Origin of the sequence: Steroidobacter agaridevorans (assembly GCF_009932555.1) — a bacterium.
GTDB lineage: Bacteria > Pseudomonadota > Gammaproteobacteria > Steroidobacterales > Steroidobacteraceae > Steroidobacter > Steroidobacter agaridevorans.
This window is the reverse complement of record NZ_BLJO01000003.1, coordinates 461,372-519,042: the sequence shown is the minus strand read 5'-3', so window position 1 is coordinate 519,042 and position 57,671 is coordinate 461,372. Positions and strand designations below refer to the sequence as shown.

Here is a 57,671-nt window from a genome sequence, read left to right as displayed (position 1 = left end):
TGTCCGCAGCTGCGACGACAGCGCCTGTCCGGGCATCGCGGACCTGAAACTTTACTACGTATTCGGTGCGGCTTATTCGGCTCACGACACCCACCAAGGACTGCTCCGCTCCGAGCTTCAAAGCGATCTCGGCGTCGCAGCCGTTGCAGTCGCGCAGTGTGTGACCTTTAACAGCGGGCGCTTCCACATTGGCGACATCGACCAGCGTGTAGCGTCCGGAACGCGCAAAAAGCTGTCGAACCTGCGCCGTGACGTTCGACAGTTGCGTGGCGTCGGACGAGTCGGTGGAGGACACGTCGGCGCTGAAATCCTCGAGCTCGAAATCGAACAGGGCCAGCTTGATCGGCGCGGTTGCGGCGCCGGCATCGAATGCCCCAAGCAATCCAGCACACAACAATGCCGCGATTGCTGACCTGCAGTTTGCAGTTCCCCGTTGCTCCTGAAACATACATAGCCTCCGTTGCCTGACTTCGCCGTACGAGGTCCCAGCTGACTTCAGCGGACAGGCGCTACGCGCGCATCATTATTTTCATGATTGTTCCTGACAAATTTTCCGGATTACGTCTCCATGGCTTCGGGCAACGCCCGTTCGCGGACGCCGCGGTGGTGAAAACGTGCACACAACATCGTGCGCTGATCGGGACCCAAAGACTCAGTCCGGGACTTAGGGCCGTAGCGTCCTTTCAATATGGCATCGTCTGTGCGCCGCGCTCGACCCTCCTTTCGCCTGTCAACGGGCCTGTGGTTCATTCCATTGATGTGCGTGATCGCCGGCCTGGGTTTGTCTGTCGGCACGATCGCGATCGACAAGGCCTTCGACTATGAGCTGGTTCCCGAGTGGATCAGCGGCGGTCCGGACGCTGCGTTGGAGATTCTCGGGACCGTAGCGGCGTCGATGGTCAGTCTTGCGGCCCTGGTGCTGACGATCACGATGGTCGTCGTGCAGCTCGCGATGGGTCAATTCTCGCCACGCATCGTCCAGCGCATCTTGCAAGACAAACCCAGCCAGCTCGCCATCGGCGTGTTCGTGGGTACGTTCGCGCACGCGATGCTGACACTTCGCGAAGTGCAAACCGACGGCGGCGGCACCGTGCCCGGGCTCGCGGTGCTCGTTGCATTCATCCTGGTCGTCGTCAGCATCATGGTGCTGGTCTGGTATGTGAATCATATCGGTCGCAAGCTGAGGGTGTCGGCCCTCATCGAACTCGTGGGCACCGATACCCGCAACCTGCTCGACACCCTATATCCAGATGCTGGCGCGCCCCGCCGCTTCGAACGTCCAACGATCTGCGCACCTCACTCCGGTGTCGTCACCAGAGTCGACTACCGAGCGCTCGTGCGAATCGCAGAAGAGGCCGATTGCACGCTCAATTTGCTGCCTGCTCTCGGTGAGTTCGTGCCCGCTGGCGCGGCGCTCTTCGAGGTGGAGGGGGCGCGGGAACGGCTGGATTCGAAAGCCGCCCTGGACTGCGTCGATAGTGGACTGGAACGCACCCTCGATCAGGACCTGGCCTATGGCTTGCGGATGCTGGTCGACATCGCCGAGCGCTCCCTGGCGGAATCGCCTTTTCTGGATCCTACGACCGCAGTACAGGCAATCGACCGGTTACACGACTGCTTGCGTCAGATGGCGCCTCGCCCCTTTCCGGACGGCCGGCATCGCGATGACCACGGCGTCGAACGCTTGATTACGCGAGTCATGACGTGGGATGACTACGTCCATCTCGCGTTCGATGAAATCCGCCTGGCTGGCGCCGGCTCGCCACAGATCGAGCGCCGCATGCGCGCAGCGCTCGAAGATTTGCTCACTATCGCTCCGCCCGATCGGAAGGGGTCGTTGCAAAAGCAGCTGGACTTGCTGGACTCCGGCTCACAAGACGCGATGGACCACACGATCGATCGTCAGCGCGCCTCGAGGGCAGATACACGCGGCCTGGGGTGACGCACTCACTCGGGCAGCCCGCGGTTTACTTCCCGTCCGCGATTAAATACGATAAATAGGACCAGGCCACCATCCGAGCGGCCGCCGCGCATTTCGAGGGGATCGTTCTGAACACGACGCGCCGTATTGCCCGCATCCCTTTGCGCCCCATGGCCGCCGCCGCTGTGCTGCTCGCCCTGCTTGCGCCGCTCAGCGCTGGCAGCGTGGAAACATCCGCAAAGGCGCAGCCGGCGCGTCCCAATGTGGTTGTCATCCTGCTCGATGACGTGGGTTTTTCGGACATTGGCAGCTTCGGCAGCGAAGTCGCCACCCCCAATCTGGATGCGCTCGCGAAGGGCGGACTACGCTTTACCCAGTTTTACAACAGCGCGCGCTGCAGCCCGTCGCGCGCGTCGCTGCTGACCGGCGCCTATCCGCATCAGGCCGGTGTGGGTCATCTCGAGGCGATCGCCATCGAGGGCTCGAAGGGGCTGCACGGCAAACTCTCCGATCGCGTCGTTACGCTCGCGGAGGTCTTGAAATCGGCCGGTTATTACACGGCCATGTCCGGCAAGTGGCATATCGGCATGAGCCGCGGCGTCGCGCCCTGGCAGCGCGGTTTCGAGCACTCACTCACTTCGCCCGCCGGCGAGATCTACTACCCTGACCAACCTCAGCCCAACGCGAAGCGCCTGTATATCGACGGCCGCGAGGTTGCGCCGAACTCACCGGAAGTAGGCGCCGGCTATTGGTACTCCTCCGACTTGTTCGTCGACTGGCAGGCCAGGTTCATCGACGACGCCAGGCGCCAGCGCAAACCTTTCTTTCTCTATCTGCCCTTCGTCGCGTCGCATTTCCCGCTGATGGCGCCACCCGATGAAGTAGCAAAGTTCAAAGGCAAGTATCTGCGCGGCTGGGAGGTCTTGCGTCGCGAACGTTTCGAGCGGCAGAAACGTCTGGGCATCGTCGCGCCGGACACCGAATTGCCTGAGCGCCTGAGCAACACGTACGACTGGGACAAGCTTTCGGCCGAGGACAAGGACCGGTTCGACACGATCATGGCGGTCTATGCAGCGACCATCAGCCGGATGGATCGCGCGGTCGGCACGCTGGTCGAGCGACTGAAACAAGCCAACGAGCTCGACAACACGCTCATCCTTTTTCTCGCCGACAACGGCGGCAATGGCGAAAGCGGACCTGACGGACGCCTGCGCGGCGACGATCCCGGCGGCGCTCGCTCGATCGTCTGGGCCGGCATGAACTGGGCGACGCTGCAGAACACGCCGTTCCAATATTTCAAGCATTACACCGAGGAAGGCGGCATCGCGACGCCCTTCATCGCCCATTGGCCCAAGGGCATCGCCGCCGAGCTGCGCGGAAAATTGGTGACAGAGCCGAGCCATCTGATCGATGTGATGCCGACGCTCGTCGAGTTGAGCGGCGCCACCTATCCCAAAACATTCAACGGTCACGCAATCGTCCCGATGCAAGGCCGCAGCCTGACGCCATCGTTTCGCGGCGAATCGCTCAGCCGTGCCGAGCCGATCTTCTGGGAGCACGAAGGCAACCGCGCAGTGCGCGACGGCAAGTGGAAGCTCGTCGCCCGGTTCGAGCAGCCCTGGGAATTGTTCGACATGTCCGTCGACCGGGTCGAGCTCCACAATCTTGCGGCCACCCAGCCCGAGCGCGTTCGACAGATGGCCGCGCAATGGGACGCCTGGGCCGAGCGGAGCCAGGTCGATAAATGGGTGCACGCTTACGACCCGTATTTGAAAGGCAAACCGCGCCACAACTGGGGCGGCGGCGAAACCCCGGAACGCCCGTGGGCAATGAAGCGCTAACCGCGCGCAATGAGGAAACACAGACGATGAGAATGATGACGAAGCTTGCGGCGGGAATCCTGATCGGCATCGCAAGTTTGTCCGGCCCGATGACCGCACAGACTGCAACGCCCACGACTGCGCCCGGCGCCAGCTACGTTGGCCCGATCGTGACGAAATGGGGCAAGGCGGTGACGCCCGAGAATGCCTGGCGAAGCTACCCTCGCCCGCAACTCGAACGTCCCGACTGGCTCAATCTCAATGGCTCGTGGGATTACGCGATTACCAAAGCGGCCGCGGCTCAGCCGAAGAAAATGGACGGCAAGATTCTGGTCCCGTTCGCGGTCGAATCGAAACTCTCCGGTGTGGCGCGCAAGGTGCTGCCGAACGAGCGTCTCTGGTATCGACGCAGCTTCACCGTGCCGGCGACGTGGAAAGGCAAGCGCACGATCCTGCACTTCGGCGCCGTCGACTACGAATCGCAGGTCTTTATCAACGGCGCCCCCGTCGGCGCGCATCGTGGCGGATCCGACCCGTTCAGCTACGACATCACAGAGTTTCTGAAGTCGGGCGCCAACGAGCTCGTCGTGCATGTGTCCGATCCTACGTCCACGGGCGACCAGCCGCGCGGCAAACAAACATTGGATCCACAAGGCATCTGGTACACCGCCGTTACGGGCATCTGGCAGACGGTGTGGCTCGAGGCCGTTCCCGAGCTCTACATCAAAGATGTGCGTGCAACACCTGACATCGATCGCGGTGTGGTCTCGGTGGAAGTAGCGCTCAACGCCGCCAGCAGCGGCACCGATGCAGTTCGACTCACCGCCTCGGCGAACGGCAAGGTCGTCGCCTCTACTCTCATGCGCGGCAATCGCAGCACGACGCTCGCTATTCCGGATGCGCGGTTGTGGTCGCCGAGCGATCCATTTCTGTACGACCTCACCGCAGAGCTCGTGAAGATCGCGGATCTTGGCGTCTCGAGCGGACGCGACGCACGCATTGCGCCTCACACCACCCAAGAACAAAACGCCTACGCTGCCGCGAAGGTGCAGTCCGAGGGCGGCGACAAAGTCAAAAGCTACTTTGGAATGCGCAAGATTTCGGTCGGACCCAACGCGCAGGGGCGCCCCGTGCTGCTGCTCAATAACAAGCCGCTCTTCCAGAACGGCACCCTCGATCAAGGCTGGTGGCCGGACGGTCTGCTGACGCCTCCCTCCGAGGAAGCGGCGCGCAGCGACATGGTCTTCCTGCAGAAGGCCGGGTTCAACATGCTCCGCAAGCACATCAAGGTCGAGCCCGCGCGTTATTACTACGACGCGGATCGGCTCGGCATGCTGATCTGGCAAGACATGCCCTCGGGCTCGATGGCCGATCAGTCCGTGCGCCGGCAGAGCGATCGGGAGGCGACGTTCTCCTCCACCGCGATGGCCGAGCATCAAAGCGAGCTGGCGCGAATGATCGGCGCGTTGCGCGCGTTTCCGTCGATCGTGATGTGGGTGACCAACAATGAAGGCTGGGGCCAGTACGGCGCGCGCACGATGGCGACGCTTGCCAAGAACATGGATCCGAGCCGCCTGGTCAACGCAGCCAGTGGCTGGATGGATGTCGGCGATGCCAGCTCCGACATCTTCGATATCCATACCTACGAGGAAGTGCCGAACACTCCCGTCGCACACGGTCCTCGCGCACTGGTGGTCGGCGAATATGGCGGTGTCGGATTGGCGGTCAAGGGCCATCTCTGGTTCCCGGACCGCGACCTGAAGATCTATCAGGTGGCGCAGACACCCGAAGACTATCTCGCCCGCTACAAGCGCAAGTTCGAGGAAATCATTCGTCAGGCGAAAGAGGCCGGCGTCAGCGCGGCGGTTTACACCCAGACCACCGATGTCGAGAGCGAGCTCAATGGACTGCTGACCTACGACCGTGAGGTCGAGAAGTTTCCGGCAGCAACGTTCTCGGAGATCGCCCAACCGCTATTCGATCAGAAATGAATCGAGACGACCGGGTGCGCCGCTCTTGCGGCGTTACCCGGTCGTCGTCGAGGCGCGCTGTCCGGTCACCTTGGCAGTGCCGAAGATGCCGAGCTTGGCTTTGCCGAACAGCGTGTCGCCGTCGATGAGCAACTCGTACTTGAGCGTGAGCGGCATGGGCTTGGTGACCTTCATCTCCCATTTGAGCAGGTTGCCGGTCACGGTGCCTTCGAAATCCTGGGAACCCTGATCGCTCGCGAGCGTGCCTTTGAGCACACCGCCCTGTGTTTCGAAATGCCCGGTCATCGGCTGCGGCCCCATCGGGGTGGCGAGCACCATCTTCCAGGAACCATCGACCAGCACTCCTGCTTCACGATGAGGCGTGACCTCCTCCGCCGGTGACGCAATCGGTTCGGGCATTGGCTGCGTGGCGGGCTTTTCCGCAGGCTTTGCAAGCGGCCGACCTTCGATCACAGCCAGCAGTTTTGGCGGTGTCAGCGGCAGATCCAGTGGCACTTCTCCGAAAGGCGCGAGTGCATCGGCAATGGCATTCACGAGCGTCGGTGGTCCGATGATCGCGCCGCCCTCGCCCACACCGCGAAAACCGCCTTCGGATTGCGACGGCGTGCACGCATGCAAGTATTCGAAGTCGGGCACGTCCGCGATCGACGGCAGCAAATAATCCTTATAAGTGACGGCGAGCGGATTCCCTCGGTCGTCATAACCGGTTTCTTCCAGCAGCACTGCACCGATGGCCTGCGCGAGGCCGCCGGCGATCTGCCCCTCGACCACGGCGGGATTGATGATGGTTCCGCAGTCCTCGCAAGACAGCCAACGCCGGATCTTCACGAAGCCCGTGTCCACATCGACTTCAACGACGCACGCATGAGCCGCGCTGGTGTAAGTCACGGGCGGAGGATCGTAGCGATATTGCGCTTCCAATCCCGACTCCATACCCGGTGGCAAACGAGACGGCTCGCCGTAGGCAATCTCGGCGATCTGGCGCAGACTCCGCGCCTGCTTCTCCGCGCCAGCAATGTGCACGATGCCGTTGTCGATCGCGATACTCTCAGCGGAAACATTGAAGATATGAGCCGCGACGCGCACGACTTTCTCTTTCAAGAGCGCTGCTGCCCTTCGACAAGCGCCGCCACCAATCACACCTTGCCGGCTACCCGCCGCGCCCGGCCCGAAGCCGCCGCGCGAGCTGTCCCCTTCAAACACCTGAACATCTTCGTAGGCAACGCCCAGCTGATCTGCGATCACCTGCGCCATCGTGCTCTGCGTGCCGTGCCCCTGCGAGTGCGTACTCATCAGCGCTGTGACCGTTCCCGTCGGCTCGATGCGAAGCTGGACGAACTCGCCTGTCATGGGCGCCATGCTCCCCGCCGCGCCGGTAGGCTCGATGTACGCCGCAATACCTAGGCCCAAGTATCGGCCCTCTTGTCGGGCGGCCGCTTGTTCGGCGCGAAACGCGGTGACATCGAATTTCTCGAGCAGCTTCTCCAAGCACTCCGCCGGCGTGATGTCTTCCAACGGAATTCCCAAAGGCGTGGTGCACGGTTGATCCGCCTTCGTGATCAGATTGCGCCGACGAATCTCGACGGGATCGATCCCAAGTTCCCTGGCGGCAACATCCAACAACGTCTCTCGCGCCAACGATTCCATTCCCCAGGGTCCGCGATACGCGCCCAAGCCAGCCGTATTGGAATACCACGCTCGGGAATAAAAGCCGCACTGTGGCATTTTGTAAGCCGCCCACATAAACATATGGACGGCGACATTGGCGTCGGGCACTTGCGGAAACGCGCCGCTGTTGAGGCTGTAATCGGAGTGCGAAGCCAGCAACTTGCCGTCCCTGTCGAGTCCGATGCGTACCGTCATCTCCTGTTCGCGCGCCTGGCAGGCCGCGACCAGGTTCTCCCAGCGATCCTCGATCCACTTCAAGGGGCGGCCCAGCAGCATGCATCCCACGATGACGGACATCTCCTCCCGCCACGGGTGATTCTTGAAGCCGAACCCGCCACCCACGTCCTTGGCGATGACACGAATGCTCAAGTGCGGCTGATCGAGCGCATGAGAAAGATAGCGCGCCACCAGATGCGGGCTCTGGCAACTGATATGCACCAGCAGCTCATCGCCTTGTTTGCTGGCGACGACGCCGCGCGTTTCCATCGGTGATTGGGCAATTCTTTGATGACGGACGGTCCGCGTCAGCAAGTAAGGCGCGCTGGCCATAGCCGCTTCGAGATCCTCATCCTGCTCGACGCCAATCACCGCTCCGACGTTGGAATCGGCGCCGGTATGGATCGGCGGCGCCCGCATGGCTTCGGCGATGGTGACGACCGGCGTCTCCTCTTCATATTCCACGGTGACGAGACTGGCCGCGTCTTCGGCGATGTATCGATCCTGGGCAACGACCATCGCAATCGGTTCGCCTACGTGCGCCACGCGATCACGAGCCAGCAACGGAAATGGGAACTCCGCGGGCGGCGTGAAAAAGAAGGTCAACAGCTTGGCATTGAAGCGATCGATCTCCGTAGCCGTCAACACAGCGAGCACGCCTGGGAGATCGCGCGCAGTCGAGATATCAAGCGAGCGTATGCGTCCACGCGCGATGGGGCTTCGAACAAAGGCGACGTGCAACATTCCAGGGAACACCACGTCGTCCACGAAGGTGCCCCGACCGGTCAGCAGACGTGCATCTTCCTTGCGCGGCAGGCGTCTGCCGATCACCGCTCCATCCACATGCAAAGTCACGGCTGCTTCGCCTCGCTCTCGCCGGCAAGCTTGAGAATGGCGCGGCGAATTCCTTGGTAGCCCGTGCAGCGGCAGACGTGACCAGACATTGAAGCAAGCAAGGTCTCTGCGTCCGGTTTCTCTGCGCCCCCCGTTAGCGCGGCGAGAGTCATCACCACGCCTGGAGTGCAAAATCCGCATTGGAGGGCGTGCTCATCGCGCATCGCCTGCTGGATTGGATGCAGTGAGTTTTCGTCTGCCGCGAGCCCCTCGACCGTGGTCACCTTACAGCGATCGGCCTGCACCGCCAGCATCAAACAGGAACGAACCGCGAGGCCATCGACAATCACCGTGCAGGCGCCACACACGCCATGCTCGCAACCGACATGCACCCCGGTGTATCCGGCATCGACCCGCAGAAAATCGGACAGCAGCATCCTGCCTTCCACGGTCGCTCGTTGCCTTCGCCCGTTAATCGACAGCTCGATCTTGTGTTCGCTCATGCTGCCTGCCGCTGCTTCAGCGCTTCGCTCAGAGTGCGCACGAAAATTCGCCGCGCGACCGTGCGACGGTACTCAGCCGTTGCATGCCGATCGTCGAATGGGTCGGCATCGGCAATCGCTAGCTCGGCGAGCCGCTGCGCATCGAGACTCCCAATGCTCTGCCCCACCAACGCCGCCTCGGCTTGCCGGGCCTTGATGGGCGTGGGGCCCATGCCAAACCACGCGATGCCCGCGCGTGCGATCCGTCCACTCTCGATCACCACCGCGCCTACCAGGCCAGCCAAGGCGAAGTCCCCTGGACGCCGTGCGATCTCCCGAAACAACGGCATTGTATTGACGGGCCACTCCGGAAAATCGATCGATGTAATGAGCTCGTCCGAACTGAGCGCTGTCGCATAGGGCCCGAGATACATTTCCTCGGCGCGGATTTTTTTCACGCTTCGAACGGACCGCACTTCGATGGACGCACCGAGTGCAACAGCAGTGGCCGGAAGCTCCGCCGCAGGCTCGCCAAGCGCGATCGATCCGCCGATGGTTCCGCGGTTACGCGTTTGATGATGTCCCACATGCTGTGCGGCGGTGACGAGGACAGGCAATGCCTGCTTCAGAATGTCATTGGAGATGATCTCGCTCTGGCGCACCACAGGCCCGATGCGCGTGCCGCCGTCCGCTCGAGAGACAAACTTCAACGACTCGATTCGATTGATATCGATCACTACGAATGGCTGGCTCATGCGTAGCGCCAGCAAAGGCAAGAGCGTCTGGCCACCGGCAAGCACAGTGGCGCCGCCACCCGCTTCAGCGAGCAAGGCACACGCCTCCTCGACGCTCTTGGGTGCGTAGTAATCGAAGGGCGCCGGCTTCATTGGCGCTCTCCACGGAGCAAGCGCGCTAAAGCCGCAGCATCCACGACGATCTGGGCCGCGGCGATTCTTCTGCCATATTCAACGCCGGCGACACCGACGAGAATGACGAGCAAACCAATGCCGAGCCCCGCCCAATCCGAACCCGTGCCGCCATCCCCTCGCCCGACCAGGAAGCCTGTCAGCGCGGCGACGACGACGGCGAGTATCCATGCGTACGGAAGCGATTCTTTGGCTCGCGAACTCGGTGCGGATTCGGTTGTAACCACCGCTTGTGAGATCTCGCGGCTGGCCGCACTTGGTGAGGATGCAGGCACACCGCCGACGATCTCACCGAACTTGCTGAAGAACCTGGCAGCGAACTGCTTCGCGGTGGCGTCAATGATCGGCCCGCCCAGCTGCGCCAGGCGGCCTCCGACCTGCGCGTCCATGTCATAGAACAATCGCGTTACGGCGCTCTCACTCTGCAAACGCACGTATATGGTGGCTTTGGCCGAACCCACCGTGCCGCCCTGCCCCTCGCCGATGAGCGTATAGCCTTGGGAGGGTTTGATATTGGAAAGCGCGATGTTTGCATTGAAGCGCGCGCCAATCGGCCCGATCTTGACCTCGACGACGGCACGCAGCCGATCGTCGCCTTCGCGCGAGAGCGATTGACACCCCGGAATGCATTGCTCCAGGACTTGAGGATCGTTCAGCGCCTGCCAGACCCGATCGAGCGGAGCCGGGATCCGCTCCTCCCCCGTCATCTTCATGGCGTTCGCGCCCCAGGTTATCGCGGTGACCACCCACTATACAGAGTGTAATGCGAGTTTCCTGACAGCAGGCGACAGCTGGCTACATCCTGCGAGCGGTGCGCCCCACGCGCTTGACTGTCGCCCGCTTCGGCAGCGTTTTTCCGGCCTTCGATCCGCCGCCATGAAAACGAGGATGGGTGAGAAACTCGTGCAGTGAAGTAGCGACCATCTTGACCGCCACGTCGACAAAGTCCCGCTCCTTGTTCATCGAAATGGTTTCGCCGACCCAGGCGATTTCAATGACCAGCAACTGCGCTCGGGCGCGCGCGTCGACATCCGGCGATGTTTTTCTAACAGCAGCGGCAAAGGCAGGCGCACGCCGCGCCAGCGCAGCGATCCATGCGGCGATGGCCGCAAACCCGTAACGCGGCCGATTGGCTCGCCGATGCGCAGTCACCTCGGTCAGCACCGAAGCGATAGCCTGCTCCTGCTCGAGGAATCCGCCAACCTCGCGGAGCCATGTTTCCAATTGCTCCACGCTGGGATACGGCCCAGGCAGGCGCTCCATGTACGGCAACGCCCGCGCCACATAGTGCTCCATGAGCTCGTTGAGGATGACTTCTTTATCGCGGAAGTGCAGATAGAACGTCGGCCGACTGGCGCCTGCTTCGGCCACGATCTGATCGACCGTAGCGCCGTAATAGCCTTCCCGGAAGAACACCGCCCGTGCGGCATCGAGTATCCGCCGACGAGTCTGAGCTTTCTGCGCATCGCGCAGGGTGGGCTTGCGAATCGAAGCACGTTGTACGACGGTCATCGCTCGCGTTTTACTCCCCGTTCACTCGCCTTACAAGCTGTCTATCTAAATTGCAGACATCGGCCGTCTGTCGCATCAGATCAAGATCGCGGCGTCGCGGGATGATCTCATGGCGCCGATGCCATGGAAGCAAGTGTGAGCAACGTGAACAAATTCATTCATGCTGGCGCCGCAGCCGTCGCCTTTTGCCTGGCCCTGAGCGGATGTTCCGGCAACGCTCAGCAAGCGTCGACCGTCGACGGCGACTGGCCGAACTTCGGCCGAGATGGCAGCGAACAGCACTACAGCCCGCTGACTGAAATTACCGCGAAGAACGTCGACCAGTTGCGGCTCGCATGGCATTACGAGCTGGAGCCGGGTTTCACGGTATCCACACCGATTGCCGCCGAAGGAAAGGTGTTCACCACGACCGGCCACTCGCGCATCCGAGCGTTCGATGCAACCAACGGCAAGCTGCTGTGGGAGTACGACGCAAAGGTCCGCGAGATCGCGCAGTCCGCACTTCACATGAGCTGGGGCAACAAAGGCATCGCTTATTGGAACCAGCGCGTCTTCGTCGCCACCACCGATGGCCGCGTCCTCGCTTTGGATGCAAACAGCGGCAAGCCACTTTGGGAACAGCGCCAGTTCGAGCTCTCGGAGCTGCGTAATAGCAATGGCCCGCCGCGGGTATTCGATGGAAAAGTGATCGTGGGACACGGCGGCGCCGACATCAGTCCGATTCGCGGCTATGTCACAGCCTACGATGCGATGACGGGTAAGCTGGTCTGGCGCTTTCATACGGTCCCGGACGATCCCTCGAAGCCCGCCGAAAACAAAGCCGAAGAAATCATGCGTCCGACCTGGAAAGGCGACTGGTTCGGCAAAGGCGGCGGCGGCACTGCGTGGAACGCGTTCAGTTACGACGCCGAGCTCGATCTGCTCTACATCGGCGTCGGCAACGGCTATCCCTACAACCATCGGATGCGCAGCCCCGGCGGCGGCGACAACTTATTTCTCGCCTCCATCGTCGCGGTCAAAGCGGACACCGGCGACTACGTCTGGCATTACCAGGTCTGCCCCGCCGAACAATGGGACTGCACGGCCGTGCAGGACATGACGCTCGCCACGCTCAGCATCGAAGGCAAGCCACGCAAGGTGCTGATGCAGGCGCCGAAGAACGGCTTCTTTTATGTGCTGGATGCGGCCAGCGGAAAATTCATCTCGGCGGAAAAGTTCGCGAAGGCGACTTGGGCGGAACGAATCGACGCGACCACGGGCCGTCCAATCGAGAATCCCCGCATTCGTTATCAGGACCATAAAGATCTGTTCGAGATGTGGCCCGGCCCGCAGGGCGCGCACAGCTGGTTGCCCCAAGCGTTCAGTCCGCGCACCGGCTTCGTTTACATTCCCGTCATCGAGATGGGTGCGCTCATCGGCCCTCCCGCGCCCGGCGTCATGGACTTCACAGCCGGGATGGGCGTGACGATGATTCCCGATCCGGAGTTGCCCGGCAGCAGGCGCAGCGCTTTGCTGGCGTGGAATCCGTCGACGCAGCAGGCCGCCTGGAACATCGAGCTGCCAGGCGATTGGCCTGGCGGTGTGCTCGCCACGGCTGGCGATCTGGTATTCCAGGGACGCATCGATGGTCAGTTGGTTGCTTACGATGCCCAGACCGGCAGGCAAGTCTGGGCGTTCAAGACGCCCTCACCCATCGTTGCGACGCCTATTTCCTATTCGGTGAGCGGGCGGCAATACGTCACGGTGTTGACCGGCAGCGGATCCCAAGGCGGCGGTATCCTCGCGACCGGCAACGCTGCGTTCCGCACCGACTATCGATTGCCTCGCCATGTACTCACGTTCGCGATCGGCGGCACGGATCAACTGCCGGCCTTCGAGATGCCGCCACTCATTCCACCCGCCGATCCCGACTTCGCGTTCGACATGGAGCGCGTCAAACAAGGTGGCATGGCGTTCGCGCAGCATGCCTGCCTGGTGTGTCACGGGATGAATGCGATTGGCGGAGGCGCTGCTCCCGACTTGCGCTATTCCCCGATGATCGTCGATGCCGCTGCGTTCAAAGCCGTGGTGAAAGATGGCGCGCTGAAGCTCAACGGCATGCCGCCATCGCCGTACGCGACGGATGAGGATGTGGAATCCATTCGAACGTACTTGCGCGCGTTGGCGCAGCAAACAGCAGCTCAACAGGCCGTGAACCGCCGATAGCTAGAACGAGGTCGCAAAATACAGAGCCGGACCGCTCTGCTGAATCTGTGCCTTGCCACGCCAATCGTCGCTCGTGGACGAAACCTGGAAATTGATGTCGCGGAAACCCAAACCGATGCTGAAATGCCGCCAGGGCTGATAGATCACGTCCAGGCCGCTGCTGAACACCTTGCCGTCGATGTCGCCGGTGTCGAGCGAGAGCCGATCCACGCGCATGCTCAACAGCCAGCGATCGGTCAGCGCCATGCGCGCATACAGGGTCAGGAACGGCAGCGGCGCTGTCTGGCTGGCGAAATCAGATCCGAAATTTCTCGTCGACAGCCCCGCTTCCAGCTTGGCGACGTGCGCGCCGAGACCCACGCCGACTTCTTTATCCTTGGTGCGGAAGAACGAGTAGCCGACGCTGACTCTGAAGTCCTCGATGTTGAAGGTGCCCTTGGCGACCCCGTCTATCGGCACGTTCACATCGCCCCAGTCGACGACGCGCTGAACCTGTTTCTCATTGTCGCGGTCCAGCTTGAAATATTCGACTTCGAGCTGCCAGCGCTTGGTGAAGTGCCACCGCGCGTCGAACAGCCCGATGATGCTGTTCTCGTCCAGGCCCATATCGTCTTCGAAATCGATGAGCGCGCCGGCGCCGATCGCACCGCTGTTGAGATTTGCCGTGACGTTCGACTCGGCCCAAAGCGCGCCAGCACTCAGGTACCAGGCATCGGACAACACGGGATGATCGGGGATGCTTTCGCTGCCTTCCTCCGCAGCTGCGGAGCGCGCGAGCGATATGAGGCTGACTGCCATCACCATCGCCACTGCTCTGGTGAATATTTGAGCTCGCATGGCCATCTCTGTACGGTGCCCTCCAACAGGCTAGAGATGCTGCGTGTGCCCGCGAATCTGTAGAGCGGGCACCTGCGGGCGACCTCGCCCGTGCGACCGGCGAAGCAAGCGCGGCAAATGGTATCTGCAATGTCCTCCTATCGGCGCTCACTGACAGAAGCCGCAATCGCCTCGGCAAAGGCTGCGGCTTGCTGCTCCAATCGAAGCGCTCCACTTTTTGCATCGGCACTTGCCGGGTCGCCAAGATAGCCGAGCGGCGTCACGCGTTTGGCATCTTCATAGCCCCGGCGCCACGTCTCGACATCCTTCGGCGTCAGATCGGTCGGCTCGAGCGATTCGATCAGCTCTTTGCGCACGACATCGGGAGCTGCACTGAGCAGCATCGAGGTTTCGGCTTCGCCGGCGTGCAGATCGGGATGCTCCGGCGGCTTGCCTGCGGAAACATTGGCAATGAGAAATCCAGGATCGCCGGATTTGAGCCCGACGCGATCGGCAAGCGGCTTCGGTACGACGTAGTGAACTCTGGTGTCCATGCCATTGTTTGATGCGCGCACTGCTTCGATGATGGCGCGGCTGTGTGCGGCGTCGTAGTGACCGGTGATGCAATAGACCTGCTTGAAGCCCGCGGCGGTCAGGCTGCGAAACACATCTTTCATCAGCTCCGTCATCACCTCCGGGCGGATGTCGATCGATCCCGGAAACGCGCCGGTCACGCGATTCACGCCCCAGTAATACGGTGGCACGATCACGCTGGCGATCTTTCTGTCGGCCAGACGTTTCTGGATCTGCAACAGCTGCACCGACGGAATGTACACATCCGTTGCCAGCGGCAAATGCGGGCCGTGCTCTTCGATCGCGCCAATGGCCCACAAGGCGACCGCTCCGCTATCGATGGCTTTATCGAGCTCGACGTAGGTCATGTCCGCCAGCGTTCCGGCGAACACTGAAGGCGTCGAGCCGGCAAAAGCAACATTCGCGACCGCGAGTTGAATCACAGCGATACTTTTCGCGATTGTTCGGACCATCGTGCGCGCCTCGACATGAGATATCTCGAAGATACTATAGCGCGCGCATGCGAACAGCCGCGGCTCGACGCCAGGCACGAGGACTCATGCCGAATGCCTGCCGGAAAGCCGTGTTGAAATGAGAAATATCGTTGAAGCCGACATGCAAGGCGAGCTGAGTGATCGGCTCTCGCGTTTCGATCAGCCGATCCGCAGCAGCGCGCAATCGTATTCCTATCAGGTGCTGGCGAGGCGTCTCGTCGGTGAGAGATTGGAACACTCGAATGAAATGATAGCGACTGAGGTTTGCCGCCGCCGCCATCTGCTCGAGAGTGTGGGCTTCGGCATAGCGGAGCTGCAGATCCCGCACGACCTCACTTACACGTCGTCGCGCGCCCTGGTCTATTTCCGACCGATAACGCACAGCACGCGTTGTAAATGCCGCAGCCAGAAGTCTGATGACCGCTTCAGTCTGATCCGCCGGGCTCGCGGTGATTCGACGAATCAGCCCGTATATAGACAGCGTTGCGCGGCTGGGAGGCAGCACTTCCGAAGGAAAGCGTTCGTCGTCCAGGCCGCAGTCCGCGGTCACTTCGGCAACGAGCGTGGGATCCACGGCGATGACGGATCGGTGGACTCTCCTGGCGCCATGGATCCAGACCCTGAAATCCTCGGCTCCCGTTCCGAAGATCACTGCGCCTCTGCCCGCCGTAACGCGACCGCCTCGCGCGGCGTAGTCGAACTCACCATCGACGACAGCTCCGATGCTGTGGAAGGCATAACGTCTGTCGACCGCCCGATCGGCGCGCGCTCGGAAGAACGCCTCCCCTGCGCCATAGACTGGAGAGCGCGGCGAAAGTACAGGACCGTCGACTTCGACGCTGAACATAGGAAGCAATTCTCGCGACGCGCGGAGGTTGTGAGAACGACGATTCAACAGGCAACTTGCAGCAATATTCCCCAAGTCCGCGGCAGCAGCAACTGCGATGCTCAACGTCCCCTTGCCTGACAGGAGCCATCGTGCGCGCCGGACCCCTTAGTCGAATTGTGGACGACCCTTGGTTGGGCGCCAGGATGCTGGGTTTCTCAACGGTTTGCTTTGGAATCGCGTGCTTTCTACAGGGCGACTTCACCATCTTCTGGCAACCTTTTCCGGAAGGCATGCCGTTTCGCCAGCCGCTCGCCTTCCTCTCTTCGACTCTCCTGGTACTTTCCGGCGCGGGGTTGTTCTTTTCCCGCACGCGACGGATCGCTGCAATCACGCAGATTGTTTTGTTTCTCGCCTACGCTGCCTCCTGGCTGTCCGTCTTTCGCTCCGTACAGCCCTGGCTTGGGATCGCCGAACATCTGGCGACCGTTGCCGGCGCCGCCACTGTCTGGGCTCGGCTGTCGCCAGAAAGCGCCCGCCTTTGGCATTTCGGTCCAACGGTTGCTCGGATTGCTTACGGCTGCTGCTCGATCGTATTCGGACTCGCGCACGTGGTCGCTCTCGAAGGAACCATGAGCATGGTTCCGGCGTGGCTGCCGGGAGATGCGATGTTCTGGGCGCTCTTCACTGGCGCGGGCCACCTCGCAGTGGGCATAGCGCTGATCGTCGACCGGCTCGCGATTCTCGCCACGCGCCTGGGCAGTCTCATGTATCTGTGTTTCGCTGCATTCGCCTGGCTGCCCGGCGCGGTGACCCATCCGGATCAGTGGCTGCGTTGGGCCGGCACGGCAATCACGTTGGTCATGCTCTCAGCGCTGTGGCTGGTGGGCGATTATCTGCGTCTCTCCCGGCAAAGAAACGTTGAGTGATGAAGAAAGGAATCTCGGTAGCGATCGTCGGTGGCGGCATCGGCGGTCTCGCGGCGGCGTTATCGCTTTTGAGAGCCGGTGTCGATGCTCACGTTTATGAGCAGGCGCGAACGCTCGGCGAGGTGGGCGCGGGTATCCAGATCAGTCCCAACGCATCGCGCATCCTGCATCGACTGGGTCTTGCGGAGCAATTGACAGCGACCGGCGTGAAGCCAGTGGCCTTACATCAGCGACGTTGGGACGACGGCCGCACGTTGCTTCGAGCGCCGCTTGGAGAGCTCGTCGAGAAGACCTTCGGCGCTCCTTATTACCATCTGCATCGAGCGGATCTTCTCGATGCGCTCGCGAGCGCCCTGCCGTCGCAGAATCTGCACCTCGGCCATCGGCTCACGACATTGGTCGATCACGGCGATTCGACGGAAGCCACCTTCGAGAACGGCACTCGGATCGTGAGCGATGCAGTCGTCGGCGCCGACGGGATTCATTCGGTCGTGCGTCGCCTGGCGTTCGGCCCGGAGCACCCGAACTTCACTGGATGCGCGGCCTATCGCGGCTTGGTGCCGGCGGAGCGTCTGGCTCATCTGAACCTGGAAACCACCGCTCAAATCTGGATGGGGCCGGGCAAGCACTTCGTGCATTACTTCGTGCGCGGTCGCCGGCTGGTGAATTTTGTCGCCGTCGTCGAGCAAGACACGTGGACCCGAGAATCATGGACCGACCGCGGCGACGTGTCCGATGCGCTCGCTGCTTTCGAGGGTTGGCACCCGCAGCTGAGCGAGATTTTGCGAGCGAGCGACGAGACGTTCATTTGGGCCCTCTTCGATCGCAAGCCCATGGCGCGGTGGTCCGTCGGGCGCGTGACGTTGCTCGGCGATGCGTGTCACGCCATGCTGCCTTTCATGGGTCAAGGCGCCGCGCAATCCATCGAAGATGGCGCGACCTTGGCCGCATGCCTGGCGGCAATCAGCTCCGCGCAGGTCGACGAATCACTGAACCGGTACGAACGTTTACGACTGCCGCGAGCATCGCATCTCCAGAGCTTGTCCGAAGAGAACAAGCGTCGCTTCCATCTACCCGACGGCCCCGCCCAATCGGAGCGCGACGCGGTGATGGCCAGTGGCACGACCGATTGGTCGCTGCAGGCGATTGCATGGCTCTACGCGCATGACGCGGAGCTGCTCAGTGCGCCAGGCGAATGATCGTCAGCGAATTCGACGGAGCGGTGTAAGGAAACGACTTGTCAGCGACGCGGAGCGCCGTCGTAACGGGCTTGAGCACTTTGCCGTTGCGGTAGTCGTTGGTTTCGTCGGCGGTTCCTTTCAACACCGTCACCTGTGCGGTCGAGCGCGGTTGTTTGCCGCCCTGCAGGTCGAACGTCAGCGCGACCGGCTGCTCTTCTGCATTCACTATCTTCAAGATGAGATCGCCGCTGGCGCTGTCGCGAACGGTCGAAAGCGCGACGCGCTGATCGGCAGCCAGCCCAGTTACGGTGCTGTGCACGTATCGATCGCCGCCATTGGTCCCGAACAGCTTTTGCACCTCATAGCTCAACGTCGGGAACACCCCATCGCTGCCGTTGAAGTAGATGAGATTGGGCGTCCAGTCGAGCAAGTCTTCGCGACCGAGCAGTGGCGCGTACGATGCCATGCGCACGATATCGGCATTGCGTTCGAGACTCGTCAAATGCGCCGCTTCCGCCAGGGCGGCGCGCAGCGTGCTGCGACGGTCCTTTTCGTGCGCGGCATACTCACCGAGATAGACGTGGGACTTCGCGCGATCGTAACGATCGTAACGACTGAGGTTCTGCCAGAACCAATCGGGACTGACGTAGTAGTGTTCGTCGACCATCGGCAGGCGGAGCTGGTCGGCGATCTGCCAACCCTGCTCGAAATCGTCGCCTTCGGCGAACGGCCCCACCGTGCCGATCACGGTGATCTCCGGATGCTTCGCCTTCACCGCCGCGTAAATCATCTCGAAACGTTTCTTGAACAGGAATGTGATGCGGTCCTCGTTGCCCACGCCCAGATACTCGAGATTGAATGGCTCCGGATGACCGGCAGCCGCCCGGCGTGCGCCCCACTTCGAGGTCACGGGTCCATTGGCATACTCGATGAGATCCAGCACCTCCTGCACGTAATCGTCCATGGACTCCAGCGGCAGGCCACGCTGCCCGGTGCCGCCCTGGCGATCGGAGTTCTGACAACACACCCCGGCAGGAACGACCGGCACCGGCTTCGCGCCGACATCCTCGGCAAACTGGAAATATTCGTAAAAGCCGACGCCGACGGTTTGGTGATAGCCCCACAGATTGGCCTGCTGACGGCGCTGTTCGACCGGGCCGATGGTGTCTTTCCACCGGTACATGTTTCCTATGCCATTGCCATGCACGAGGCAGCCGCCGGGAAAACGAATGAACCTTGGCTTGAGATCGGCGATTGCCTGCGCAAGATCCGCACGCATTCCGTTGGAGCGTCCCCGGAATGTTTTCACTGGGAATAGCGAGACCTCATCGAGTGCAAGTGCGCCCAGTTCGGGGGCCACGAGCACGACGCGTGCTGCGCGATCCGTCCGCTCGGGTTGCAGCTTTGCGCTATATCGCTGCCACTCTCCCGGGCTGATTTCGAACCGGCTCTGCGCCAGCAACGTTCCGTCCGCGCTCTCCAATCGCACGCTCAGCGGCAAAGCGCCCTGCGATGGATTCTTCCAGCGCTCCCCAACATACAGCGAGCGGCCAAACAAGGAGACCTCGTACTGCTCGCCGGCTTGAACGAAGACGCCTTGAAATCCGGAATTGGCGAGCGCCATGCCTTCGGGAGCCGCAACCAATGTCTCGAGCACCGCGTAGTGCGGATTGTTTTCATGAACCGGCCACGCCTGCTCCACAACGACGTTTCCTTTCGCCGCGCCCCGCGGGGCGAGCGTCCAGAACGTCAGATTGTTCCAATCCGATTGTTCCGTGGCGGAAAACTCGAACGAACGATTCTGCACCAGTTCCCCATACAGGCCACCGTCGCCGGCATGATTCAGGTCTTCGAAGAACACCCCCATCAAATCCGGGCTGATGGCTTTCTCCCGAGCCAGATCGATTTGCACTCGAGCGGGCGCCGCGTGAGCCGTCCAGCACAGGCACGACACGAGCGCGATGAGCCATCGTCCAGCGATCATGATTGCGTCAGCTCCACCAGCACTACAGCCTGACGCGGCACATCCACATCGAGCGTGGCGCGTCCTGATTTCACGGATAACGGTTTGGCCTGAGTTGGCAGGAGTCGTGACGCCTGCTCGAGTTGCTGGTATTGGACTTCATTCGGCGACTGCGGCGAGCCCATCGCCTTCCAAGCCGAGAAGGCGTTCGCACGCTGCGGATCCACGTACCACAATGTAACGGTGCGATCGCCGCGGCCGAGACCGCTGAGATTCAGCGAGACTGTCGCGTCAGTGCCCGCGAGTTCGTCGTCGTGATAGTTCCATAGCAGCACCTGCACATTGCGCTCGGCACGAGTAGCGAGCACGCCGACATCGCTGGCTCCGCTCACTCCCTGATTCATGATCTCCTGCAATGACACTTGAGCACTGCTGTGCGCTTCGAGCTGCATGGGGCCGAGCTTGCTGAACAATCGGAATACATTGAGCACCGGCAGATCGATGCCATTGGTGGCGAGCTGACGATACCCTGCAAACCACGGCTGATTCTCGAACGTGAAGGACCACGAGAGCACGCCCTCCAGATTGACCTTGTGCTCCTTCGCCAGCTGCCAGATGCGTGCAAAGCTCGCGGCGGTGTAGCTGGAATACAGGGTTCCGTTGCGATATGCGTTCTGCGGACCCGGACAGGCGGCGCAGCCTTCGGGATCGCTTTCACCGATGACGATGGGCTTGCGGGCCAGCTCCGGCACGGCCGCAATCTTCCCGAAGCCGCCGGCGACATCCTTCAGGTGCGCAGCGATGCCCATGCGCACATGCCCATCGACGACCGTCGGCCTGCCCTTGGCGTGAAAGGAAAGAAAGTCCGTCGGCGTGCCGATCTCACCCGTGCTGTAATTTCGCCCGCGCGCCACGTGCGCCAGAAACCCATCCATGAATGCACCGCCCGGTCCTGCGACGTCTGGGCCGCCGACGCGAGCGGTGGGCAGCGCGCGGCGAATCGCAGCGACAGAGACGTCGTGCAAGCGATAGAAATCTTCGGGCGAGCCACGCCAGTAGGTCGGAAAGTTCGCCTCGTTCCACAGCTCGAAGTACCACTGCTCGACTTCGGCGCGTCCGTAGCGCTCGACGTTATGCAGCGTCCATTGATAAACGAGCTCGCCCCACTTCTCATAGCTCTTCGGCGGGTAGGCCCAGCCCGTGGTGATCAGGTCATATTTGAAGCCGGGCCGCCAGGCGTGCTGATAAGGCGTGCCCGGCGGTGCGCTGGACAACGCTTGCGGCATGAAGCCGATCTGCAAGTACGGCCGCACGCCGTTCGCTCGGTAGGCATCGATGATGCCGTCGACGATCGTCCAATCGTAAACCGGCTGGCCATCGGCCGTTTCGGTATACGCGTTGGTGCTGCCCCATTTGAACGCCGGCGTGCCGTCGCCCGTGTTCAACAGATTGTGCGCGCGGAAATAAACCTGCTGCGGCCGCAGTTCGCCCAACGCGCGCAAGAGCTTTCGACCATCTTTCATGGTCGCGTAGTTCGGCTCGTCCGCGCCGAAGAAGCGCCATACCGCGGGCAGCTCACCGACGGCTTGCGCCGTATTCACAGAGACCTGCACGTTCGATCGTTCGGATGGCGGCGACTGTGCGCTGGCAATTCCAGACAACGCAAGCGCGAGGCAGACCGTGAACGGCCGCCAGAATTGAATCTGCATTTCGATGTGGCGCCCTGCTACGTGCCGAGGATCGCCGGGCAATACTCAATGCCTCAACCGCGGTTGTCAACAGTTGTCTGAGTTATTCTAAAGAACGAGCAACTCACCTTGGCTCGACGACGTCGATGATGACGCAGATACTATCGGGCGCATGAAGCTGCTCGACCGACGAAATTTTCTGCAAGCCGGCGCCGCCGCGGCGCTGAGTCTGCATCAACCTATCGCATTCTGCTCACCACGCTCGGAAGTATGGACCTTCGATAATCTGCAGCGGATCGGCGCTCGACCCGTCACGCTGGAAGGACAACCCAAGCTGGTCCCGAGTCCGTGGGGCAATGCGGTGGCTTTCGACGGCCAGCATGACGCGTTGTTTATCGACCATCATCCGCTGGCGGGCGCCACTACCTTCACCTTCGAGGCTGTGTTCCGCCCGGACGGTGGCGCATTCGAGCAGCGCTGGTTTCACTTGCAGTCGAATGAAGGCAGCACCAGGATCATGTTCGAAATCCGTGTGGTGCGAGACGAGTGGTATCTCGACGCCTTCATGCTCGGGCCCGGATACAACAAGGCGCTCGTGGCGACGGAGAAACGTTTTCCGACCGGCCGGTGGTATCACGTCGCGCAGACTTACGATGGAGCGAGGTATCGCTCTTACGTGAACGCGGAACTGCAAACGGAGGCCTCGATGCCGTTCCAGGCTCAGGGCGCCGGCCGCACCTCCATCGGGACGCGAATCAACCGGGCGAGTTACTTCAACGGCGCTGTGCGCGAAGCGCGCTTCGCGCACGCACCGTTGAGCGTTTCGGAGTTCTCATTGCCATGAGAGCGGACACAGCGTTATTCCACCCCGTGCGGCAGGCGGATACCGTGATTGATCAGCAGTTGATCGTGCGCAGGTGAGAACTGCACTCGATCGCTGCCCCGCATTTCCGGCGAGATGCCGTCGAGCGTGAGGGGCAGCGTCGGAGCAGGAACAGGCTCGGGGTTCGGGCCGCCTGCGGGAGTGATATCGGCCATGGTCTGCGCGCTGGTGTTCCAGACGTAGTTGCCGGCGTCGGCGCCACTCGCGGTGATGTCGATGACCTCGATCGATTTATCGCTGCCGGCTTCGCCATCCGAGAACTGCGCGCTGCCATAAGCAAGCGTGAGGTTGTCGCCTGCAATTCGATTGTCGCTCAGAGACACACTGGCCGCAGTCGTTCCGTTATAAACCCGGTCCTGGCCTGATGCAGAGACGAGCAGCGCACGCGGCGTGATGTCGGCAGTCAAGCTGACGGGTTGAACGAGAATGTAATTGTCGGCGTCGGCGCCGCTCAGTCCCATTGCCGTGCTCACCGACTTATCGGCGCCAACGTGCTTATCGCCGAAGCTCCCGGCGGTTGCATTCGTCAATGCCACCGCGTCAACGCCGACAACGCCCGCGAGCGCAGCGCCGCTGATAGTAGCGTCGGCCGTACCGTCGTATACCCGATCCTGCGCTGCCGCGCCCGTGACAGTGAGCGTGGCGCGACTGATATCGGCGCTCAAGCTCACCGGTTGAACGAGGATGTAGTTATCGGCGTCCGCGCCGCTCAGCCCCATCGCCGTGCTGATCGCCTTGTCGATTGCAACGTTCTTGTCGCCAAAGCTTCCGATCGTTGCATTCGTGAGCGCCACGGCATCCGAACCCAACACGCCATCGAGGGTAGCCCCGCTGATCGTGGCGTCGGTCGTGCCGTCATAGACGCGATCCTGCGCTGTCGCACCCGTGACGGTCAGCGTTGCGCGCCCGATGTCCGCTGTGGTGGCGGCAGTCGTATTCCAGGTGTAATTGCCCGCATCGGCGCCTGAAACACCGATCGACGCGACGTCGATGTTCTTGTCGTCGCCGGCATTTCTGTCATCGAACGCGGCGCTATACGTAAACGTCAGATCGTCGCCGGCGACCCGGTTATCGGTGAACGTCACGGTCGCATCGGTCGTGCCGTCGTAGATGCGATCCACGCCGAGCGCATCGATCGTGAGTGCGCGTGGAGTGATTGTCAGCGAGCTCGCGACGTACTCGATGTCATATCCCTGCTGGCCGGAATACTGGCCCGTGCCCACAATCGAGTACGTGCCGACGTTGCGTGCACCCTGCGCTGTGCCTCCGTAATTGAAGCTCCCGAGCAGGTCATTCGCATCCTCGCCCATGCGGAAACCGCTGTAGGCCACGGCGCTGCCGCCGCTCCAGTGGGTCCCATCATAGACTCTGGAAGTATTGCCGACGGTAACCGTCAGCGGCGTGAGGAAGTTGCGCAGTAGCGGAGCCGTCTGGCCTTCGTAAATGCGCCACGCGGCGCTGCTGCCGCCCGCGCCGGAAATATTCCAACCAGAAAATGTCGACTGCTGCATCATTTGGGCAGTCGTCACGCCAACGCCCAATCCGGAGCCGGGGTTGATCCGCTGGCCAACGCCAACATACGTACCGGAACGCTGCACATCCCAGAACGCGTTGGTGAGGGTGCCGCTGCTCACCCCGATGAGTCCACCGACAAGCGAAGTGCCGGTCACGGCGCCGGTGGCGTAGGCCTGGTCGATGGACCCGAAGTCCATCAGGTACCCAGCAAGACCGCCGACGAACGAAGCACCGCTCACGGCGCCGGTCGCGTAGCTTTGGACGATCGACTGGGTGAAGATGGGACTTCCGCCGATGAGTCCAACCAGTCCACCGAGGTAGTCCGTTCCGCTCACCGCTCCGGTGGCGTAACTGCGCTGAACCGTTCCATTCGCCATGTCGCCGATCAACCCGCCGGCGCGTCTGCCTCCGAACACATTGCCGGTGCTGTAACTCGAATCGACGGAACCATAGCTGGTCCCGATCAGGCCGCCGATGGCTTGAGTACCGGTCACCGTGGCGTTGGCTGAACTACGCTCGACCGCCCCATAGTACATGCCGATCAGACCGCCCACCGCCGCCGCGCCGTTGACCGTGCCGCTCGCGTGGCTGTTCGTGATCGTGGTTGTTGAATTCCACGCGTACCCCAGCAGCATGCCGACAGAGTTGCCGCCGGTCACGCTGCCATCGACCAAAACGACATTGCGAATCGTCGCATTCTCCGTCGCTCCGAACAGACCGACCTGATCGCTCCCAGGCCGGTTGATGAACAGGTTGTTGATGGAGTGATTCAGCCCGTCGAAGTTGCCGCTGAACTCGGAAGAGGTGGTGCCGATCGGCACGAAGCCCAGGCCCCCGTTCCAGCCCGCGGTGAGAGACGCGTCGATATCACGTCCGAGGGCATAGGCGCCGTGGAGATTTGTGCTCATGTCCTGCAGCTGGCTGAGATTATTCACCAGCATCCAGGCGGTGTATGTGCCGCTGATCTTCGCCGAGAAGTCAGTCGGCGCGGCGAAACTCCCCGGGTTGTAGTACAGATCCGCGCGGCCGCCGACCATGGTGAGCTGGCCAGCACCGCCGAACACCACGCTGCCAGTGCCGGCAGCGTCCTTATCCGCACGCAGCACGAGGTTGCCGTTCGCGCTGTTAGTGATGGCTGCGTTGATCCAGATATTGCGCTCGGCACGCAGCGTCAGCGTCGTGTTCGTGCTCCAGCTGAGCGAATTGTTCACGAAGATGTCCCCGGGGCCCACGCCGGTGTCTATGGTTTCGAGCACGACGTTGCTGCTGGCGAGCTGGGCGGTGAGCGTCGCGGGAGTGATGTCCCCGCCGCTGTTGGCGATGATGAAGTCGGTCGGGTCGATGAGCCACGTGCCGGTCGCTCCGATCGATGCAGCCGTCGTGATATGGACGTTGTCATCGATGTTGACCGTGTGGCCGGACGTGTCGATGTAGCCGCCATTGCCGCCATTCGGAGCGGACGCATCGAGCGTACCGGCGACATTCACTGTGCCGCCGTTGAAACCGCCGAGCAGCTTGATCACACCGCCTTCGCGTTCAACCGTATGCGCTTCGATAATGCCGGTGTTGTTCACAACCGTATCTAACACCGCGTCTGCGGCACGGGCGCTCATCAGCACTTGACCGCCATCGGCCTGGATCAACTGCTGATTGTCGGCCAGCGCGCCGAGCGCGCCTTCGTCAACCGTGAGATTCAAGAGCGAGTCGCCGGCGAAGTCGAGCGTGATGCGCTCGCCTGCTCCCAGCGCCACGGTACCAAGACGCGCGCGAATCACACCTTGGTTGGACACCTGCCCGCCGAGCAGCGCGATGTAGCCGCCGTCGTGTGCGTTGATCGCGCCGTGATTGACGATGCGAGCGCCGTTCGCACCACTGAAGGTGTACTTGCCGCTGAGAAAATCTTCATCGCTCAAGTTCAACGTCGAGGCCACCAGGCCGCCCACGTTGACTTGAGCATTGTTTCCAAACAGCACGCCATTCGGATTGATGAGCCACACCTGCCCGTTCGCGTTGAGCTGCCCCAGGATCTCGGAGGGGTCGCTGCTCACCACGCGATTCAACGCCATCGATGCAGCGTTCGGCTGCGTGAAGTTCACGACGTTGTCTTTGCCGATGTCGAACCCCTGCCAATCGATGACCAGGTTCTGACTGTTCTGTGTGACGTTCAGTGTGCTGCCGGACTGCGCGATCGAGCCGGCGCCGGAGGTGATTTCACCGCCGATCGGCAACTCTGCAGACGCATTCGCAGCCAGCAACACGTTGCTCAACGCGAGGACCGTCAGTGCACGACGCGACGCGCGCGTGCGCTTGCCGCGTGAACGCGTCAGCTCCGAAGCGACGCTCCAGCTGCCCAGGCCAGCATTCCAGATCAGCCGATAAATATGGTTCATCGATAAATCCTTGCATCGAGCAGGCGCGCGACGCGTTCAGTCTTCTAATTAGAAATACGTCGCAGCGTGCAGCCAGCCGCGTGGGGATTTGTCGCTGTCGCTCGTGGCTCGCTCATCGCCGAGGCGCCAGGCCACACTTGCCTTCAGGCTCCAGCTCGATGCGCTGCTGAGATTGAGGCCGACGCCAGCACCGGTAAGCTCGCGATGATTATCGGCCACGCTCCATGGGTCTTTGCTCAACCTTGCCTGGCCGTGATCGATGAAACTCGTGAGCTGCCAATCACCCAACAACTGCAGCGGTAAACGCAGCCGCGCTTCGAGAGAGAACAGCTGCGCTTCATCGGCCGCTGCTTCGCCTTGCGGATAGGCGCGCACGCCGTATGCACCACCGAGCGACATCTTCTCGGCCGAGTCGAGATTGCCGTTGGCGAGCTGCCCTTCATAAGAGAAGTACAGACTGAACGCCGGTGTGAACGACTGCAGGCGCTGATAGCCGAGGTTCCATCTACCGAAGTGCCCGCCCGACCTGGCGGTGAATGAATCGAGTACACGGCTGAGTGGATCGAGGTCGAGACGCCCGCGCGTATAGTGGACCCCGAACGCATTCGCACCCCGCCCTGCCGAGTCGCGGAAGTCGCCGCTCAGGCCCAGCGTCCAGTTGTGCAAACGTTTGTCGCTCGCGACGTCGAACGCCCCGAGCCGGTCTTCCAGATCCTTGTCGTCGTACTGCAGCTCGCCGGCGAGGTTGAAGCCGCGACTACGAATGAAGGGCTGCTGCAAATGCAGGCTCGCGACCTTCGCTGTACCATCGGCGTCGAGCGCCTCGAATTCGTCGCCCAGCGCATAGTCGAGCCACGCATATGACACGCCCATTCGCGTGCCCCACGGCGTGATCGGCAACTGATAGCCCGCGCGCACGTGATACAGATCCTCCGCGCTGGCCATCGCATCCACGCTGAGCCGATCGCCCACATTGAGCGGGTTGTTGAAACTGACATTTGCGCCGGCTCGTGCCGCACCGGTGGCGCGATTGCCGTAGGTATCCGCGCTGAGTGCGCCGGTAAACCGCCGCCCGCCTGTTACATCGACCAGAAGGTCCGAGGTGCCCACCGACGCGCCCGGCGTCAGCGTCGAACGGATATCGACGCCCGGCAGATCGGCAGCCAGCAACAGCGCGTGCTCGAGCTCCGACGTCGAAAGCGGCTCATCGGTTGGCAGACTTCGCAGGGGTGCGAGGGCCGGACCTTTGACTGCGCCTTCATTCTCGATCCGCACCTGCGAGAGCCGACCTTCCAGGATCGCGATCTCGACCACGCCGCCTTCGATCTGCTGCGCCGGCAGGTAGGCGCGAGTCAGCAGGTAACCGCGCTCACGATAGTAATTCGTCAGGAGCTGCGCCACGCCTTGCAGCTGCGCGAGACTGAGTGTTTTGCCTTCCGCCTCGGAGGCAATCGCGGCGTGTAGCTGCTCAACGGGAAAACGCGTTGCGCCTGTGATGTTGAGGCGCGTGACCGCGATGCTTTCGCCGACCGGCAGCTTGATTGCCGGACGCTCTTGGACTTGCAGCGGTACTTTGGACTGCTCCGGCGCCGGTGGCTCCGGTGCGACTTGCTCGAGCAGTCGACCGGCATCTGGACGTGCCTGGCCGAAGGCAGCGGCGGGAAGCATCGGTGCGCACCACAAGACGCATGAGAACAGGATCACACTCGATCGAGGAACGTTCGGCGAACGCTCGTCTTCCATGAACCTCGCCACCGTCGCTGGTCGCATCGCTTGAACGTCTCGTCAGCCGTGAATCCTCGCAAGCATGTGCATGCACGAGAGTTTTTTCTGTGAAACAAGGTTCAGTTTGACAATTCCATGCCTGCTTCGAGCTGGACGTATTCGTGGCGTCCGTCGCCGGGTTGTATACGACGGATGCGAGAGTCGCGAACATCACAGTCCCACTGTCCGACAGTTTTCGAGGGCGGCAGCGACATCATCTGCACCCCGATTGCAATCCGTTCGTAGGTCGGGTATCAAACGCAGCAGCAATCAACATAAAGCATCTCTCTGTCGATGCTCATAAGCCACTCTCGGGGATTCGCGGTCACGTCATGGATCGGCACTCTGTTGCTGATGTACGGCGCCGGTGCTTTCGCTGCCGAAGGCGAGCAACTGTTTGCACCGTGTATTGCGTGCCACGGCAGTAAAGGCGAAGGCAACGCCACGCTCAACGCACCCGCCATTGCCGGCCAGGACGCGGCATACCTAGAGCGACAGTTGCTCAACTACCGCAATCGCCGACGCGGCGCTGATAAATCCGATGCACTCGGCGCTCAGATGCAGGCGATGGCGACGACGCTCGCCGATGACGCGGCCGTCGCGAAAGTTGCGAGCTATGTCGCGAGCCTGCCGAAGACGGTGAATGCAGCGCCCGCCCCCGGAAATCTGCACAATGGAAATAACCTTTACCAGGGCAAGTGCGGCGCTTGCCATGGCGGCAAGGCCGAGGGCAATCCAGCGTTGAAGGCGCCTCGACTCGCGGGTCTCGATGCAGCCTATATAAAGCGACAGTTTGCGCACTTCCGTGACGGAGCGCGCGGCACGGATCCGAAGGATGCGCCTGGAAGGCAGATGGCCATGATGGCCAAAACGCTGCCGACAGAACGCGATCTCGACGACATCATCGCGTTCATTCATCGGCAGGGCCGCCCGAAATGATTCGCGCGCTCGTGTTGCTCATCGCGGCCATCGGGACCGCTGGCGCAACCGGGCCGGCCGCGACGGATTTCACGCTCAACACCTCTTGCCCGCCGGGATTCGAGAAAACCAAAGCCGGTGTGTGCGAGCTGCGCACGCTCTATCAGTTCTACGACTCGCTCGAAAATCGCGGCCTCGGCGGCACGCGCACCGCTCTGCCGCCGCACCGGGACGGATTCACGCCCTATCAGATCGATCTCGGCCGCTATCTCTTCTTCGATCCGGTGCTGTCGGGCGATGGGACTCTGTCCTGTGCGAGCTGCCACGATCCTGCCCGCGGCTTATCCGACGGCCGCGCCAGGTCGATTGGCATTCACGGCGAGGACGCAGGCCGCGCAGCCCCGACGTTGTGGAACGTTGCATTCCTGAAACGCTTCTTCTGGGACGCACGCGCGAACTCTCTGGAAGCGCAGGCTCCAGGCCCGCTCTACTCGCCACGCGAGATGGGCAACTCGCCGACTCAACTGCTCGCGAGCCTGAACGGCAACGCGACCTATCGCCGACTGTTTCAGGAAGCATTCCCCGGTCAGCGCGGCCCAATCGCCGAGAAAGAGGTTTTCACCGCGCTCGCTGCTTTCCAGACCTCGCTCGTATCGCTCAACAGCCGTTACGACCGTTATGCGCACGGCTACGACGCTGCGCTCTCCGATCGTGAGATCGAAGGCTTGAATGTGTTCCGCTCATTCGTCGCGCGCTGCTCCGAGTGCCATACGCCGCCCCTGTTCACCAACGAGCAGATCGCGGTCATTGGCATGCCAGAGCCTGAAGGCCATACGTTCGATGTGGGCGCCGAAGCCATCCTGCACAGCCCGAAGCTGAAAGGCGCGTTCAAGGTACCCACGCTTCGAAACATCACCCGCACCGCGCCCTATTCCCATTCCGGCGCATTCGCCGACCTGCGCGGCGTCGTGGATTTCTATAACAAGGGACGCGGCAATGCCGTGCCCAAAGACATGCACCTTTACTTGCACTGGCACATCTCGGATCCAAAGCTCACGGACACCGAGGTCGATCGGATCGTGGATTTTCTGGGCGCCTTGACCGACGAGACGTTCCTGCCGCAAACGCCGGCACGAGTCCCGTCCGGTTTAGCTCCCACCAAGCGAGGAGAATAAGAGATGAAGAAGGGCCTCATCATCGGATTGCTCGTGGCTGCAGTGGCGTTCGGCGCCGGCATGTTCTTCGGGCGCAGCGGCAAACAAGAGATGACGATCAGTTCGTCCACGCAAGGCGCCAGCTACAGCGGCGGCTTCAAGGGCGAAGGCGGCGCCGCCACGACTGGCATCACATCGGTCGCGGGTCCGGCGCCCACCAACGTCGTGGTCGTCAAGGACGGCGAATCGATTCAGGCGGCAATCAAGGCGGCGCCGAAGGGAACCATCATTCGCGTGATGCCCGGCACGTATCACGAAACCGTGTACGTCGACAAAGACGACATCCGCATCATCGGCGTGATCGAAGCCGGCCGCCGTGCCGTGCTCGACGGCGAGAAGAAACTCAACGACGCCATCCTCTACTCCGGCAACAATTTCGTCGCCGAGAACCTGGAGATCCGCAATTACAAGGGCAACGGAATCATGGGCCAGGCCGGCAACAACTTCGAGATCCGCAACAACGTGATCGTGGACTCGGGCGTGTACGGCATTTTTCCGCAGCTCGGCCAGAACGGCATCGTCGAGCACAACGTCGTCTCGAAGATCGCCGACGCAGCGATCTATATCGGCATGAGCGACAACATCCTGGTCGCGCACAACGACGTGTTCGACAGCGTCGCCGGCATCGAAATCGAGAACAGCCGCCACGCCATCGTCGAGCACAACTACGTGCACAACAACACGGGCGGTCTGCTCGCGTTCGTCACGCCCGGCCTGCCGATCAAGGACACCGTCGATGTGATCTTCCGTAACAACTTCGTGGTGGGCAACAACCACCCGAACTTCGGCGCGCCCGGCTCCACCGTGTCCGGCATTCCGGCGGGCACCGGCATCCTGGTGATGGCGGCCGACGACGTGGTCATCGAAGGCAACATCATCTCCGACAACAAGGTTTCCGGCATCATCGTCACGGATCATGCGCACGCCCAGAACATCACGGCCGATCCGGAATCGGAGCCGAACTCGGATCGCGTGAAGATCCTCGATAACGTGATGCTCCGGAACGGCTACGACACGATCACGGAGGCCAAGGCGCTGATGCTCGCCGAGGGCAAGATGGGCGCAAAGAACCTGGACATCGTGCGCGTCGGCCCGAGCCCCGGCAGCTGCATCATCAATCGTCATCAGTATGTGACCGTGGGCGTGAGCGACTTCACCGAATGTGACTTCACCAACACCTCGGCCACCGTAAATTACCTGCTGCCGCCTGTGCCGCCGCGCGAGATCAAGCCTGGCGAGCGCGGCAAGGTCGTGTATCTCGGCATCTGCACCGGCTGCCATACATACAACGGCCGCATGATCGGCCCGCCGGTGCAAGTGATCCAGGCGCTGTACATGGACAATCCGCAAGGACTCGCCGACTACATCGCGAAGCCGGCGAAGAAGCGCGACGACTATCCTGAAATGCCGCCGCAGGACTATCTCGATCCCGAGACGCGTCTCGCAGTGGCGCAATACATGCTGCAAGTGACGAATTGAGAACGAAATGACCCATGCTTGATAACTAATGACTGGCCAGAGGAAGACAGGCTCATGATCAATAGCAAGAACAGGCTCGCGTACGCTGTAGCCGCGGTGCTGACGGGGACGGGATTCGCGGTTGCGACGCCAGGCGTCGCACTGGCGCAGGAAGCGACCGGCGACAGCATCGAGGAAATTCTGGTGACCGCGCAGCGTCGCACACAGTCGCTGCAGGACGTGCCGATAGCGATGCAGGTCGTGGACAGCGCGCTGATCCAGGACGTTGCCGCGGAAAACATGGGCGATCTGAATGGTTTTGTGCCGGGCCTGGTCATCTCGGACGGCAGCCCGACACAGCCCCGTTACCAGATTCGCGGCATTCAGACGGGCGATTTCGGCGTCGGCACCGATCCTGCCGTGGGTGTGTATGTCGACGGCATCTATGCAGCTCGCTCCGGCGCATCGCTGCTCGCATTCAACGATATCGAGCGCATCGAAGTGCTGAAAGGCCCGCAGGGCACGCTCTTCGGACGCAACAGCGCCGCCGGTGCGATCTCGATCGTCACTCGCCAACCCGAAGACGAGTTCCACTCGCTACTGCGCGTACGTGTCGGCGAGTACGGCAAGCAGTACTACGAAGGCATGCTGAATACTCCGCTCGGCGAAAATGTCGCGGTTCGCATCAACGGCGTTTATAACAAGAGCGATGGCTGGCTCGAGGACGCAGCCACCGGACAAGACCTCATGCCCGAGGAGAACTGGGCAGGCCGGGTCGCGCTACGCTGGAAACTTTCGGACCAGACGAGCGCGACGCTCTCCTGGGACCATGACGACCTGGATCAGCTGGCGCGACCCGCGATCGGTCTCATTCCCCTGCAGGCCGGCCAGACGCAGGTCCCCTTCCCGGCCGATCCCGCCACGTATCTCGATCCTCGCAAGGCGCCGGTCTACAACGACGTGGTCGGCAACGAAGAATCGCGTCAGCTCGACCAGGTAAACCTGTTCATCGACCATAGCTTCGCCGCGGCGGACTTCCGTTCCAGCACCTCGTGGCGTCAGTTCGACACGGTGAATCGCGAGGACGAGGACGGCACGAATCTGATCGGCGTGTACTTCGACACGGCAAACATCGAGGACAACGAGAGCTTCTATCAGGAGTTCAAGCTCGCCGGCAAAACTGACAGCATCGATTGGGTCGGCGGCGTGAGCTACTACAAGGAGAAGGCCAATCAGATCAGCGACACGCACACATTCACCGACGGCATCGATACCCTGGCGACGAACCTCGGCATCTACGACGAACTCAGCATCCCGTTCCCGCTGTTCGCCGGTACGAGCAACTTCCTCGAGCCGTTCGGGGTCACCATGCTCGGCATGCCGTGGCGGGAAGCGATGTACAACCGCGGCGACTTCGAAGCGTTCGCGGCGTTCGGCGACGTGATTTGGCACTTGAACGACAAGACCAACCTGACCTTCGGTCTGCGCTATACGCACGACAGCAAGGAGTTCACGTGGATCAACGGTCCACACGAAACTCCGGAGCTCGACGCGGTCGTCGCGGGACTCGAGGATGTATTGGTCCCAGTCGCCCCGGGAGTCGAGCTGCCTTTCTTCACGGTCTTCCCGATCCCGCCCGAGGCGTATCGCTTCGCGGACGTCATCTTCGCGGTGGACACACCGCCCGGCGGCCTGACCAAGAAGGACTCCTGGGATGACGTGAGCCCGCGCCTGGTGCTCGACTACAAGGTCGTGCCGAACGTCATGGTGTTCGGCTCGCTCGCGAAAGGCTACAAGGCCGGTGGCTACAACAGCACCGAAGTCGGTTCGGAGTTCGAGAACGAGGACGTGTGGAACGTCGAGACCGGCTTCAAGAGCGTGTTCCCGGAGGCGGGCGTGATCCTGAACGCTTCGGCGTTCTACTACATCTATGAAAACAAGCAGTCGATCGCGCTGGTCAGCAACGTCGAAGGCTCCGATATTCCTCAGTACCTCATCGATACCAGCGACGAGAAAGCGTGGGGTATCGATGTTGACGCACAGTGGCGGCCGGTCGACCAGCTCAGGCTCTACGCCAACGTTGCTTACATCGACGCGACCTACAAGGACAAGCTGACGCGCGGCGAAGATCCGCTCGACCTCTCCGGCGAACCGACGGGTGAGCCCTACCTCAGCGCGGCGCTCGGTGCGAGCTATGGATGGGCACTCGGGGCCACGGGCGATGTAGAGCTGTCCGGCCGTTTCGCCTATCGCGGCAAGTCGCGCTGTAACGCGGACTCCGAACGGCAAGGCAACTGCGCGCTGCAGTCGATCTTCAAGGTCGGCGAAGCGACGGAGCGTCTCGATCTGCGACTCGCCTGGACCAGCGCAAGCGACACGTTCGGTCTCGCGGCTTACGTGACGAACGTGCTGGACGATCAGTACGTGACGGGCATCAACAACCTCACGACCAACACGTTCGGCACGCCATTCGCGTCGATCTCCGAGCCCCGCCAGTGGGGCGTCGAAGCGACCGTCTCGTTCTAACGTCGCAACCAGAGTGCGCCCCGCCTTCGGGCGGGCGCACTCTGCTGAATCTGAATCTGGAGCCACTGATGAATGCCACGCCCGAGCGTGAGAGCGTCGATGCTTCCGTTGCGAGGCTGTTCGAATCTCACGGCGCAACTGCATTGAGGTTGAGACAGTCCACCGCCGCCGAGCGGCGCCTCAAGCTCACCAAGTTGCTCGCGGCAATTCTCGAGCGCAAGGACGCGCTGCTGGAAGCCGCTCACCGTGACTTGGGCAAACACCCCACGGAAACCAACCTCACCGAAGTGCTGCCGCTGGTCGGCGAGTTGAAGCACGCCATTGCGAAACTGAAGCGCTGGATGAAGCCGCATCGGGTTGGCCCGACGATGGCGACGCTCGGCACCCGCTCGCGCGTGATGTATCAGCCGAAGGGCCGATGCCTTCTCATCAGTCCCTGGAACTATCCGTTGAGCCTGGCCCTGGGCCCGCTGGTCTCTGCCGTCGCCGCTGGCAATACGGCAGTCCTCAAACCCTCGGAGTTCACGCCTCACACCAATCGCGTCATCAAGGACATCGTCGGCGCAGTGTTCGCGGCCGATGAAGTCGCCATCGTGGAAGGAGCTGCGGACACCGCTACCGCCCTGCTCTCTCTCCCCTTCGATCACATCTTCTTCACCGGCTCACCCGCCGTCGGCAAGATCGTCATGGCAGCGGCAGCTCGCAATCTCGCCTCGGTGACGCTGGAGCTGGGAGGCAAATCGCCTGTCATCGTGGACGCGAGCGCCGATCTGCGCGGGGCCGCCGAACATATCATCTGGGGAAAGATGGTGAACGCCGGCCAGACCTGCATCGCGCCGGACTATGTGTACGTGCACCGTGACGTCGCCGATCGCTTTGTCGAGCTCTGTCGCAGCACTATCGCCCAGCGCTACGGCGACACCGACGCCGCGATCAAGGCCAGCCCCGATTTTCCGCGCATGATCCATCGTCGGCATGCAGAACGCGTCGCTCGACTCATCGACGAGGCTGTGCAGTCCGGCAGCCAGCTCGCGTTTGGCGGCGCCTCCGATGCCGAATCTCGCTATGTCGGACCGACCCTGCTGCGAGACGTGCCGGCGGGTACACAGATTCGCAAGGAAGAGATCTTCGGCCCGGCGTTGCCCATCCTCACCTTCGATTCGCTCGACACCGTCATCGCGGAGATCAATGCGGGCACAAAGCCGCTGGCGCTGTATGTGTGGAGCAAGAGCGAGCGCACGATCCAGGCGATCGAAACGAACACCAGCTCCGGCAGCCTGTGCGTGAATCTGTGCTTGCAGCAGTTCGCGCAACACAACTTGCCCTTTGGCGGCGTCAACACCTCCGGCATCGGCAATGCGCACGGCTTTTTCGGCTTCAAAGCGTTCTCGCACGAGCGCGCAGTGATGTCCGCCGGCCCGCTGTCGGCCCTGGAGATGCTCTTCCCGCCGTACGATGCACGCAAGCGCCGCCTGAGCGAGCTGCTCATCAAGTATGTGACGTGAGTGTTTTCCCTGATCGTTTCCCCTGAGCCTGTTGATCCCACAACACGGGTCGCCAACGAGCGACGCAATTGGTAATTGCCGGCAGGGCCCGATCACCTAAAATTCCGCGGTGATCTACGATTCCTTTCGGCACTCGAGCGCCGCCTCGCGCAAACTATTGGCCGCCCTCGTCGGCGGCGACCTGCTGTTCATGGTCCTGCACTGGCTGCATGTCCACACCGGCCTGCTCACGTCGGAGCTGTGGTCCATCGGACGCGATCGCGGCTTCGGCGAGATGTTCCAGTATCTGAAGTACGCCGGCGTCATGCTCGCGCTCGCCCACGTGTTTCGCAGAACTCGCCTGCCGGTGCTGCTGCTGTGGATCGGCGTGTTTGGATTTCTGTTGCTCGACGATTCCATGCGCATTCACGAGCGCTTCGGCCTGGGCATGATGGCGTGGGCGCACCTTCCCGATTTCGGCGGCCTGCGCGGCCGGGACTTCGGCGAACTGATCTATGCAGCAATCGGCGCTGTGATTCTCACGCCCGTTCTGGTGGTCACATACATCCGCAGCTCGCCAATGGCGCGCGCCATCTCCGCCGACCTGCTTCTTCTGTTGATCATGTTGCTGATATTCGCAGTCGGCGGCGACACTATACATCGGCTGCTGTCGAGCACCGCGTTCGACACCCTGGCGGGCCTCGTCGAGGACGGCGGTGAGATGCTGGTGCTCAGCTTGACCTGCTTTTACGTCTGCACCTTGTACGTATACATCTCGACGGGAGGCGCTTGTACGGTGCATGACACCGGTGTCAAGGGGGCTGGCCGCCGGCATTGAATCGTTTCAAACATTCCACGGATAGGAGATGGACAATGATTCGCAAGTTGTTTCTTGGGGGATTGCTGCTGGCGGCGGCGAGCACGTCCTGGGGCGCCATCAACCTGACGGCCACGGCAGGCGGCGGCCAGGTCTCGCTGAGCTGGTCCTACTCCGGCAGTACACCCACCGTACAGGAGATCTACCGCGATCTGGATTCGAACCCGAACGGACGCGTACGCATCGCCAGCGTGAGCACCAGCACACGCAGCTATGTGGACACCGGCGTGAGCGGCGGCACGACCTACTATTACTGGATCAAGAACACCGTCAGCGGCGTCGCTGAAAATTCCAATGTGGCATCGGCCACTCCCTCCGGCAGCGGCGGCGGCACGATCTCGGGCTCGTCATGCGGGACGAGCGGTGCGCAGACCACGGTGAATGCAACGATCCGTGTCACCAGCGGTACATACGATGGCGGTTGCCAGCGTTTCAATGCCGGCTCGGCGCTCGGCGATGGCAGTCAGTCCGAAGGTCAGCTGCCGGTGTTCCGAGTCGAGAACGGCGCGACCCTGCGCAATATCGTGATCGGCACCAACGGCGCAGATGGCATCCATACCTACAACGGCGCCGTGCTCGACAACATCTATTGGATGAACGTGGGCGAAGACGCGATGACCATCAAGTCTTCGGGCACCACGACGGTGCGCAACATCGAAGGCTACGACGCCGACGACAAGTTCTTCCAGATCAATGCCGCCTCCACCTTGAATGTGAGTAACTGCATCATTCATCGCGCCGGCAAGGTGCTGCGGCAGAACGGCGGCACCACGTTCCAGATCAACGTCAGCGTCGATCGCTGCGACATCAACGATATGGGTGAAGGCGTATTCCGCACCGACAGCTCGAGCAGCACGGCTCGGCTGACCAACAGCCGCCTGCACGATGCCGGCACGGTCTGTATCGGCCCATGGTCGAGCTGCACTCAATCCGGCAATACGAACTATTGAGATTGGAATGTTTTGGCGCGCCGTGGGCCCCGCCTCACGGCGCGCCCGCTTGCCGGGCAGACGGGCTTCACACTTTCAAGCGATCGATCCGACGCCGCCGACGAAACGACTGATTGGTTCCTTAGGCCCGTGGCGGGCAAGCCGATACTTCGTGCGATGCACTCCCCTGCACTCACACGAATGGACGCGAGCGGGCGACTTATGTCGCGCCAGATCCTGCGGGCTCTGGCATGGCTAGTCCTTTGCCTGATGCCGGGGCCGGCATTGTCCCTGACGCCGAGCAAGATGCCGAGCCAATACGTGCTCGACAGCTGGCAGCTCGACAAGGGATTGCCGCAGAACTCGCCAATGTCGCTGGCGCAGACTCGCGATGGCTATTTATGGGTGGGCACGCAGGAAGGTCTGGCCCGTTTCGACGGCGTGCGCTTCGTCGTGTTCGATCGGCGCAGCACGCCACAGCTCGGCAGTAACTTGATCACGGCGCTGCTCGCCGATAGTCACGATCGCTTGTGGATCGGCACCTCGGCGGGCCCCGCAGTGCTACGCGCCGAGCAGTTCGAAACCGTCGGCGACCAGACACCGCTCGCGACCGCTTCCATCTACGACATGATCGAAGATGAGCGCGGCGATGTTTGGATAGCCACTGAGCAAGGCTTGTTTCGCGAGCACGGCGGCGCCGTCGAGCCGGTGCACTTGAGCAGCCACGGGCCGACCGGCCGCATCCGCGCCGTGCTCGAGGATCGAAGCGGCACGCTCTGGGTAGCGACGGCGCTGCAGGGAATATTGCGCATCGATAATCGTCAATCGAGCTATGCGCCGCTGCCTGCCCCGATCCCAGCGTCGGTGAACGCCAGCGCGCTGCTCGAAGATCAAGACGGCTCGATCTGGATCGGCACCGAGGAAGGCCAGTTATACAAACGCACCGAGAGCAGCTTCCAGCGTGTGCCCTTGAGTCGAGAGATCGGCGGCACCGTGCGCGTGCTACGACGCGATCGAGACGGGAGCCTGTGGATCGCGACCACGGGCGGCGGTCTGTTTCGGCTGATCGGCGCCCAGCTCACATCGCTGCGTTCGGGCGCCATACCCTCCAACGATGTGCGCGCCTTGCTGGAAGATCGCGAAGGCAGCCTTTGGGCCGGCTCCTACGGCGGCGGCTTGTTACGTCTGCGCGATGGCAAGTTCACATCGTTCGGGCTCGACGAAGGCTTGCGCGGCAACCTCGCCTGGACCATCGCACCCGGCCGGCGGCAGGACGCGTGGATCGGCACCGATGCGGGCCTGAGCCACTACGTCGACGGCAAGTTCGAATATCTCTCGCCGCGCTTCGGCATCGAGAACGTCCGCGTGCGCACCGTGCTCGAGGATCGCAGCGGCGCCCTGTGGGTCGGCACTCAGGGCCGGGGCGCTTACCGATATCACGAGGGCAAGATCACCGAATACAGCGAGCGCACCGGGCTGTCCGGCAATCTGGTCAAGGCGATCATCGAAGACTCGCAGGGCCGCGTCGTCATGGCGACCGACAAGAGCATCGATATCTTCGAGAACGGAACGCACCTGCCAACTCCGGCGGCGATCGCGCAACTCGGCGCGATCACCAGCGGCGCTCTTCACGAGGATGCGCAGCGTCGACTGTGGATCGGCACGGATGCGCACGCCTTCTATATGTTTGCAGACGGCGCAGTCACCGCCTACACGACCGCCGACGGCTTGCCCGGCAACCGTGTGTTATCCATGCACGACGACGGACGCGGCGGGCTGTGGCTAGGCACGACCGGCGGGCTCGGACGCATTCGAGACGGCAAGGCGATCTCGCTCGCCCGTGGCGCCGGTCCGCAGACAGAGACCGTGCTACAAATTCTGCGCGATCGGCGTGACACCTATTGGATCACCACCAATCGCGGTCTGTTCGCGATCGCCGAGCACGATCTGGAAACGTTCGCTTCCGGAGAGTCGCCGACGCTCATCTATCGCAGCTACGGCATCGCCGACGGGCTGCGCACTTCCGAGTTCAATGGCGGCAACACGCGCCCCGGATCGCTGATGCCGGACGGCTCGCTGTGGCTGCCGACCATTCGTGGCATCGTGCGAGTCGATCCGGGCGAAATTCCCGGCAATCCCATAGCGCCGCCGGTGGTCGTCGAAGGACTGATCGTCGATGGCCAACCCATCTCGCTCGGCCAGAACGTGCGAGTACAGGCCGGCGCGACCCAATGGGAAGTGCAGTACACCGCGCTCAGCCTGGCGGTGCCGGAGCGGGTGCAGTTCCATTACCGTCTGGAAGGCTTCGATGACACGTGGATGGATGCAGGCTCGCGTCGGAGTGCGTACTTCACGCGGCTGCCACCCGGCGAATATACCTTCCACGTACGCGCCAGCAACAACGACGGCGTCTGGAACGACACCGGCGCGATGCTGCGCTTCACGTTGCTGCCGCACTTCTATCAAACAACCTGGTTCGCGGTCCTGTGCATCGGCGGGGCGCTGGGATTGGCAGCCTTGCTGTATCGACTGCGAGTCGGCCAACTCAACCGCAATGCTCAGCGCCTGGAGGCGCTGGTCGCCGAGCGAACACGCGCGCTGGCAGCAGCGAAGGAAGACGCCGAACTGGCGACGCAGGCAAAGTCGCATTTCCTGGCCAACATGAGCCACGAGATCCGCACACCGATGAACGGCATCATCGGCATGGCCGGATTGCTGCTCGACACGCCGCTCGACCGCTCACAACGCGACTACGCCGAAACGCTCCGCGCCAGCGCCGGCTCGCTGCTGGCCATCTTGAACGACATTCTGGACTTTTCGAAGATCGAGGCCGGCAAGCTCGACATCGAGCGCCTGGAGTTCGAGGTGCGCGACCTGGTGGACGACGCCGGCGCCCTCATGGCGTTCCAGGCCGCGGCAAAGAATCTGCGGTTGATCGTGCACGTACGGCACGATGTGCCGAAGCGTGTGCTCGGCGATCCGATGCGCATCCGACAATGTTTGCTCAACCTGGTCGGCAACGCAGTCAAATTCACGCAGCAAGGCCAAGTCGTGCTCGATGTCAGTCGGGACGCGGCGGGCACTGTCACCTTCTCTGTGAAAGACACTGGCATCGGCATCGCCGCCTCCGCGCTCGATCATCTGTTCATGCCGTTCACGCAAGCCGACACGTCGACGACGCGCCGCTTCGGCGGCACGGGCCTGGGCTTGTCCATCGTGCGCAAGCTGGTGGAAATGATGGGCGGTACGATCGGCGCCAACAGCACCGAAGGCCAGGGCTCGACCTTCTGGTTCAGCCTGCCGCTGCCGGTCGTTGCCGAATCGGCGGCGGCGGTCGTCAATCGCACCGGCCGCGTTCTGATCGTCGACGACAATGAACAGGCGCGCGAGGCGATTGCGGATCGATTGCGACACGCCGGCTTTGACGTTGGTTTGGCGAGCGATCGCACGCGAGCCATGGAAATGTTGCGAACCTCAGAGGCGCGCTTCGACGTCGTCTTGATCGATCATCACCTGCCGCAACTCGACGGCATTGCGCTTGGCGCAGAGATCGGCGGCTCGGTCGATCTTTCGGGCCTGCCGTTGGTGCTGCTCACCCCAGTCGACCGTAGCGGCGACATTCAGTGCGAGACCGCCGGTTCCTTCTTCGGCTACTTGACCAAGCCGGTACGCACCAGCGCCATGCTCGATTGCATCGATCGCGCCCTGCGCCCCGCGGCTTCGCATGATCAGCCCGCCTCGGCCGACCCTGCTCCTATCGTTGAGAAAGCCCGGCCTGTCGTCAGCGCACGAGTGCTCGTTGCTGAGGACAACGCGGTCAATCAACGCGTCGCGCGTCGGTTCCTCGAGCGATTGGGCTGCGAAGTCGATATCGTGGACGATGGTGCGAAAGCGGTCGAAGCGCTGGCGCGTTCGACCTACGATTTCGTGCTGATGGATATGCAAATGCCCATCATGGACGGTCTCGAGGCCAGTCAGCGCATTCGTGCTCGAGAACGCCCCGGCGAGCGTGTACCCATCGTCGCCTTGACCGCCGACGCCATGGTCGGCACGCTCGAACGCTGCCTCGCCGCGGGCATGGACGACTATCTCACCAAGCCGCTCGACGCGGCCAAGCTCGAACAAGTACTCGCGCGCTTCGTCATTAAAGGCGCCGCCGCGATTTCGCCGGCAGCCGCCGCTGGCTAAGAGATCGGCGGCTCAATTCACTCGACGCTCGCGTCCCTCCCAATAAGGTTCGCGCAACACACGACGCAGAATCTTTCCCGAAGGCCCTTTGGGCAGCGCCGTTACGAACTCGACGGACTTCGGCGTCTTGAATGCAGCGATGCGAGTGCGTGCAAAAGCGATGATGTCGGCGGCATCGGCGCTCACGTCCGCCTTGGCAACGACGATGGCTTTGACCGCCTCGCCCCATTTCTCATCCGGCACGCCGATGACCGCCACTTCCTGCACGGCTGGATGTCCGTAGATCGCGTTCTCGACTTCAGCGGGATAGATGTTTTCCGCGCCCGACACGATCATGTCCTTGAAGCGATCGTGGATATATAAATATCCGTCTTCGTCCAGGTAGCCTGCATCGCCCGTGCGCAACCAACCGGATTCATCGATGATCTGCGCCGTGGCCGCCGGCCATCGCCAGTAGCCGACCATATTGGCGACCGAGCGTGTTTCGACTTCGCCCACCTGACCCGCGGCGAGCGGTTCGCGGCTATGAGCATCGACGACGCGAATCTCCACGCCCGGCATCGCTTTGCCAGCAGCGCGCATCCGCGGACTGCCGCCAGCGATGTGATCCTCGGGAGGCAGAAAAACAATCGTCCCGGCCGTCTCTGTCATTCCGTACTGCTGACAAAAGCCGCAGCCGAAGACCTGCGTCGCCTCGCGCAGCAGATCGATTGCGATGGGCGATGCGCCGTAGAGAATGTGACGCAGCCGTCGATAGTCGATCTGCCTCACGCGAGGCTGCAACAGCAGCTGATGCAACGCTGTGGGCACGACGAACAGCCGCGAGACGCCTTCGTGTTCGATCGCATCGAGCACCTGCGCAGGATTGAACTCCCGCAGCACGATGGTTTTCGCACCGCTGAAGAAGCCAACGATGGCCCAAGCGATGCCTCCGACGTGGCCGACCGGCAGCGCGACCAGGTTCACGTCGTCTTCCCGCCATTCGTTCCATTCCATTTGCGCGCGCATGCTGTCGCGCCGGCCGCTCAGAATGTTTCGATGGCTGAGCATCACGCCCTTGGGAACGCCGGTGGTGCCCGAGGTGTACAGCTGTATCACCACCGATGCCGGATCGACCGCCAGCCCGGCATCTGACGCCGGCATGGCATCGCGCCACTCAGCGTAGCGTGCGAGGTCCGCGTGACCTCGCTCCATGGCGATCAGGTTTACGTCGCTGGACAGCGCCTGCCGGAAGGCGTCGAGCTTGTCGAACTGATCGCTGCCGACGAACACCATTCTCACATCGGCATCCAGCAGAATCTGTTGCATCTCGGCGAGCGCGAGCCGCCACTGCACCGGCACCAGGACCACGCCGGCCTTGGCCGCGCCAAACATGAGCTCGAAAAACTCATCGGTGCCCTTGCCGATGTAGGCGATGCGGTCCGCCGGCCGGCAGCCTGCGGCGCTGAGCGCATTGGTCACCCGATTGCTGGCCCGCTCCAGCTCGCCCCACGAAGTGACGTGGCCCTCAAAGGAAACAGCGATGCGCTCGGGACGATACCGAGCGTGGTAACGCACGATATCGCCCAACGCGGGCATGGCGTCATAGTCGACTCGATCGGTCACGACTGAGCGCTCGCCATCGATCCGTCCCCCGTGGTCGCCGTGAATCGTTTATAGAGATAGTTGGCCGGCAAGCCCATTCGCCGGCTCGCCAGCGTCGGCGCAGCGTTGGGAATGGGCACTCGCTCGAACAGCGCGCCGAGCGTTCTCAACAGTCGCTGTTCCCAGGGCTTCAGGCGCCATTGCCTGCCTTGCAGACCGAGCCGCTCGATCAGCCATGCTGGCAGGAGATGGATCCCGGCTCGCACCATAGTCGATTGCAGCGGCTTGAGAAACAGCGGCAGCGCGGACGTCCGCAGCACGATCTCCAGAAACTGCAGAATGATGGGATGCGCCTCCAGGTGGGGCTGCATGCGTTCGAACTGTTGCTGTTGCTCGGCCTTGGATTGCGGCGCCCCGTGCGCGAGAAACAGCCGGGCCGACGCCATCGATTCCCGGTAGAAATGATCCCGTTGCGCATCCGATAAGGGTCGGCAGTAAGCGGCATACGCTTCCATGAAGCCATAACTCACCGTGCACTGGACCCAATTCAACAACTCGGGATCGTTGGCCCGGTACGGCGTCCCCTTCGGCGTCGTTCCCTCAACGCGCGCATGCATCGCGACCACGCCCCTGATCAGCTTCTCCGCCACCGCGACCGGCGCATAGACACTCACGTGAGTCATCAGCCCGGTCCGCTGCATCCGGATCAGCGGATCGGTGGGAAAGATCGAATGTTCCCAGACGCCGGTGCGCACCCGTTCCTCGGCCAGCTCCAGCAGCACGGCGGTAATGCCGCCGATGAACAGCGAGATCGGATTCTTGAACACCTGCCAGGCGAGCGAATCGGGCGGGTACAAGGCGGGTGCGCCGCTCGGATTCAGAAAATCCACTTGCGGAACCGGTCGTCGCTGCGGGGCCCGGGGCTCGTTACTCATTTGCTTTCCTTCATTCAACGGTGAACACGCACGTCCCTATCGTTTACCCGCCCGGCCCGGGCTTTGAATACTATCGAGCCAAACAGGGGGCTCTGCCCGGCCCCGGCGGCCCACAGATCGTCGGAACGGACGACTTTCGGACCGGCCCCCGAACGGCATGATCCGGTCGGGGGACTGCAATGAACGCGATGCCATCGAGCTCGTTCGAGCCTGGGATCATCGACACGGCGCGTGAGATCGCCGCACGCGGCCGCGCCATCGGCTTGCCGATGATCGCCACCTGGGCCGACATCAGTAGCGCCCGTCCCGCGACGGTGGGCCGGAACATCCCCGTCACCACGCTGTTCGAGTTCGCCACGGATGCCCGCGAATATTGGCTACAGCCGGACCTCGCGCTCGAAAACGCCATCGTCGCCATCATTCGCTGGACCGCCGAACCGTTCTATTACGATCGCGGCGAAATCGGCGGATGGCGCACGCTGCACATCGCCCCGGAGCTGGAACGGCAGAAGAACCGCATGACGTTGAGCATTCGCGGCGCCATCGTCGCGCCGATTCATCTGCCGGGCAGCGTCATTGGCGCGGTCGTCTGGGCGACCGACCAACCGCGCGACAACGTGCGCGAACTGTTCGACAAACATGCAGCGGATCTGCACGTGCTGGCGTTGCGGTTCATTTCCGCCTGCAACGCCGCGATGTATGGCGAGCCGAGCATTCGTTCCTACCGGCTCACCCGCCGTGAAATCCAATGTCTGAAACTCGCCGCCGCCGGCAAGACCGACGAGGAGATCGCCATCATCCTCGATGTCGCCATTCCCACGGTGCGCTTTCATCTGAAGAAAGCGGGCGACAAACTCGGCGAGAGCGGTCGGATTCGCATCGTGCATCACGCGACCGCTCTCGGCTTCATCAGCATGCGTTTGTAACGCTGCGCACGGTCCGCTGCCAATTGCTCCTGCATTGCCAGCATTTCCACCATCCCTGGCGGTCAGAACTTCAGCCCGATGGTCGCGCCATAGGTCCGCGGCGGGCTGGGGAATCGGACGACCACGTTTGCGTTGCTCGCCACGGCGGTCCAATAGTATTTGTCCAGCACGTTGCGGGACCAAAGGGTGAAGGACCAGCGATCCTCCGCGCCTCGCAGTCCGATGCTGACGTTCGCAACACCGTAGGCAGGAATCTTGTAGAGATCGATATCTTCGAAGATGGTGTTCGACTTGCTTTGATAGCGGCCGTTCAAAGTCATCTCGAGATTCAGGCCATTGCGGAGCGGACGCAGGTAGAGCAGCGAGAGACTGCCCTGGAGTTCCGGGCTGTAGATGAACTCGGCGCCATCATAGTCCTGCGGCTGCCCGGCGGCGTTCGTGCCCATATAGTCCTGCACTTCCGTCTGCAGCCAGAGCGCGGTGGCTGCGATCGTGATGCCCTTCACGGGCTCCCACGTCACATCGCCTTCCACACCATACGCTTGGGATTTCGGCACGTTGTCGAGGCGAGTGAGCGCCGTGTAGATCGGATCGGCGAAATACGTGCCGATCTGCTTGTCCTCGTAGTCGTAGTAGAAAGCCGCGAGATTGGTCTGCAGGGTGCGATCCGCTCCCGTTGCCTTCAGGCCGAGCTCATAGGCCGTCAGCAACTCCTGTTTCACAGGCGCGTTCTGTCGCGCGATGTTCGCAGGATTGATCGGCGTCGTGCCCGCCTTCGCGCCACGCGACACCGACGCGTAGATCAGCGTGCTATCCGCCGGGGTGAAATCGAGCGAGGCGCGCCAGGCCACGTTGCTCTCATCGAGCGTCGAGACGATTTCATGGAACGTGCCGGTGACTGGATCGAACGTGTGGCACTGGCCGGCGGAGATCGGCGCGCTCAGGATGCCGTAGTTCTGTAGAAACAACGCACGATTCACCACGTTCACGTTCGGCAGCATGCTGCCATTGAAGTCGCGGGAGCAGCCGCGATAGTCCTGGCGATCTTCCGTGTAGCGCACCCCCGCGTTGAGTTTGAACAGATCGTTCAAGCGCCAGCCGGCGTTGGTGAAGACGCTCCAGGTTTCCGTATCGATGTTGCCCACATCTTCATAGGTGCGAAACGACCGCGCCAGGTCGGCCGCGGTGTAGCCACAACAATTGAACGGTGTCCCGAGCAGCGGCAATCCCACCGTCCGGATCAGCGACACGTTGGCGTTCTGACCGAGCAGCGTCCGATTGGAATCCAGAATCTCGTCCTGCGCGTAGTAGGCGCCGACCAGCCAGTTGACGTTCTCGGTCGCGCCTTCGATGTGCAGATCCTCGGCCAGCGAACGGATCTTGCCGGTCGCTTTCTGCACCAGGATTTCATAGGGCGCGCCGCTCCAGTCGAACAGCGCCTCGCGCTCGAACTCGTTGTAGCTCGACAAGGAGACCAGCTTGACGCTGTCGGAAAGATCCTGGTCGATGCGCAGCTTCAAACCCGTGAAAGGATTGTTCTCGCGCAGCGGTCCAGCCAGTCCTACGCCAACGCCGATATCGGTCGAGCGCACGGATTCGGGCGCCCAGTCGGCATCCGTCGCATCGTCCGGCGGATTGCTACGGATGAAGTTCACCAGGCCCGGCGCGTTGAACGGGCTGTTCGCGGTGGCCGGGGTGAAGCCGATGCCCTGCCCCGCGACGGTGTCGGATTCGTTGCGCCAATAGGTCGCCGAGAAATCGATTTGAGTGCTGTCGCCGGGCTGGATGGCCAACGACGCACGCACGCCATGTTTCGATATCTCGCCCAGCCGCTCGCCGCGGCTCGCGCTGCGCTGCCAGCCTTCGCCACTGTTCTCGCTTCGAACGGCAATTCTCGCCTGAACGCGTTCCGACAGCGGTCCGGAGATATAGCCGCCGACGTTATAACTTTGATAGTTGCCCACATCGGCGCTGACCGCCGCGGCGAAGGCATCGGTCGGCCGCGCCGTGATGAAGTTGATCAGGCCCGCCGTGGTATTGCGACCGTACAGCGTTCCCTGCGGTCCTTTCAGCACTTCGACGCGCTCCAGGTCCATGAGCGGCCCGGTATTCATGATGGGATAGGCGTAGGCGACCTCATCCACATAGGTGCCGACGGTTGAAGTGGCGGAGAGATTGATCGTATTGAAGCCGATGCCGCGCATCGTATAGGTCGGCACGCCCTGATAGCTCTGCGACACCGTGAAGCTCGGGACCACGCTGGTCAGGTCGGCGACGCTATCGACCCGCAATGCTTCGAGCTTCGAGGCATCGAACGCCTGGATCGCCAGGCCGACATCGTTGATCGATTCCGCACGCCGCTGCGCGGTGACCATGATTTCCTCGAGCGTTCCGCCCGACTCCACCGTCGATTCCTGAGCGCCGGCGGCCCTGCTGAACGCAGCCAGCCACAACAGCGACGCGAAACTCATCCCCACTCCGATTCCTCTGCGCATTACTCCCCCGCGGCTGGCGCCGTGAATGTTCATCTTTATAGGGTCGTCTTTGTATGGGTCGCGTCCTACGTTGGCAGCTCGGGCGGCCGGCGCACAGCTGTTGACCTTGATAGCAGTCAGCCGGCGGGGACCTCGCTAGGATGGGTGGCGCGGCAGGGAACTTTGGAAACAGCCGCCATTGCGCTGGAGCTCAGGGGGCCAATCGTGTCGCATCGTTTGAATCGAAACGCACCTCACGACACCACACCCGAGTCGAGCACCACTCGTCGCCGCTTCCTTCAATACACCCTCGGCGGGTCCGCGACGCTGGTCTTGGGCGGCGCGTTCGTCGGCGCCGACGACGCCGAGGCGTCAGTCTCATTGCCCGAGCTGGGCGAGATCCTCGACTTTGCCGATGTCATTCGGCTGGCCGAAACGCCCTACGCCAACAACCTGGTGCTCGAAGTCACGGCCGACAACCGCGTTCGTTTCGAGCTGCCACGACTGGATAAAGGACAAGGCATCGCTACCGCATTCGCAATGTTGGTGGCTGACGAACTGGACGCGGACTATGCAAGAACCGACGTAGTACTCAGCGACCGCCGCGCCGATCGGCCGTTTTCCATCACGGGCAACTCCGCTGCGATCCGCGCACTTTGGGGCCCGGTCCGCAGTTTGAGCGCTCAAGCCCGCGCGCGCCTCGTTACCGCCGCGGCACGCCGCTGGAATGTCAGTGCGAGCAGCTTGAGGACTTCGCAATCGAAAGTGATTGCCACGGATGGGCGCAGCGCAACCTATGGCGAGCTCAGTGCGGATGCGGCGCTGGTGTTGGTGCCGCTGATTTCCGTCACGCCGAAGTCGATCAGTCAATACAAGGTCGTGGGCACTGCGCGTCCTCGCAAGAACGCGCGTGACATCGTCACAGGCGCTCAGAAATATACGTTGGATGTCGATGTCCCAGGCGCGATGCCGACTGTGGTGGCTCGCGCTCCAGACATCAAAGGCGCCGTACTTTCATGGAATGGCAGCGTAGCCTCATCCATGCCAGGCGTGCTCGGCATCGTGCCCCTTCCAAACGGAATCGCGGTCACTGCACGAACATTCAAACAGGCGTTCGATGCGCGCGATGCCCTTCAAATCACCTGGCGCCCCGGCCCCGTTCGCGGGCTCTCCGACGCCAACGTCCGCAGCACTCTGCAACAGATCAACACGCCGCTCACGCCGGTGCTGCCCCTGGTTGGGTCGCTCACCGCCACTTATGAGTTTCCGTATCTCGCCCACGCAATGATGGAAGTCATGGCTGCGGTCGCCGATGTTCGCGGCCAGTCCGCCGAGATCTGGTACGCGTCTCAATCGCCCAACTACATCGCGGCGGAGATTGCGCAAGCCATCGGCATTCCAGCATCGAAAGTGAAGATCCACGTGCCTTTTGCGGGCGGCTCCTTTGGCCGGCGCCTGTTTGGCGAGGTCGCCATCGAAGCGGCGTTGGTCTCCAAAGCGCTGGGCAGGCCGGTCAAACTGATGTGGACACGCAATGACGATATGCGACATGGCCGATTCCGGCCGATGTCTCGTTGCGCGATCCGCGCATCGTGGCTGGCCGGTGCGACGCTCTCCTTCGAGCATCACGTCGCGGCGGCGAGAAACGACTTCAGGCACGGCCTGGGCGACGCGCTGAGCGCCGCGGGCGTCAACGTAGTGCCCGACCTGTTCAATCAAGTGGGCTTCGTCACCATGATCTCGCTGCCCTATCGTTTCGGCAGCACCAGCACCAAGCTGGTGGAGCGAGAGTTCAATGTGCCCACCGGCAGCTGGCGTTCGGTGTACTCCGGCGTCATGACCGCGGCCAATGAGATCTTCATCGATGAGATGGCGCGGGCGCGAGGTTACGACGAAGTCGACTTTCGTTTGCGTCATCTGGACTCCGCGGCGGCCGAGCGTTGTTTGCGGCACGTCGCATCGGCCGGTTCCTGGGGACGCGCGATGCCACCGGGGCACGCGCAAGGCATTGCCATCCACGCGGAGTATCGCTCGGCGGTCGCTTATCTCGTCGAGATCGACACCACCGGTCCGGAGCCTCGCTTGTCGAAAGCGTACTGCGCCGTCGATGTCGGCGTGCCGGTCAACGTCAGCGGCCTGTCGGCTCAAATGCAGGGCTCGTTGATCGATGCCTGGTCTTCGATGTTTCGTGCCGGCAATCACCTCGACGACGGCCGGATCCGGGAAGGCAGCTTCGGTGACTTTCTCTGGTCGCGCATGAACCACTCGCCGATCACAACCGAGGTGCATGTCTTTCCGGCAGAAGCTGGAGCGCAGCCCGGTGGAGCTGGCGAACTCGGCATCACCGCGGCCGCTGCCGCTTGTGTCAATGCTTATGCCCGCGCTACCGGCACGCGGCCGCGTCGCTTTCCGATTCAGGAGTTCGCCTGATGCCCGTTTACACCTTGACGGTGAATGGTGAAGAACGCGTCGTCGACGCGCCGGCGGACATGCCGCTGTTGTATGTGCTGCGTGATCTGCTGGGGATCACTGGTCCCAAGTACGGTTGCGGCGTAGGCATCTGCGGCGCGTGTACCAGTCACATCGGCGACAACGTCGCGCGACCCTGCATCGTGCCGATCCAGAGCATCGGCGCTCAACCGGTCACCACGATCGAGGGACTCGCGAACGGCGGCGTGCTGCATCCGGTTCAACAAGCGTGGATCGATGAAGATGTCGCGCAATGCGGGTTCTGTCAGCCGGGCCAGATCATGACTGCAGTTCGGCTGCTCGAGCAGCACTCGAATCCAACGGACGCGCAGATCGATGCTGCGATGTCGGAGAACGTTTGTCGCTGTGGCACGTATGTGCGCATTCGGGCTGCGATCAAACGGGCTGCGGCCGCGAGCGGATCAAGATGATCGACAACTAGTCTCGGTTCAGAGGCGAACCAAGGGGGATCCAATGAGATCAGAGCAACACCGGGCGCGCAGCAAGGTGCCGCGCGCTTCAATTCTTATGGTCCTGAGTTTGTCCGCCGGTCTCGCGACCGGCGCTCAAGCTGCAACGGACCTCATCAAGAGCAGCCGCGGCGGCTCGCAACTCTGGGACTGGTGCGAAGGCAAGACCGATGCCGCACTCTTGCCGCCGGATCCGCGATCGCTGGTCAAGCCTGGCATCGGCACCGGGCGTGCGGTCGCTTTCAACGCGTTCTGGAAGGACTGCCACACCGATCCAGTGGCAGTTAAAGAAGCAGGTCATCCAAAGACCTGCGGCGAATTGCGCCAGCGTTTCTATCGTGGCGATGGCTTGCTCGACACCGGTTCGCGCACGGTCGCCGCACTCTTCACGGGCAACGATCCGACCACGGTCGAATCGTTGTTCGGCGCAGCCACGCTCACTGCCGCTCAATACAACTCGTTGTGGGTGAGCTGGGATGGCTTCCTGCTGCGTCCGGATAACTTCGACGAGCTGGTCGCCGAGCGTTATGGCTCGGTGTTCGGCACGGGACGCAATCCCTATCCCAAACCCTTGGAAGATCCGAACCGGACCAATGGCGGCACCGGCCGCTTGCCGGAAATGTTCACACAGCTGCGCAATCCCGACGGCTCGTGGAGTGGACGCATCGGCATTACCTGCCATGCGTGTCACAGCGGATCTGCGAATGGCGTGCAGACTCCGGGAAGCGGCAGCAGTCTCCAGGACCTGCACCTGCTCCTGCGCGATGCCGTGCCGCTTGGATATTTGCCTTCGCTCGCGTCCCTCGCGAACCTGACGCGAACCCGCGGAACAAACAACGCGAGTGACATCAACCTCGCCTTCCTGTTTCCCGATGAAGGTTTGATATCGATCGAGACCGCGCTCGGCGTGCTCGCCTCCGGCTCGACGGCCTCCATGGACACACCGGCGTGGTGGAACATGGGCCATCGCCCGGTGAAGTTCGTCGACGGCGTATTCCCAATGGATGCTCCGCGCGTCGACATGGTGTTCTACACGCCCGCGTTCGGTCTGTTCGGCTCGCTCGGTGGCCCGCTTTCCGAAGCCGGGCAAACGTGGATGCGCGCGCACGGACCGGAGGCGAATACGTGGGTCGAAGCCCTGAAGGCGCCTGCGTATCCAGCGGCGGTCAATACCACGCTCGCCGAAGAAGGTGCGGTGTTGTTTCATACGCTCAATCTGTGGGCCTCGAACCGCAACAACCCGGTGCCCAAGCCGAGTGAAGGCAACGGCTCGTGCGCGAGTTGCCATGGTGCGTATGCGCCACGTTACGTGAACGATCCGACCTTCCTTGCTACCCCTGCGCTCGAGGGCATGGCCTCCTATATCACTCCGCAGCGGATCATCCAGACGGACGTGGTCCGGCAGGAGACCAACAACGAAGCCGTGCAGGTCGCGGGCGCCAATAATTTCTTCGGCTACCCGACCACCGCCGGCACGGCCAACGATTGCGGCCCGCAAAACCGCTCGGATCTTCGCGGCAATCGCGAGCTCGGCTACCTGGCTCCGCCGCTCTACGGCGTCTGGGCGACCGCGCCGTATATGCACAACGGCTCGGTGCCGAATCTCTGGGAACTTCTGAAGCCCGCGGATCGCAAGCCGCTTTGGAAGCGCAAATCCAAAACGCCGCGCTGGGATCAGACCGGTCGCGCTATCATGGGTTACGACACCAGCATGGCGGCCTTCGACACAACGAAAGTGGGTTGGAAGTATGACGTGGTCCAGTGCAAGCGCCCGTCGCTCCTGGACCCGCTGCCATCGCAGTATCTGCGCTGCGATCCGCAGGACGATCTGCTGCTGTCGTGGTACGACGCCTTGCTGACCAACCTGTACGGCAACGTGATCCTGGCCTGGAACGTGCTGTTCCCGCCGACCATCACGAACACGGACATCGAAGAGCGCAAGATCTATAACAGCTATATGTTCGGCCAGGGCAATGGCGGCCACACGTTCAACTCCGTGCTCACGGACAACGAGCGCAAGGCCCTCATCGAGTATATGAAGACGTTGTAAGCGTCGCGCAGGCAACGGAGAGACGAGCGCATCGGGGCGCTCGTCTCGATCTTCACGACCTCGCGACGGTGGCCCTCCTTGCGCGCAGCTGTTCGTTTTCGAACACCCCAGGCTCGCGGCCGACTTCCGGCTGGCGCTAACCGGTTGATCCTTACGCGATTTCATCGTACTGCACGGGCGCTTAGACTAGTCAGCCTCGAGCAGATCGATGGGGTTACTCCGTGTGGCGAAACTATCTGAGCGCGGCGCTCCGCAACCTGTCGCGCAATCGCCTTTACGCCGCGATCAACATCGTCGGCCTGGCGATTGGCCTGGCGGCGGGGATCTTCGCAGGCTTGTACGTCCGTGAGGAGTTGAGCTACGAGCGATTCATCCCGGGTCACGAGAGTATCTATCGCGTCTCGATGACGCGGCAGGTGCCTGGCGCGCCCGCTGCGGCTTTCAGCACGGCCTATCATCGGGTCTCGGAATGGCTCGAGAGCGACTTCCCCGAGATTCAGGCGAGCAGTCGGCTGTGGATCGTCCGCAAAGCCGTGCGCCATGGCGAATTCGAAGCGCAGCAGTCCGTGGGCTTCGCCGACCGGGATTTCTTCCGTGTCTTTGCACTGCCCGCGATCGCCGGCGATCTTGCCACCGCACTGAGCACGCCCGACGGCATCGTGCTCACTCGCCAGGCGGCTCGAAAGTATTTCGGTGAGGACATGCCCATCGGCAAGACGCTGGAGCTGGACCGCAGCGCCGTCATGCGCGTCACCGCCGTGATAGAGGACCTGCCCTCCAATACGCATCTGAACTTTACCGTCATCGCATCCAACGCGCGGCTGCTGCAGGAACTGCAGCCGCTCCCGGAGTTCAACGTCCGGAAGTTCGAAGCGCATACCTATTTCAGCCTCGATCCAGCCACATCGCTGCAGTCGTTGCGAGAGCGCATGACGGGCTTGATCGATCGTCATCAGAAATTTCCACCCGGCATCCAGCTGCAGGTGGATGTGCTGCCCATCGACGACATTCACCTGAAATCCTCGGCGCAGTTTCCACTCGAGCCTCCCGGCGATCTCAAGACGGTCTATGCGATCGCGGCCGTCGGCATCCTGATCGTCCTGATCGCCGGCATCAACTTCGTGAATCTGATGACATCACGCGCCTCACAGCGGGCAGTCGAGGTCGGCGTACGCAAGGCCGCGGGTGCGAGCAGGCGCGATCTGGTGTTGCAGTTCATCGGTGAGTCGCTGATCCATGTGACGATTGCGATGCTGGTTGCAGTCGCCGCGGTCGAGCTGCTGATGCCCTACTTCAATGCGCTGCTGGATCGCAGCCTGAGTGGCGATCCGACAGCGACGATCCAGTTCGAATACTGGCGAGACCCGATGCTCGCGCTCGCCCTTGTTGCTGCCGTCCTCATCATCGGCCTCGCGGCGGGCTTTTATCCGGCGATGGTCCTGTCCGCATTCCGCCCGATCGATACGCTCAAGACCGGGATCGTGCGGAGCGCCGGCTCCTTCACGGTGCGTCAACTGCTGGTCGTGCTGCAGTTCGGCGTTCTGGTGCTGCTGATCCTGGCGACCGCGGTCATTCATCGTCAGACGCAATTTGCTTTGAATGAAGGCCTGCGCATCGATCGCAATCAAGTGCTGCTGGTGTCGTTCAGAGACGCCAGAACCCGGCAAGGATTCCAGGAGGCTCTGCGCGAGGTTGCAGGCGTCGAGGCCGTGACCAGCTCGCATACGGCACCCACCAACCGAGGAACCATTCAACTCACCGCCGAGCGTGCCGGCGGCTCTCCAGCAGCGCTGCAATTCACGCCGGTCGACTTCAACTTTCACGAGTTCTACGGGCTGCAGCCGCTCGCCGGTCGATTGTTCTCACGCGAGCGCGGCACCGATGCCGTGCCGGCCAATGCGACTTCCGCTGTCGCTAGCGGTGACGGAGCTGCGCAATTGGCGTTGATCGTCAACGAAGCCACAGTACGCACCCTCGGCTTTGCGACGCCCGATGCGGCCGTCGGGCAGATCCTCAAGATCAAGGAATGGTCGCCGGATCTTCAGTATTCGATCGTCGGTGTCATCCCCGATTTTCCGGTCGACTCCATTCGAGTTGCGGTCCAGCCCACCGTGTACTTCGTGGATCAGAACCGGCTCAGCATGATCAGCGTTCGGTTGAATGGCCGCGCCATTCCAGAGACGCTGACCCAGATCAATCGACTCTGGCAACGCATCGGCGAGCCGCGGCCCATCGAGAGCCAATTTCTGGATGAGTATTATGAGCTGCTCTACACGGACGTGAGACAACAGGCGCGGCTCTTCAACGGCTTCACGGTCATCGCGCTGATCATCGCCTCTTTGGGATTGTTTGGCTTATCCGTATTCTCGGCCCAGCAGCGCACCAAGGAAGTCGGCATTCGCAAGGCCATGGGCGCGGGCACCCAAGAGATCATGCGGCTGTTGTTGTGGCAGTTCCTGCGCCCCGTGCTGATAGCCATCGTACTCGCGCTGCCGTTGGGAGCGTGGCTGATGCAGCGGTGGTTGAGCGGCTTTGCTCAGCGCGCATCGATCGAGGCGTGGCTGTTGATTGCAGCCGGCGCCGTGGTCGTGTTGATAGGTGCGTTGACCGTCGCCGCCCACGTCATATTAGTCGCAAGATGGCGACCAGCCGCGGCATTGCGCTACGAATAATTCCTGCGATGAAGTTCCTGCTCGGCGCTTGGATGCACCGGATACAATCCGGCTCCCAGTACGTATGCAGGATCCGAGACGATGAGACTATTGGTTGCGGGATTGGCGCTTGCCACGACCTTGTGCTTGGGCGCATGCGCGGAGATGTCGCAGGTTCTGCAGTCGGGCGCGGGCGGCATGGGTACCGCTGGCAGTTCCAATCAATCCACTCTATCGCGCGCGGTGAAAGAGTCGCTCGAGCTGAGCAGCACCCGAGCGGCGGATCTGCTGTCCAAGACTGGCGCATATCAGAACAGCTCGCTCTATCGCATCCGACTGCCCGAGCCGGTCCAGCCGATCGCCTCGCGCCTGCGGCAGTTTGGGCTGGGCGGTCAGGTCGACCAGATCGAGAAGCTCATGAACCAGGGCGCCGAGCATGCCGCCGTCGAAGCCAAAGGAATTTTCATCGGCGCGGTGCGAAGCATGACGCTGACCGATGCGATGGGCATCGTGCGCGGCAACGACACGGCCGCAACCGCCTACTTCCGCCAGCACACCGAGACCGAGCTCCGACAGAAATATCTGCCGATCATCCAGAGCAATCTGCGGCAGATCGGCTTCTACAACCAGTACCAGCAGCTGCTCAGCGCCTACAAACAATTGCCGCTCACCAACAAGCCCGACCTGGACCTGGAACAGCACGTGCTCACCCAAAGCCTCAACGCGCTGTTCACCCAAGTCGGCGAGGAAGAAAAGGCAATCCGCAAGGATCCCATCGGCCGCGGCAGCAGCGTGATCGCCGCCGTGTTCGCCCGTTGAGACGCTACTCCGCGGGCTGCCGGATGATGGTCTTCCATTTGTCCGGCGCCGCCCGGCGGATGTCGCTCAAGTAGATCTCGTGATGCTTGCCGGCAAGCTTCAATCCTTGAGCTTCGATAAAGCGGTGCAGCCTTGCGATCGTCGGCCCTTCTGCGGTGAACGGGCCGATGTGCAGGATCTGCGCCGCTTTGCCTTCCGCGAAGGCAGCGAACTCCACTTTGGAGAGCGCCGGTAGATCTTTCTTTCGAGCCAGCTGCGCTCTGCACGACTCGACCAGCGGCTCGGTCACGAGCGGCGGCTGCAGGATCATCAGCGTCCACAGCCACTCGTCCTTACGGGTGACGCTGAACTGTGTCATGTCCTCCATCCACCACAACCCCTCCAGCGGCATGACGCCATAGTCGATCGCCGCCTCGCCCTTCTTGATGGCGAACTTGATCGTGTACGCCAGACTGAAGAGCGCTTCCACAGCCTCACGATACGCGCTCGACGTATTCGGATCGCCGGCGCCATCGATCCGCAGATAGCGCAGCGTCGGGACGACGATCAGCGCGGGTTCTTTGGCCGACGCGGCGTACAGATGCTTGAGCTCTTTCTTGTAGTCGATCTTGTTCACGGCCGGACTGTATCCACGCCGCTCTATTCGTGCCACAGTTCCACCATCCGAACTCCGGAGGCAGGCGATGAAACACTTTCTGCTGTTCTACGAAGTTGGCGCGGACTATGTGGAAAAGCGGGCCGAGTTCCGGGAGGCCCACTTGACCAAGGCGTGGGAGTCGAGCGCCCGGAATGAAATGGTCCTGGGCGGAGCCCTGGCCGATCCGACCGACGGCGCGGTGATTCTGTTTCGCGGCCAGTCCCGGGATGTCGCGGAAAACTTCGCTAAGTCGGATCCGTACGTCCAGAACGGATTGGTGACTCATTGGTACGTGCGCGAGTGGTCCACGGTGGTCGGCGAAATGGCCGCGCATCCGGTCCCGCCGACGGGTTGAAGCGTCACTCGCCCGTCTGACTATGCGGGCTATCGACCGGCTTGGACTCCGGCGAGCCGCGCTGCCGTAGAAAGATGCTCAGCACCACCATGGACCAGATGGCCAGAAAC

40 protein-coding genes (2 of these 40 running past the window's edge) are annotated in these 57,671 nt (G+C 62.2%); 22 read left to right on the top strand and 18 right to left on the bottom strand.

Annotated features, from left to right (window positions below):
* On the bottom strand, nucleotides 1-448 hold the 5' portion of the coding sequence (locus GYH35_RS13110) for a DUF3280 domain-containing protein (protein WP_161828634.1). Its footprint begins 92 nt before the window's first position; only the first 448 of its 540 coding nucleotides appear in the window; its start codon is at nucleotides 446-448; the stop codon falls past the left edge of the window.
* 252 nt (nucleotides 449-700) lie between these two features.
* On the opposite strand from GYH35_RS13110, the gene GYH35_RS13105 reads away from it, so the two are divergent.
* From GYH35_RS13105 to GYH35_RS13095, 3 genes are all read left to right on the top strand, one after another.
* The gene (locus tag GYH35_RS13105) at nucleotides 701-1,942 is read left to right on the top strand and encodes a DUF2254 domain-containing protein (protein WP_161828633.1); all 1,242 of its coding nucleotides are present in this window, start codon (nucleotides 701-703) and stop codon (nucleotides 1,940-1,942) included.
* 149 nt (nucleotides 1,943-2,091) lie between these two features.
* Nucleotides 2,092-3,762, top strand: coding sequence for an arylsulfatase (locus GYH35_RS13100; RefSeq protein WP_161812268.1), 1,671 nt, complete (start codon nucleotides 2,092-2,094; stop codon nucleotides 3,760-3,762).
* A gap of 26 nt (nucleotides 3,763-3,788) precedes the next feature.
* A complete protein-coding gene (locus GYH35_RS13095; RefSeq protein WP_202624289.1) occupies nucleotides 3,789-5,732 on the top strand; it encodes a glycoside hydrolase family 2 protein in 1,944 nt (647 codons plus the stop codon).
* A gap of 33 nt (nucleotides 5,733-5,765) precedes the next feature.
* Here GYH35_RS13095 and GYH35_RS13090 read toward each other — a convergent pair whose 3' ends face one another.
* From GYH35_RS13090 to GYH35_RS13070, 5 genes are all read right to left on the bottom strand, one after another.
* A complete protein-coding gene (locus GYH35_RS13090) occupies nucleotides 5,766-8,447 on the bottom strand; it encodes a xanthine dehydrogenase family protein molybdopterin-binding subunit (RefSeq protein ID WP_202624287.1) in 2,682 nt (893 codons plus the stop codon).
* 20 nt (nucleotides 8,448-8,467) lie between these two features.
* Nucleotides 8,468-8,953: a (2Fe-2S)-binding protein gene (locus GYH35_RS13085; protein WP_161828631.1), complete on the bottom strand. Its 486-nt coding sequence runs from the start codon at nucleotides 8,951-8,953 to the stop codon at nucleotides 8,468-8,470.
* The gene (locus GYH35_RS13080) at nucleotides 8,950-9,819 is read right to left on the bottom strand and encodes an FAD binding domain-containing protein (RefSeq protein WP_161828630.1); all 870 of its coding nucleotides are present in this window, start codon (nucleotides 9,817-9,819) and stop codon (nucleotides 8,950-8,952) included. The genes GYH35_RS13085 and GYH35_RS13080 overlap by 4 nt, the downstream gene beginning before the upstream one ends.
* Entirely contained in the window at nucleotides 9,816-10,571 is a 756-nt protein-coding gene (locus GYH35_RS13075) for a CoxG family protein (RefSeq protein WP_161828629.1), read from the bottom strand. The genes GYH35_RS13080 and GYH35_RS13075 overlap by 4 nt, the downstream gene beginning before the upstream one ends.
* 82 nt (nucleotides 10,572-10,653) lie before the next feature.
* Entirely contained in the window at nucleotides 10,654-11,370 is a 717-nt protein-coding gene (locus GYH35_RS13070; RefSeq protein WP_161828628.1) for a TetR/AcrR family transcriptional regulator, read from the bottom strand.
* 135 nt (nucleotides 11,371-11,505) lie between these two features.
* Between GYH35_RS13070 and GYH35_RS13065 the strand changes: the two genes are divergently transcribed.
* The gene (locus GYH35_RS13065) at nucleotides 11,506-13,575 is read left to right on the top strand and encodes a PQQ-dependent dehydrogenase, methanol/ethanol family (protein WP_202624286.1); all 2,070 of its coding nucleotides are present in this window, start codon (nucleotides 11,506-11,508) and stop codon (nucleotides 13,573-13,575) included.
* On the opposite strand, the gene GYH35_RS13060 is transcribed toward GYH35_RS13065, so the two are convergent.
* The 3 genes from GYH35_RS13060 to GYH35_RS13050 form a co-directional block, all read right to left on the bottom strand.
* On the bottom strand, nucleotides 13,576-14,412 hold the full coding sequence (locus GYH35_RS13060; protein ID WP_161828626.1) for a hypothetical protein: 837 nt from the start codon (nucleotides 14,410-14,412) through the stop codon (nucleotides 13,576-13,578).
* Between the two features lie 137 nt (nucleotides 14,413-14,549).
* Nucleotides 14,550-15,437: a creatininase family protein gene (locus GYH35_RS13055; RefSeq protein ID WP_161828625.1), complete on the bottom strand. Its 888-nt coding sequence runs from the start codon at nucleotides 15,435-15,437 to the stop codon at nucleotides 14,550-14,552.
* A gap of 34 nt (nucleotides 15,438-15,471) precedes the next feature.
* Nucleotides 15,472-16,305, bottom strand: coding sequence for a helix-turn-helix transcriptional regulator (locus GYH35_RS13050; RefSeq protein ID WP_161828624.1), 834 nt, complete (start codon nucleotides 16,303-16,305; stop codon nucleotides 15,472-15,474).
* A gap of 131 nt (nucleotides 16,306-16,436) precedes the next feature.
* Here GYH35_RS13050 and GYH35_RS13045 point away from each other — a divergent pair, with 131 nt between their 5' ends.
* Together GYH35_RS13045 and GYH35_RS13040 are read left to right on the top strand one after the other, a co-directional pair.
* Nucleotides 16,437-17,213, top strand: a complete 777-nt coding sequence (locus GYH35_RS13045; protein WP_161828623.1) for a DoxX family membrane protein — start codon at nucleotides 16,437-16,439, stop codon at nucleotides 17,211-17,213.
* Nucleotides 17,213-18,412 (top strand): FAD-dependent monooxygenase, encoded by a 1,200-nt coding sequence (locus GYH35_RS13040; RefSeq protein WP_161828622.1) that lies wholly within the window; start codon nucleotides 17,213-17,215, stop codon nucleotides 18,410-18,412. The genes GYH35_RS13045 and GYH35_RS13040 overlap by 1 nt, the downstream gene beginning before the upstream one ends.
* Here GYH35_RS13040 and GYH35_RS13035 read toward each other — a convergent pair.
* Both GYH35_RS13035 and GYH35_RS13030 read right to left on the bottom strand, forming a co-directional pair.
* On the bottom strand, nucleotides 18,393-20,378 hold the full coding sequence (locus GYH35_RS13035; protein WP_161828621.1) for an alpha-L-arabinofuranosidase C-terminal domain-containing protein: 1,986 nt from the start codon (nucleotides 20,376-20,378) through the stop codon (nucleotides 18,393-18,395). The genes GYH35_RS13040 and GYH35_RS13035 overlap by 20 nt on opposite strands.
* Nucleotides 20,375-22,066: a GH39 family glycosyl hydrolase gene (locus GYH35_RS13030; RefSeq protein ID WP_161828620.1), complete on the bottom strand. Its 1,692-nt coding sequence runs from the start codon at nucleotides 22,064-22,066 to the stop codon at nucleotides 20,375-20,377. The genes GYH35_RS13035 and GYH35_RS13030 overlap by 4 nt, the downstream gene beginning before the upstream one ends.
* A 151-nt stretch (nucleotides 22,067-22,217) precedes the next feature.
* Between GYH35_RS13030 and GYH35_RS13025 the strand changes: the two genes are divergently transcribed.
* Nucleotides 22,218-22,889 (top strand): LamG domain-containing protein, encoded by a 672-nt coding sequence (locus GYH35_RS13025; protein WP_161828619.1) that lies wholly within the window; start codon nucleotides 22,218-22,220, stop codon nucleotides 22,887-22,889.
* Between the two features lie 14 nt (nucleotides 22,890-22,903).
* Here the strand turns inward: GYH35_RS13025 and GYH35_RS13020 are convergent, their stop codons facing one another.
* The gene (locus GYH35_RS13020; protein ID WP_161828618.1) at nucleotides 22,904-26,833 is read right to left on the bottom strand and encodes a YDG domain-containing protein; all 3,930 of its coding nucleotides are present in this window, start codon (nucleotides 26,831-26,833) and stop codon (nucleotides 22,904-22,906) included.
* A gap of 48 nt (nucleotides 26,834-26,881) precedes the next feature.
* Nucleotides 26,882-28,501, bottom strand: coding sequence for a ShlB/FhaC/HecB family hemolysin secretion/activation protein (locus GYH35_RS13015; protein WP_161828617.1), 1,620 nt, complete (start codon nucleotides 28,499-28,501; stop codon nucleotides 26,882-26,884).
* 390 nt (nucleotides 28,502-28,891) lie between these two features.
* Here GYH35_RS13015 and GYH35_RS13010 point away from each other — a divergent pair, with 390 nt between their 5' ends.
* From GYH35_RS13010 to GYH35_RS12975, 8 genes are all read left to right on the top strand, one after another.
* Entirely contained in the window at nucleotides 28,892-29,536 is a 645-nt protein-coding gene (locus tag GYH35_RS13010; protein WP_161812251.1) for a c-type cytochrome, read from the top strand.
* A complete protein-coding gene (locus tag GYH35_RS13005) occupies nucleotides 29,533-30,690 on the top strand; it encodes a cytochrome-c peroxidase (RefSeq protein WP_161812250.1) in 1,158 nt (385 codons plus the stop codon). The genes GYH35_RS13010 and GYH35_RS13005 overlap by 4 nt, the downstream gene beginning before the upstream one ends.
* Nucleotides 30,691-30,693: 3 nt before the next feature.
* On the top strand, nucleotides 30,694-32,208 hold the full coding sequence (locus tag GYH35_RS13000) for a parallel beta-helix domain-containing protein (protein ID WP_161812249.1): 1,515 nt from the start codon (nucleotides 30,694-30,696) through the stop codon (nucleotides 32,206-32,208).
* A gap of 54 nt (nucleotides 32,209-32,262) precedes the next feature.
* On the top strand, nucleotides 32,263-34,713 hold the full coding sequence (locus GYH35_RS12995) for a TonB-dependent receptor (RefSeq protein WP_161812248.1): 2,451 nt from the start codon (nucleotides 32,263-32,265) through the stop codon (nucleotides 34,711-34,713).
* 68 nt (nucleotides 34,714-34,781) lie between these two features.
* Entirely contained in the window at nucleotides 34,782-36,218 is a 1,437-nt protein-coding gene (locus GYH35_RS12990) for an aldehyde dehydrogenase family protein (protein ID WP_161828616.1), read from the top strand.
* A gap of 109 nt (nucleotides 36,219-36,327) precedes the next feature.
* Nucleotides 36,328-37,035 (top strand): hypothetical protein, encoded by a 708-nt coding sequence (locus GYH35_RS12985; RefSeq protein ID WP_161828615.1) that lies wholly within the window; start codon nucleotides 36,328-36,330, stop codon nucleotides 37,033-37,035.
* A gap of 35 nt (nucleotides 37,036-37,070) precedes the next feature.
* Nucleotides 37,071-38,024: a pectate lyase gene (locus tag GYH35_RS12980; RefSeq protein ID WP_161828614.1), complete on the top strand. Its 954-nt coding sequence runs from the start codon at nucleotides 37,071-37,073 to the stop codon at nucleotides 38,022-38,024.
* A 285-nt stretch (nucleotides 38,025-38,309) separates the two neighbouring features.
* Entirely contained in the window at nucleotides 38,310-42,191 is a 3,882-nt protein-coding gene (locus GYH35_RS12975) for a hybrid sensor histidine kinase/response regulator (RefSeq protein ID WP_161828613.1), read from the top strand.
* A 12-nt stretch (nucleotides 42,192-42,203) separates the two neighbouring features.
* Here GYH35_RS12975 and GYH35_RS12970 read toward each other — a convergent pair whose 3' ends face one another.
* Both GYH35_RS12970 and GYH35_RS12965 read right to left on the bottom strand, forming a co-directional pair.
* Nucleotides 42,204-43,769 carry a fatty acid--CoA ligase gene (locus GYH35_RS12970; protein WP_161812570.1) on the bottom strand — a complete coding sequence of 522 codons (1,566 nt, stop codon included), beginning with the start codon at nucleotides 43,767-43,769 and terminating at the stop codon, nucleotides 42,204-42,206.
* Nucleotides 43,770-43,792: 23 nt separating this feature from the next.
* Complete coding sequence (locus GYH35_RS12965) at nucleotides 43,793-44,710, bottom strand: oxygenase MpaB family protein (protein WP_161812243.1); 918 nt, start codon at nucleotides 44,708-44,710, stop codon at nucleotides 43,793-43,795.
* A 179-nt stretch (nucleotides 44,711-44,889) separates the two neighbouring features.
* Between GYH35_RS12965 and GYH35_RS12960 the strand changes: the two genes are divergently transcribed.
* On the top strand, nucleotides 44,890-45,636 hold the full coding sequence (locus tag GYH35_RS12960) for a helix-turn-helix transcriptional regulator (protein WP_161828612.1): 747 nt from the start codon (nucleotides 44,890-44,892) through the stop codon (nucleotides 45,634-45,636).
* A gap of 62 nt (nucleotides 45,637-45,698) precedes the next feature.
* On the opposite strand, the gene GYH35_RS12955 is transcribed toward GYH35_RS12960, so the two are convergent.
* Nucleotides 45,699-48,107, bottom strand: a complete 2,409-nt coding sequence (locus tag GYH35_RS12955) for a TonB-dependent receptor (protein WP_202624284.1) — start codon at nucleotides 48,105-48,107, stop codon at nucleotides 45,699-45,701.
* Between the two features lie 228 nt (nucleotides 48,108-48,335).
* Between GYH35_RS12955 and GYH35_RS12950 the strand changes: the two genes are divergently transcribed.
* From GYH35_RS12950 to GYH35_RS12930, 5 genes are all read left to right on the top strand, one after another.
* Nucleotides 48,336-50,540 (top strand): xanthine dehydrogenase family protein molybdopterin-binding subunit, encoded by a 2,205-nt coding sequence (locus GYH35_RS12950; RefSeq protein ID WP_202624283.1) that lies wholly within the window; start codon nucleotides 48,336-48,338, stop codon nucleotides 50,538-50,540.
* On the top strand, nucleotides 50,540-51,010 hold the full coding sequence (locus GYH35_RS12945) for a (2Fe-2S)-binding protein (protein WP_161828611.1): 471 nt from the start codon (nucleotides 50,540-50,542) through the stop codon (nucleotides 51,008-51,010). Before GYH35_RS12950 ends, GYH35_RS12945 begins: the two co-directional genes overlap by 1 nt.
* A 43-nt stretch (nucleotides 51,011-51,053) precedes the next feature.
* Nucleotides 51,054-53,099, top strand: a complete 2,046-nt coding sequence (roxB, locus tag GYH35_RS12940) for a rubber dioxygenase RoxB (protein WP_161812238.1) — start codon at nucleotides 51,054-51,056, stop codon at nucleotides 53,097-53,099.
* Between the two features lie 221 nt (nucleotides 53,100-53,320).
* Entirely contained in the window at nucleotides 53,321-55,771 is a 2,451-nt protein-coding gene (locus GYH35_RS12935; protein WP_161828610.1) for an FtsX-like permease family protein, read from the top strand.
* Nucleotides 55,772-55,852: 81 nt separating this feature from the next.
* Nucleotides 55,853-56,569 (top strand): DUF4197 domain-containing protein, encoded by a 717-nt coding sequence (locus GYH35_RS12930; RefSeq protein WP_161828609.1) that lies wholly within the window; start codon nucleotides 55,853-55,855, stop codon nucleotides 56,567-56,569.
* A 4-nt stretch (nucleotides 56,570-56,573) separates the two neighbouring features.
* Here GYH35_RS12930 and GYH35_RS12925 read toward each other — a convergent pair whose 3' ends face one another.
* Entirely contained in the window at nucleotides 56,574-57,185 is a 612-nt protein-coding gene (locus GYH35_RS12925) for a GyrI-like domain-containing protein (RefSeq protein ID WP_161828608.1), read from the bottom strand.
* Between the two features lie 67 nt (nucleotides 57,186-57,252).
* On the opposite strand from GYH35_RS12925, the gene GYH35_RS12920 reads away from it, so the two are divergent.
* Entirely contained in the window at nucleotides 57,253-57,561 is a 309-nt protein-coding gene (locus GYH35_RS12920) for a YciI-like protein (protein WP_161812234.1), read from the top strand.
* 4 nt (nucleotides 57,562-57,565) lie between these two features.
* Here GYH35_RS12920 and GYH35_RS12915 read toward each other — a convergent pair whose 3' ends face one another.
* Nucleotides 57,566-57,671 carry the 3' portion of a DUF6766 family protein gene (locus tag GYH35_RS12915; protein ID WP_161812233.1) on the bottom strand. Its footprint extends 554 nt past the window's final position, so the window shows 106 of its 660 coding nt (coding positions 555-660); its start codon lies beyond the right edge, outside the window; its stop codon occupies nucleotides 57,566-57,568.

Coding starts and splice junctions, on each gene's coding strand:
- GYH35_RS12995 (WP_161812248.1), top strand. CDS start 32,263: ATGATCAATAGCAAGAACAGGCTCGCGTACGCTGTAGCCGCGGTGCTG.
- GYH35_RS13025 (WP_161828619.1), top strand. CDS start 22,218: ATGAAGCTGCTCGACCGACGAAATTTTCTGCAAGCCGGCGCCGCCGCG.
- GYH35_RS13050 (WP_161828624.1), bottom strand. CDS start 16,305: ATGTTCAGCGTCGAAGTCGACGGTCCTGTACTTTCGCCGCGCTCTCCA.
- GYH35_RS13020 (WP_161828618.1), bottom strand. CDS start 26,833: ATGAACCATATTTATCGGCTGATCTGGAATGCTGGCCTGGGCAGCTGG.
- GYH35_RS13055 (WP_161828625.1), bottom strand. CDS start 15,437: ATGGTCCGAACAATCGCGAAAAGTATCGCTGTGATTCAACTCGCGGTC.
- GYH35_RS12965 (WP_161812243.1), bottom strand. CDS start 44,710: ATGAGTAACGAGCCCCGGGCCCCGCAGCGACGACCGGTTCCGCAAGTG.
- GYH35_RS12975 (WP_161828613.1), top strand. CDS start 38,310: ATGCCGAGCCAATACGTGCTCGACAGCTGGCAGCTCGACAAGGGATTG.
- GYH35_RS12955 (WP_202624284.1), bottom strand. CDS start 48,107: ATGAGTTTCGCGTCGCTGTTGTGGCTGGCTGCGTTCAGCAGGGCCGCC.
- GYH35_RS13070 (WP_161828628.1), bottom strand. CDS start 11,370: ATGACCGTCGTACAACGTGCTTCGATTCGCAAGCCCACCCTGCGCGAT.
- GYH35_RS12930 (WP_161828609.1), top strand. CDS start 55,853: ATGAGACTATTGGTTGCGGGATTGGCGCTTGCCACGACCTTGTGCTTG.
- GYH35_RS13085 (WP_161828631.1), bottom strand. CDS start 8,953: ATGAGCGAACACAAGATCGAGCTGTCGATTAACGGGCGAAGGCAACGA.
- GYH35_RS13040 (WP_161828622.1), top strand. CDS start 17,213: ATGAAGAAAGGAATCTCGGTAGCGATCGTCGGTGGCGGCATCGGCGGT.
- GYH35_RS12970 (WP_161812570.1), bottom strand. CDS start 43,769: ATGCCCGCGTTGGGCGATATCGTGCGTTACCACGCTCGGTATCGTCCC.
- roxB (WP_161812238.1), top strand. CDS start 51,054: ATGAGATCAGAGCAACACCGGGCGCGCAGCAAGGTGCCGCGCGCTTCA.
- GYH35_RS13075 (WP_161828629.1), bottom strand. CDS start 10,571: ATGAAGATGACGGGGGAGGAGCGGATCCCGGCTCCGCTCGATCGGGTC.
- GYH35_RS13100 (WP_161812268.1), top strand. CDS start 2,092: ATGGCCGCCGCCGCTGTGCTGCTCGCCCTGCTTGCGCCGCTCAGCGCT.
- GYH35_RS12945 (WP_161828611.1), top strand. CDS start 50,540: ATGCCCGTTTACACCTTGACGGTGAATGGTGAAGAACGCGTCGTCGAC.
- GYH35_RS13000 (WP_161812249.1), top strand. CDS start 30,694: ATGAAGAAGGGCCTCATCATCGGATTGCTCGTGGCTGCAGTGGCGTTC.
- GYH35_RS13060 (WP_161828626.1), bottom strand. CDS start 14,412: ATGCGAGCTCAAATATTCACCAGAGCAGTGGCGATGGTGATGGCAGTC.
- GYH35_RS13080 (WP_161828630.1), bottom strand. CDS start 9,819: ATGAAGCCGGCGCCCTTCGATTACTACGCACCCAAGAGCGTCGAGGAG.
- GYH35_RS12960 (WP_161828612.1), top strand. CDS start 44,890: ATGAACGCGATGCCATCGAGCTCGTTCGAGCCTGGGATCATCGACACG.
- GYH35_RS12980 (WP_161828614.1), top strand. CDS start 37,071: ATGATTCGCAAGTTGTTTCTTGGGGGATTGCTGCTGGCGGCGGCGAGC.
- GYH35_RS13010 (WP_161812251.1), top strand. CDS start 28,892: ATGCTCATAAGCCACTCTCGGGGATTCGCGGTCACGTCATGGATCGGC.
- GYH35_RS12990 (WP_161828616.1), top strand. CDS start 34,782: ATGAATGCCACGCCCGAGCGTGAGAGCGTCGATGCTTCCGTTGCGAGG.
- GYH35_RS13015 (WP_161828617.1), bottom strand. CDS start 28,501: ATGCTTCCCGCCGCTGCCTTCGGCCAGGCACGTCCAGATGCCGGTCGA.
- GYH35_RS13005 (WP_161812250.1), top strand. CDS start 29,533: ATGATTCGCGCGCTCGTGTTGCTCATCGCGGCCATCGGGACCGCTGGC.
- GYH35_RS12920 (WP_161812234.1), top strand. CDS start 57,253: ATGAAACACTTTCTGCTGTTCTACGAAGTTGGCGCGGACTATGTGGAA.
- GYH35_RS13035 (WP_161828621.1), bottom strand. CDS start 20,378: ATGATCGCTGGACGATGGCTCATCGCGCTCGTGTCGTGCCTGTGCTGG.
- GYH35_RS13030 (WP_161828620.1), bottom strand. CDS start 22,066: ATGCAGATTCAATTCTGGCGGCCGTTCACGGTCTGCCTCGCGCTTGCG.
- GYH35_RS13095 (WP_202624289.1), top strand. CDS start 3,789: ATGAGAATGATGACGAAGCTTGCGGCGGGAATCCTGATCGGCATCGCA.